Genomic DNA, 57,671 nt, shown 5'->3' on the forward strand with positions numbered 1-57,671 from the left:
TCCCGAATTCACGCCCGTGGAGATTGGAGCTCTGCCAGCAATGGTAACTCCGATCGCTGAAACGGGAAGCCCCCTGCGTTAGCTGGGGGAGGATGTCACGGTAGGTGACAGGATAGTTGTTGGTGCCATAACGCCTGACTGGGGTTCTATTGCTGCTCAAATGGGCCATCCTTCACAATCAAACGGTGCACTAGGGGGTTGGAAATACGCAAATATAAAGGATGGGAGCCTTGCTGAATATTTCCATGTTAACGAAGCTGATGCAAACATGGCAAAGATCCCGGACAGTGTGAAGGATGAGGAGGCAGTGTACGCTGCAGACATGATGTCAACAGGCTTCATGGCAGCAGAAAATGCCAAGATACCTCTTGGAGGAACAACGGTGGTTTTTGGCGGAGGGCCGGTAGGGCTAATGGCTGTAGCAGGATCAAAGATGTTAGGGGCTGCGAAAATTATACTTGTTGAGACTGTTCCAAAGAGAATTGAACTTGGAAAACAGTTTGGTGCAGACGAGATCGTAGATTTCAGGAAGGTGGACACTGTAAGCAAGATCATGGAGTTTACTGATGGAAGGGGTGTCGAATCAAGTGTAGAAGCACTAGGAGCTGAAGTAACATTCCAGAACGCGGTCAAAGTTACAATGCCAGGAGGAACAATTTCGAATGTAGGTTATCACTCCGAAGGAGAATTTGTTAGTATTCCGAGAGAGGCTTGGGGATTTGGAATGGCGGAAAAATCCATCAATACAGGTCTTTGTACCGGTGGCAGGTTAAGAATGGAACGTCTTCTGCGCATTCTCGAGACCAAGCGCCTGGATCCAACAAAGATGACCACCCATACCTTCAAATTCGATCAGGTTGCCAGAGCCTTCGAGATAATGGATAAAAAAGAAGATGGAGTAATAAAGCCGATAGTAAAATTCTGAATTTGGGCGATATTAAGGATCAAACGTAAGACTTTTTCCTACGTGATTCTTAGATGGCCTAGAGTATAGTTTAGTGAAAAGGATCATCTTAGCTCGAAAAGGGTCCTCATAGGGACTCTCTTTATCTTTAATTTCTTTGGAAAGAATTTGGAGAGGGTTATGCTTGATGAAAATACCCCTTTCCACTTCTTAGTTTCCGCATAATAGAGAGTTGTATATTCGCTTGGGATCCGGCTGTCAGAATAATAATACAAGTTCGTTCTTTCTGTATCCTTGTCCACTGAAAGCAGCATTATGTTGTTAGTTGTCCTGAGTAGATCCTTCTCCACCGTTGCGTCTATGGCACTTCTTATTTTTTCTTCAATTGAACCGTTTCTAGATGCGATGTAGCTTAGGAAGAATTCACTGTCTGTCTGGCTGCGAATCCTGTCTTCTCCAAGAAGTGCTGCTACTTTTTCCTTATCGTATGACCCGTTGTGGCAAAGATAAAGATCGTATTCAGGTGTACTCTTATGGTGCGGATGAGAATTGAGAAGACCTAGCGGTTCACCAGTTGCAGCCTTCCTTGCATGTACCATCAAGAATCCATGTTCCCGGAATTCAGGTAATTTTGTCTTGAATATGGGAGATTTATACCTTTTATAATCTATGAATTTTGAATTCAGCTCAACGTACCCCCACCCGTCGTTGTGTGATATCGGTTGGCCCTCCTCGTCATTCCTGAGTGGATCCCTCCTTGAAACTTCTCTGAGTGAATTCAGGAGATCATCGACATCGTTCCTATAGTCACCATATAACGAAAACATTCTGCACATAAGCAATATCAGAAGTATAGTCAATTCAATAATAATAAACTTTGATTCTCACAGAACAAAGCTTATAGCTAGCAGGAGAGACGTTATTATCTGAATTGCAACAATCACGTTTGTCTGTCTGGAAATCTGCAAAACGTTCTTCTTGAGCGTAAGGAGATGCGCTATGGAAATTGCCAGAGGGGGCAAAAGAAATAGGAACGTGTGGACATAGACCGCGTTAATTATGAAGCCCGCAATAAGAATGATCGCGTACGCTGGTTTGAAATACCTTACTCTGTTCCCATAAGAAAGGTCTTCAGGCAAGTGATGCAGGTATCTTATGGCTGATGCAAGCAATCCAAGTAAAATGGAAATAAGAATTAGCTGTAAATTAAGGGTTCCAGACAATGCAACTATCGACCCTAAAAGTGAAAGAGGACCAAATGAAAAAAAAGTCGAAATCTCGCCAATTCCTCTTGAATTCAACTTGAATGGTGGAAGCGCATACATTAGTGATATTATAACAGCAAAAACGCCGAATAACAGGAGTATATATTTGCCAGTTATAATCACAATTGAAATACCCGCAGCAAGGGATACTATAAGTGAGAGAAGAAAAAATGCTTTGACGCTCTTCTCTTTGACTCCCATGGATTCGATCAGATAGGAACCGATCGGGAAAAGTGTGTCCTCATTTCTGAGGCGCCTGCCACTCTCATGATCCGTGAAATCCATTGCAAGGTTAAGTGCAGCCTGCATTGAAACTACAACAATAACAAGCATTACAAAAATGAATGGATTGGAAAAGTGCATGTAAAACCATGCGATCATAACAGGTGCAAACGAAGTAAAATACAATGGCAGTTTTAGGCCTTTGGCTATGTTATTCACTTTGTACCTGATTCGTATTAACTATTTTACTAATTTCAGGTCAAAATAGGTCGATGCTTAATTTCAGAAGAAAAGAATAAGGTAATATGTTTCCTTATACGTTTATATTTAGAAACAAAATGTAGCATATGTGCATGAATACGTAAAAAATTTTTTAATGAAATCGAAAACAATGACGATTTCTACAAACGGGGAGAAACTATGGACAACAAAGATATTCTATGCACTGGATCATGGATTCATTTTCCTCATAGAAAAAACTGGTCTCACTCTAAGGAACATAGAAAAGGATCCGAATATAAGTTATTCCATTGATAACAACAGGCTGGATCTATTTGTGCAAGGTACGGGAAGAGTGGAAATACTGGGCGAACCAAAAGATTTCGTGAATGAGAGAGGAAAATTGCTTTACAAGGTACCTGAGGATTCAGTATTTGTAAAACATGGTAATGTATTCATTGCCAGGCTTGTGCCGGACAAGATAATGGTAACCGACATGAGGTCAGAAATGAAAAAATTCTCCGAGGAAATCGACCTCGGTCAGCTGGTAGAGAAGAGACATCCACTTCTAAAGTCGGTCAGGGCCTGGTCGTTCCAACAAAGTCTGATAGCAATCGTTGTTGGATCCATGCTTGCTTTAAGGATTGATCTACTATTTCTCATACTGTCAATTGTGGGCGTTTTGACTGCACACGCCTCGTTCAACATTCTTAATGGGTACTTTGATGCAAAAACCGGAAACGATACGTTCTCGTACCTGGGCGGTTCCAGGGTGTTTGTTGACAAGATGGTTCATGAAAAGAGTGCCTTATACCTTTCGGCTGCGCTCTTTACCTTGGCTTTTGCAATAGGCGTATATCTTGTTCTGTCTGCGGAAAGAGTAATACCATTTCTTGTAATCGGGATTATAGCAGGTTTGCTTTACAGCTTGCCAAGGATCGGTTTCAAGAAATTCGCATTTGGAGATGCTGCAGTTTTTCTTGCATGGGCTCCGGGGATATTCCTTGGAGGCTTCGTACTGCAGGGAGGCATAATCAACGTTCCCATTATACTCGTATCGTTCTCCATCGGGCTTCTGACGGTGTGTATACTTCACGGAAACAACTGGCGTGATATAGTGGACGACACGAAGGCAGGGGTCAGGACGGTTGCAAGTCTTATAGGCCCCACAAACTCCGAATATTATTACTTCGCTCTCCTTTGGATTCCATACTTACTGATACTCATTGTCTATTTTCTGATACCATCATACTATCCTCTGCTCGCTGTTATGCTTACGATTCCTTTTGCAGTAAAACTTTCGCAGATTGCAGTCAACCGAAAGAACATAAAATGGGGTATGCTAGACCGGATGACTGCCAGGGTTACGCTTTACTTTGGCTTAGCCTCAATAGTGCCATTTATCGCAGTATTTGCCCTTGAAGGCATGATGCATATAGTTACATAACGTAATAACCAACCCCCATTCGTCAATCGCTGTATAGCTAATCGTCAAAATTATAATACATGCATCAATTATCATTGTATGGAAATTTCAGAAAAAATTGCCGGGGAGATAACGATGGCCGAAGACTCCGGTAAGACTATAAGAAAGTGGCGAGAGGAATTCAAGGTATCACAGCTTGAACTTTCGCAGTTTCTGCACATATCTCCTTCAGTGATAAGCGATTATGAATCTGGCAGGCGAAAGTCACCTGGTATATCATCCATAAGGAAGATTGTCGACGCCCTGATAAATATCGATTTGAAAAATGGTGGCACAGTCATAAGAAAATACAGCAGTGGGTTGCCTTCTGACAGTATCATCGACATTACCGATTACAGCCATGACGTTTCACTGGAAAGAGTTATCAGGCTTATAGGGGGAACAAACTATTCCTCGGTTGGTCTTAATAGATACATAAGGGGCTATACTATAGTTGATGGTGTCAGAACAATCCTGTCTTTTTCCTATTCCGATTATAGCAAACTCTATGGATGGTCAAGCCAGAGAGCAATATTCTTTACAGAGGTAAAAATGGGGCGCAGCCCTATGATCGCTATACGAGTCCATCCTCTTAAGCCGGCGGCTGTAGTTTATATCAAGGCTGATAGAGTGGACGAACTTGCTATTAAACTGGCAGATATTGAGCGCATACCATTAATCACGACCGAGCTTGAAGCTTCGGAAATTTCAAAGATAATGTCGTCGCTTAAGTGAATCCTTTCGCAAGAATTCACGTCTGTTAATGTAAGCAAAATCAAAAAGCCCAGAACAGAAATTATATTATTTGTATGATTTGATATCGTGTCTCAATGAAGAAATTTCGCGTTGAGTATATCATCGTTATAGCGATCGTTGCGATAATTGTTGGGATAACGATCTACTCAGGCGAATTCCCTCCGGTTTCCGTGGTCGAATCAGAAAGTATGCAACACTCCAATAACTGGATGCCCGGCGTCATAAACACGGGTGATATTGTCATTGTGAAAAAAGTTCCAGATCCGATGAAGGACGTTGTTACATACGTGCAAGGAAGATCAGATGGTTTCAGTACATACGGGGAATATGGCAACGTAATTCTTTATCATGATCCGTTTATAGGAACAGTTATTCACAGAGCCATGTTTTATCTCTCATGGAACGGCAGTATACCGCACATTCTTGACTACCGTAATCAGTCATGGATGACAGTTACTGACAAGTATGTTCTTATAAAGAATGTTGGATATGCACATAAAAACCTTCTCGTTCTCATAGGATCATTCAAGGGGGAGGACGGATACATAACGGTTGGAGACCATAACCTAGGTTCTATGACGAAAAATAGTTTCTATTACAATTCAAGCCTGAACGCTTACGTTGCAGCCGACCAGAATACAGGAATATCCCCCGCTCCTGTTCCACCTTCTAAGGTCGTCGGAATAGCAGAGGGGCAGATTCCTTGGTTTGGTCTAATAAAATTGAATATTATGAGACTCGAGGGGCAATGGCCGTACTATAATGAGGTCCCAAACGGGTCATATGCTTACTTATTCTCATCTATAGCAGCGATTCTGGTACTTGTATTCTTTCCCTACAGGTGGACTATAAAGGCCGTCAAAGAGAAGATAAAAGGCAAATGAAAACCTTCCCGTATCCCGTTAAACGATTCCGTAGTCGTCTGTTTGCGTTAACATACAGAGAAATAGTCAAGGGAGTATTTTATCAAGGTACCAATCTGGAGTGAAGGGAATAAAATCGTCCATCTCTTGCCCTATACCAACAAAAATTATCGGCTTCTTTATCTCGTTTGACATTGTAAGTACAGCTCCTCCTTTGGCATCTGTATCAAGTTTTGTGAGTATAATCGCGTCGAATGATATCTCCTTCAGGAAAGTGTCGGCCTGAGAAACAGCATCCTGGCCGATCATTGCGTCAAGCACAAGAATAGTTATATCTGGTTTTGCAACACGCTTTATCTTCTTCATTTCATCGAGCAAATTCTTGTTTGTTTGCATCCGCCCTGCCGAATCTATGAGGACGTAGTCGATATTCTTCGCAGCAGCATGCTGCACGGCATCGAAAGCAACCGAGGCGGGATCACTGCCTGCACTGTTCTTTATTAGGGGAACATCTATCATATTGCATAGGTAAGTCAACTGCTCTATGGCACCAGCCCTGAATGTATCAGATGCAGATACGACTATTTTCTTTCCATGGTTCTTAAGATAATATGCTAACTTTGCAATGGAGGTCGTCTTCCCGGTTCCGTTTATGCCGAGAAATAGTACTATGTATGGTTTCTTTCCCGGACTTAGAATGTCAAATTTCGGAATCTCAGAGGACATTACATCTTTCAGTGTTTCGCGAAGCGCTGTCTTTACATTGCCCATGGAAACCTTCTTTTTGGATTTCCTGATAAAAGTATCCATATCTTCGATGATCTTTTCTGTTGTATCGAAAGAAACATCAGAATCTAAAAGTATCGTCCTGATCTTATCCTCTACGTCATCTCTGCGGATAACATTCTCTTCTTGCTCCGAGTAAGATGCTGGCGCTCTGTTCTGAATATCTTGACTCTTTTCCTCAATAATTTCTTCGTCCTCGTCCTTAGGAACTTTTGCTAGTTTTTTAGCTCTCTTGGATGTCTTAGGGCTTTCAATATTCTCTGTGCTGGCAAGTTCCTCCTTACTGTCAGGATTTTTTTCTGTCGCTGATTCCTCTTCGCTCTCTTTTAAGGTTCTGCTGAACAGTTTTTTAAGTCTATCGAACATTCTACCTTGCCTTTTTACCTGATTGCTGCTGCACAAGGGCAACAATAGCATTGTAACGATATTCTGCGTCCTTCCTCTGCTGCTGCAACGAAGCGAGGGAATTGCTGAGCTCTTTTATGTTATTTTCCAGGCGTTCTACCGTCTTTTTAGGCTCTTCTTCTATAAAGAGGTCGGACCCAATTGGAACCATGAGTTTCTTGTCAAGGTCAAGTTTTGCTTCAACGTAAATGCCAGAACCGAGTGAAATACGCGTTTCCTTAGATTCTCCGGCTTCTGAATCTTTTAAAGTGGAAAATGTCCTCCCCAGTTCCTCGATGGCTTTGGCAAGTGAATTTATCTGGTTGTCAAGGCTGTCGATTATGGATTTTAGGTATTCTAGTTCCTCTGAAACATTAACGCGTTGATCATTTTCCATGTGATTTTCCTCCAAACAATCTCTTGCTTTCGGCTAGGGATTCAAGTACAGGCATTGGTTCACCCGATAAATAGCTTATCAGGGCTCCGCCCCCTGTTGAAACGTGGGAAAATTTCCTTTTCAGACCAAGTTTTTCTAACGCGCTGATTGTATGGCCTCCTCCAGCGATCGTAAGTGCATTTGAGCTTGCCACAGTTTCCAGGATCTCCCGGGTGCCAAAGGAATAGTTTTCAATTTCGTACATACCCATTGGTCCATTTACGAATACTGCCTTGGATTTTGAGATTAGGTCTTTGAACAGCGATGCAGTTTCAAGCCCTATATCTGCGAGAAGATCACTGTCGGGAATCTTTGCATCTGCTTCAATTAGGTTATTGCTTGGGTTAAGAACAAAATCTACTGGCATTATTATCTTGTCTTTGTAACCTGCAAGGAGCTTTTTGCACTTCTCTAAAAGTTCCTTATGGTTCTTGTTATTCTTAACGATAAGTTCCTCATTCCTTTTACCTATATTTTTACCAGAGGCCCAGAGAAATGCATTCGCGACGACACCGCCGACGAGTATGCTATCCACTATCGACTTGCTAAGGAAATGCTCACTGACCGAGATACTGTCACTAATTTTTGAACCAGCAAGTATTGCAACCTTGGGATGTTCGTTTCCCTCCCTTAAACGGTCCAGCATCGTAACTTCCCTTTCAACAAGTCTTCCTGCAAGGTTAGGTTTTATCCTTCTGAAACCTACCAGGGTAGTCTGTGCACGGTGTATTGCGGGAAATGCATCTATAACAAAGTAATCGAACAAGGGCCCGAGTTCCCGAACAATGTGAGTAGACTCCATGGCCTGTATATCACTTGGATCGATGACTATCTCCTCACTGAAAAATCTTGAGTTCTCAAGCATGATTATTTCTCCATTTTCCATGTTCCTTATCGATCTCCGAACCTCAGAGTTGAACAATGAATCCACGTACTTCACTGGTCGGTTCAGTAGTCGTTCCAACTGTCCAGCGTGGAGCCTGAATGACGTAAAGTCCTCATTACCGGGCCTGCTTTGGTGGCCGACGATGACCACTTTGGAGTTGGCTAGTTCACGCAGGGTGTCAAGATGCGAAACAAATCTGGACACGTCCATTATTTCACCGGTCATCGGGTTTATGGGCGAGTTAACGTCAACCCTGAGATACACGCTTTTATTGGACAGATCGTAATCGTCCATCGTCAAAAATCTACCGGAAGAAGGCATTAGTAACTTAATGATTAAAGTATATTAAAATTGCTTGTTAGAGCGAAATAATGTGTGTTATTTTGGCTCTTACTGCAAAAATAGGAAATATTCCCACAGGGTTTGCGTTTTCCAACAGGTTATCAAAAGATATATTGCAGGTTGAAATGGAGGACGATGCACCACGATTATGAAAGGATGCACGATATGAGAAAAAGTTTTATGGATTTTGATCGGATTATTAAGTCTCTTGATCCAAAAAAAGATGATGTCATTGTCGACATCGGGAGCGGGGATGGTGTATTTTCTCTTAAGTTGAGTGAACTGGTCAAGATCGTATATCCGGTTGATGTGAGCACCGCAGCGCATAAGGTCATAGAGGCAAAAATAGCAGAAAGTAAAGTGCAAAACGTGAAACCGTATCTCACCGATGTGTGTAATGGCCTCCCCGTATCTGGATTCAACGCAGTAATTTTTGTCACAAGTTTCCACGATCTCGAATGCAGAGCGACAATTCTTAAGGAAATTAAGAGGAAGCATTCAGGAAAGTTGAAGATTTCAATCACGGAATTTAAGAAGGAAGAATCCGCAATGGGACCACCCATGAGCATTCGAATGTCGCAGGATGAGTTAGACAGTATATTTGTCCCGGAAGGATTCATTTCTGTATACCATGATGAATTTGGACCACTTTATATAAATAGGTATGAACTAGTGAAAAAATAACCTACCTTTCTTCTCCGAACTTCATCCTTATCGTTTTAAGATCTGGGAACATGGTCTCTCTGATAACATCATCCAGACCTTTTCCTTCTTCTTGAGCCTTTTCACATATCTTTACCGTCTTCTCGTGATCTAGTTCAATCACTTCCCCGTTCTTTCTGTAGACAACCAGATAGCCGAGATTCTCGCACGAAATTCCCATTGCATGACAATCCTATTTCGTAATTGAAATTTCGCATCGTTTGGTTACATTCATCTGCTGATAGGCAAAAACAAAATATCCAGTGATATGCATTACGGGAGCATGAAAGCTGTTATCACCGCTGCAGGTTCTGGAATACGATCCGGGCTTGACGGCAAGCTCAGGAAAGAGATGCTTCCTATATACGATATTAGGGAAAGGAGGATTGTGCTTCGTCCCATTATTGATTGCATAATAACACGTCTTACTCACCTTGGGATCAACGAAATTGCAGTCATCACCGATCCACAGGATGATTCAACAAATAATTATCTAAAAAAGAATTTTTCATCGGTTTCAATATTGAGTCAGGAGAGGAAACTTGGATTCGGAAATGCAGTTTTGATGGCCAGTGAATTTATAGGAAATGATGAATTTATTTTAAATGCAGGAGATGGAATACTTCTTGACGATCAAATGATGCAAAATTCACTGTCAAGTGAACACTCCGGAATAACGCTCTATCTCATGAAGGTGGATCATCCAGAGAGATACGGCGTTGCCGAGATTTATAAGAAAGGAGGGAAGAATTACGTGTCGTCTGTGGTTGAAAAACCTAAAGCCCCAAAATCAAATCTTGCCTTGTGCGCAGTGTACAAACTGAATGGTAAAATCTTTGATTATCTGAAACGCGATCATTCTGAAAATGTGGAACTAACCCCTTCAATTAATATCCTTGCCCAGAAGGCTAAAATTGAGGGCTTGGTTGTTCCAAAAAGTTACTGGCAAAGCGTTGGAAGGGCCGAAGATTATATCAAGGTACTTAGGGCCACGCTTGCATATTCGAGAAAACTCACAGATTGAACGGGCTTTCTGTCCATTTTGTCTTTGGCATGATCACGTCCTTAACCTTGTTTATCCTGTTTTTATAGCGTGAAAGATCATTCAATATAACGAGAAGCTCCTCCTTAAGTTCCTTTGATCTGCGGTAACCCAGATTCTTTAATTTCTCATGGATTGGATTATAATAATGTTCCTCGGCTTCGAGTCTTGGGTTTGGCACGTGAAGTATTTCAACATTTTTTGAGAAACTCTTTTCATATTGTTCCTTTGTCAATGCAGCTAATTCATTTACCGAATAATGTTCATCAAATTGGTTAAATACCCTGTATTCGCCATCCTTCGGAGGATGAGATAGAGCAATATCCAGACAAGTGATGCTATCCTCCAATGAGAGGAACCCTCTGGTCTGCCCACCTTTTCCGTATGGTGTTATTGGAAGTCCTATCGTAGCCTGGGTACAAAACCTGTTCAGAGCGGTACCCCAGACCTCATCTATATCAAATCTCGTGAAGAGCCGAGGAGAGGTAATTTCCCTGGTCCTTGTTCCGTACACGACACCCTGCATTACATCGGTTACCTTGATTTTCCAGACTTTGGATGCAAACATCAGATTGTTGGAATCGTGAACTTTAGACCAATGGTACCAAGAACCCGCCTGTTTTGGAAAAGGAAAGGTGTCCTTTCGCCCATTGTATTCTATCTCGAAGAATCCTTCAGGTATGTCTATGTTTGGTGTTCCGTACTCTCCCATGGTTCCGAGTTTAAGAATGTGGCACTTAGGCACGTTTTCCTTTACTGCATAAATAAGGTTAAGCGTGCTAAGCATGTTTTGCTTAAGCGTATCCGATGCCTGTTTGAGCCCTATCATTGAGTAAGGAGCAGATCGTTGCTCCGCCAGATGGACGACAGCATCTGGTTTCTCTTCAATAATAACATCTCGCAAAAAATCGGGATTACTGGCATCTCCTCGGTGAAAACTAATTTTCCCCACCCTGGAATCCTCAACGTAATCCATTCTCTTTTTAAATGTTGGAATTGGAAGTGCTGATTGGGACCCGACTTCCCTAACTCTTTTCCTTGTAATGAAATTGTCCACCCCACTCACTTCATTCCCGTTTGCGAGTTCACGAAGAGCCAGAGGCCATCCTATGTAACCGTCAATGCCCATGATAAGTACTTTCATTTTCTTCAATCATGTATCGTTATTGGATACATTTATCCTTTTACATCAACTTGCCTCCTTACTGCATATATATTTTTTTCATTGCAATCTTATTCACGTTCTCGAATCTTAAGCTCTAGGAACTCGATGCCTCTCTCGTTGATTTAAATACGGTTAAGGTATACCCGTTTGAACGAAGATCTTCATAGGAAACGGTGATAATGAAGTCAATGACGTGCCGGCCGTACCGTAAAATAAAACATTGGATCTGTCACAGAGAATTTCATCAAATATATGAAGGTCAGCAGGAGGTTGATCCTATTGAATGCAAACCGGCCCAATATGGAACAGAACATAAACGGCACAACGTCAAAGCACGTCCTAGAGGCTTCCCGTATCCATTTTTCATATGAGAATAAGTACACGGTTTTCAACGACATAAACCTGGAGATAAACGAGAATGAATTCATTGGGATCGTAGGTCCGTCCGGTATAGGAAAATCTACACTTTTGAGGATCCTTGGCGGGTTTTTGAAGCCGACTAGTGGAGAGATCTATTTGATGGGTAACAAAATAGTGAAACCTGTGCCGGAGCTGGTGCTGATACACCAGTCTATTATAACTTTCCCATGGATGACCGCCCTCGAAAATGTTATGCTGTCTCTAAGAACAAAGAAATTGTCAGAAGATGAGTTGGAAGAAAGAGCTCACGCAGCGCTTGAGGCGGTAAGTCTTCAGGGCTTTGCGGAGTTATATCCCAAGGAGATGAGTGGAGGGATGAGGCAAAGAGTAGCCATCGCAAGAGCTCTAGCTTCCGATCCTTACGTTTTCCTTATGGACGAACCTTTTGCTCATCTTGACGAACTTACCGCAGAGGGACTTCGTCAGGAAATTTACAACATATTGTTTTCCTCGGAAAACCCGCTTAAAGGCGTTGCGCTCGTATCCCACAATCTTACTGAAGTTCTGGAACTCGCGGACAGGATATATATTCTTAACAATGTCCCAGCGACTGTTGTTGGAATGCTCAAAGTGGATATACCTCGGCCAAGAAATCCAAGAAGTGAGATATTTAATGAGTATCTTGATCGTCTCTACGGATACCTGACGCCTGCGGGAGGGAAGAACAAATGAACGCGATCCTCCTGGTTCTGTTCGCTGTTCTTGCGACTGCTGGGAGGGTTCTCGGATTAATACTTTTATCCATTGTTATAGGGTGGTTACTAGCTTATGCAGCCATAAAAGGGAGGATATTCGAGAACATCTACATATCTCTAATCGAGGTATTCGAATCTGTTCCCGTCATATCCTTTTTTCCAATAGTCCTCATAATCTTTGTTGATCATATAGGTGGTGTTTTGGGTGTTGAACTTGCTGCAGATTTTCTCGTATTCACTGCGGTTGTATGGAACATTTGGATTGCAGAGTACCAGGCATTCAAAACACTTCCTAAGGAAATGGAGGAGGTAATACAGAATTACAGGATGGGTTTTTTCTCCAAGATGCGGTATCTATACATCCCGTTTTCAATTCCGCGGATTTCTGCCAACCTCTTTCCCAGCGTGTCCGATGGTTTTTTTTACATTACGGTTAGCGAGGTCTTCGCTATCGGTGTACATACATATTCGACTTTTGGCATCGGTTCAGTCCTTTCCTCTTTTATTTCTTCCTCAAACACCGATGGAATAATTCTTTCTTTAGTCACACTCGGCGCAGTTGTCGTGCTTATCGTGCTTGGAATGAGAGAATATGCGAAGAAGGCAGTTGCAAAATACACTCTGGATACCGATGCCCCAATAGTGAGGCGTGGAAGATTCAGTTTCAGGCAGACTTCAAGACTCCACGCAGTATCCACTATTAACCCGCTATCTCGGATAGCGCGGTATTCAAGAAACAGGGCATCACAACGAATGAGCGATTATAAGGGGACAAGGAGAACTGAAAATGTGTGGCGGTACGCCTGGGCATCAGTTGGAGTCACTCTTCTCCTACTGATAGGGTATGCTGCATTCAATATTGTTTCTTCAGTAAAAATGAGTGAGTGGACTCAATTTCTCTCTACCACTCCACAAATATTAGTCGGTTTGGTCTATGACTATGCCAGAGTTGCAACTATTCTCGTGATTTCCTTCGTGATCTCCATATCACTTGGATATTACCTTGCTGTGAACAAGAGAGCCGAATCAATCGGAGTCCCCGTAATGCAAACCTTCAGCGCTTACCCGGTACCTATATACTTTCCATTCATTTTTGCGGCATCCCTCCCTTTCATTGTTCAGTACCTCGGTCCGTTCTCCGATGAATTTTATGTCCTTGCCGTAGGTTTTGTGAGCACTTTCTATTATATTTTCTACAGTTTCTGGATGGGCGTGAAATCACTCCCCGTTGAGTATTTTGAATTGATGAGAAATCTCAATCTCGGTTACTTTTCTAAGCTTCGGAGGATAGTACTGCCGGCAACATTTCCTTATCTTATTTCCGGGATTTCCTCAACTATAAACAGCGCATGGGGGGGCCTCATGATCGCAGAGTACTGGCCAGACATAATTCACGATAAAACACTTGAAGTCCACACAGGATTGATGAAATTCATATCTGTTCAGACCTCATCAGGAAACATCGGTCTAGCCGGTTGGGCGTCTTTCATTTTTGGAATCGTTGTTGTAATTTATTCCATCCTTTTCACAAGACGAATGATGGATCTAGCACGCAAAAGATACGTTGCGGAAGAGGGTATTTTCGCTGCCTAATACCTGATGTAACTTTATCATTAATCCACGGGTGGCCAGTTTGTGATCCTATGTGCGTATAGGAAATTCTAATATTAAGGAATACATATTAGATTGAAATGACGGAAGTTGTGGACCCAAACGCAAGAATCGCAGATCTTGTTGGGCTTCTTTATGTTCTGACTACAATTTTTGACAACAAGACTGATCTGTACAAGCTTGAAAAGGAGATGGAAGTTGACATAGATGATCTTATGCCAATAGTCTACACGGGCTCTCGCCTAGGTCTTGTACGAGCCGAATCAGGCGACATAAATATAACATCCGGCGGGAAAGAATACTTGAAGGCAGGCATAAAGAGCAGGAAGGAAATTCTAAGGAATTCACTGATAAAACTTGAACCTTTTAAGACCGCGGTGGCATTAGGAGAATTCAACCTCGAAGAGCTTCAGGATGAACTTCAGAAACAAGCAGTTCAGACATTCAACTCTCCTTCTGGACTTCACGATCTGGAAGTGATCCTTATTGAATGGGGTGTCTACTCAGGCATGCTCAGGAAAACTGATGAAGGTTTTGAAGCGGTAAAAACCGCGCAATGATAAACGGTTTTGTACAATTTTTGTTTATCAGTTTATTTCAAATTCATGTCCGTTCAAGGGGAGAAGAAGATTGTATTGGGACAGATCTTCCTGCAATTCTTCCCTGTGATCACCGTGGCACAATATAACGGTGTCTGGATCGACATCTTTCACAAAATTAACTAGATCATCGTGCCCTGCATGCGCTGAAAGGTCATATTTTTCAACCATCATTGAAGGTTTGACAGGAACCCCAGCTATATTTAATGTGCCAGTATCGAGAAGAAGTCTTCCGTTGGTCCCCTCAACCTGATAGCCTGTAATGAATATGGCACTTTTCTCATCATTCATTAGCTCCTGTATGTATCCTAAGACAGGGCCGCCATCAAGCATCCCGGACGTCGAAACAATAACGTCGTTTTCCAAAGCGCCTTTTCTCATATTCCTGCTTCTTATTTGTCTTGCGCGACCCTGTGAACGCTTAAATTCATTCATAGACCTCAGATAATTCGGGCCTGTCATGTAAATGTTGCTGAGCGTGTTTCCCATACCATCCACAGCCACATTAAGATCCATATCTGACAGTATCATGAGCAGTTCCTGTGTTCTTCCAATTGCAAACGCAGGAAGAAGAACCTTACCGCCGTTGTCAACGACCTCTTTAATGCGGTTTTTTAGACGCTGAATAACAACTTTTCGGTCTTCGTGGTTTTTTCCAGCGTATGTGCTTTCCATTATGAGTACATCGGATTTTACCGGTTTAGCGCCAGTCAGCAAGTTGGAATCACGGGTGTATAGATCGCCGGTTACAAGAAGTCTGTTATGGTTCTCTATCTGCCACATCGTCGATCCAGGTATATGTCCAGCGGAATATGCAGTCCCGACAAGGTTGCCAGCTTCAACACTATCTCCATAAGTAACCGTCCTGATCGAATCGTACATGCTGCTTATATCATCTGCGTTGAACCTTTCCGGATAGCCTTCGAGTCTCATAATCTTGAGGGAATCATTCAATATGGGCATCATGCTGTTAATTGTCATATCCGTTGCAAAAAGGTTTTGTGTTTTGCTCTGAAAACAGACAGGTAACCCTCCAACGTGGTCAAAATGCGCATGTGTCACGAATATATGGTCCACCGGTTCAAACGGCATCGGGTATTGCGGTGGTTTATCTGGTATGACTCCATAATCCACCATGTACGAATCCGGTCCGTCATTAACTTTTATTGCTAATCTTCCTACTTCTTCTGCTCCGCCTAAAAATTTAATTTTCATTTATCATCATGCCTTTGCATCATCCAGTCTATTTTTACAGCTGCATGTTCGTTTGCTGTTTATCATTGGAATAACATCATAGAGTATTTTCAAAACATTCTCTTCATTTTCTTTCATTATCTTTGTTACTTCTTTCGCGTCAACGGGTTTGTCGGCCCATACGTCAAAGTCTGTAACGGTTGCAAGAACCGAGTAACACATGGAAAGTTCATCTGCCAGATTCACTTCAGGCACTAGAGTCATTCCTATTATATCGGCAAATTGTCTGAACATCTTTGATTCCGATCTGGTAGAGAATCTAGGGCCTTCAATCGTGATGTAGGTACCACCGAGATGGGTGTTCTTAGAATATTTTCTCGAAACTTCATACATCTTCTCGTTTATGTCCGGACAAAATGGGTCCGCGGCCGAGATATGATAGACATCAGGACCGTCGTAATAAGTCAGTTCTCTTATCTTCGTAAAATCAATAAATTGATCTGGAATAACAACGGTTCCCGGTGATAGTTCCTCTTTCAGGGAACCTACAGCGTTCACTGCAATGATCCTCTCTACTCCGAGTTCGTGCATCGCCCACACATTAGCTTTGTAATTGACCTTGTGAGGTGGTATAGTATGATTTTTTCCATGCCTAGGCAAAAATGCAACCTCAGCACCATTTATTTTTCCAATGTCAATAGAATCTGATGGTTTACCAAAAGGTGTATCTATGTTCCTGGATTGCTTCTCATTCATTATGTTGTAGAGGCCAGTTCCTCCGATTATTCCTATATACGTCATGTATTCACTGTTTTGTAACTGAATTTGGATACCTATTGTTTTATTATATTTATATTGTTTGTATTCTTTTTTCTGTCTTCGATACGTCCCGCAAAATTTTTGATATCCCAGAGCCATACTGTGCGGCTTTTTTCGGCACATTCATCACTTCATCAGGCATACCCAATTTTCCTGCAACAAGCCGCAAGATAATCTTGTTCTGTTCAGCCCCGATATGGTCTTCTTTTACGGTACCGCCGAGGCACTCATAAATGCCTGCGGAAAGATAAGGGGTCTTTAAACTCTTATGAAAATAGTTAGCGATCAATTTCTCTCTCGGCAATGTAGCACTGTATAGCTTGTTCAGTTCTACTGAGTTGTCCTTCTGTTCGGCACTACGGAATTTATTGTATCCGTAAAACAGCTCATCTGCACCTTGCCCGGTGAAAATCGTGTTCTCGTCTATATGATCAAGCAGAATTGCGAGAACGAGTTCATACGACAAATCCAGTTTGCTTATTTTAGGATCGATAGTTTTCAAAATCTCTATATAATGCTTTAGATCTATGTTTTCTAAGTATATCGACTTGAATGTGCAGTTGAGCAATACAGAGGTTCTTGCTGCGTTCCTGATGTCTACACTACTTTTCAATCCGAGAGTGTAAGCATTCAGTTTTCCTTCGGAAAGCTTTAGGAGTATGGAACTGTCAAGTCCTCCAGAGAAAGCAATACCAGAATCCGACAGATCTTGCGATTCAAAATATTCTCTCATTTTTCTTAAGATGCATTCGGCACAATCTACCTGTTTTTTTGTAGGGAGCACTTATCGTGAATCTCGAATCGGTTAAATAACTATATGGACTTAACCCCTGTGGATTACGTACCTGATACTTCTGTTATTATAGATGGCAGATTTACATTATTTATTTCTGAAAGGCAAGGTTCTCGTGTGATTCTTCCAGAGGCAATGATATCCGAGGTGGAGCACCAGGCCAATGAGGGGCGCTCCACCGGTTTTGCTGCTCTTCAGGAGCTAAAATCTCTGAGAAACATGGCAAGAGAAGAGAAAATATCCCTTGACACATCCGGAAGAAGGCCTTCAGAGTGGCAGATAAAGAGGGCAAAGAGTGGGGAGATAGACGAGATTATCCGAAATACTGCGGCGGAACTTGGCGCAGTCCTGGTTACTGGCGATCAGATACAAAGGGACATCGCTCTGATAAAGGGAATAGATGTTCAGTACCTTGAGCCTCTCGTTAAGGAACCCAGGAATATAGAAGAGTTCTTCGATGACATGACCAGTTCTGTGCATATCAAGGCTGAAATGGAACCAGTTGCTAAAAAAGGGATCCCCGGCAACGTAACACTTGAAAAGTATGATTATAAAGTCTCAAGGAGTGAACTAGAAGATATAGCAAATCATATAGTCAAGAGAGGAAGAAATGAAGAAGGTTCGTTTATAGAGATTGATGCCCATGGCGCTACCGTGATTCAGCTGAAAAATATTCGAATCGTTATTACTCGACCTCCATTCTCGGATGATCTTGAAATCACGGCTGTCAGGCCCGTTAAAAAACTCGATATCGAGTACTATCAGTTGACTCCAGAACTTCTTGCAAGACTTTCCGATAAAGCAAACGGGATACTCGTTGCTGGCGGCCCCGGCCAGGGTAAAAGCACCTTTGTTCAGGCTTTTGCCGATTATCTTAGCTCTCAGAGAAAGATCGTGAAGACAATGGAAAGGCCCAGGGATCTTCAGGTAAGACCCGAGATAACGCAATATACCGGTCTCGAGGGATCGATGGAGAAGACAGGTGACATCCTCCTCCTTGTGAGGGAAGATTATACGGTTTTCGATGAAATGCGTGTCACATCAGACTTTAAGGTTTACTCGGATCTGAGACTCGCCGGTGTTGGAATGATTGGTGTCGTGCACGCGACCCGCGCTATAGACGCAATTCAAAGGTTCATAGGACGCATAGAACTTGGGATGATTCCGCAGGTTATCGACACAATCATATTCATAGATAAGGGCCAGGTTGCACAGGTGTATTACACATCTTACTCTGTGAAGGTCCCAAGTGGAATGAATGAAGAGGATCTTTCCAGGCCGGTGATAGAAGTGAAGGATTTCTACACAAATGAACCAGTTTTTGAGATATATACGTTCGGTGAAGAGATCGTCGTTGTCCCCATTTCGTCTCGTGAAAAGAAGAATCCAGTTTCCAGGATAGCAGAGGATTCTATTCTCAAAGACGTAAGGAACATGCTTGGGACAAGCCAGGTCGAAGTAAAGGTCGGCGAAGGAAACAAGCTATCAATATTCACGGATGAAACTCACATTCCAAGACTGATAGGAAGGAAAGGTGAAACGGTAAACAGCCTCGAAAAAAAATATGGAATGAAAATCGATGTAGAGCCGTTGGAAAAGAAAGATAAAGGAAGAAGGTTTGAGGCAAATGTTACCGTAAAGAACAAGATCATATACCTCGAGGTTGGAAAACCAAACACAATGGTGAAATTTTATGTTGATAACATCCTGATTCTTCAGGCCAAAAGCTCCAATAAGGGTTTAGTTAAGATTAAGATGATTAGTGATAACGGAGCGGCTATCTACAACTACATAAAGGCAGGGAAAAAGATAGAATACGGATATGTAAATGAATGAATGTAACTCGTTGCTATCGGCCGCTCTGGGCAGGTATTTCCTGCAATAGTTTAAGGAGAAAGGATGAGGACAAAATGCACGCGCTGCAATAATGACGCCGTTTACGAGGCAAAGTACAGCGGAGAATATTTGTGTGCAAAGCACTTCATCGAATCTTTTGAAAGAAGAGTAAAGAAGGAATTAAGGGATCAAATCGATTTTTTCAATAATCCTGTGAGTATCTCTGTTGCAATATCTGGCGGTAAAGACAGTTCCGTTACTCTTTATGTTCTGTCACAAATGTTCGTTGGCAGGAAAGATGTGGTTTTGAAAGCATTTACAATTGATGAAGGAATCCAAGGTTATCGGGATTCGGGCTTAGAAAATGCAGTAAAATTGTCAGCAGAGTTGGGGGTACCGCATTCGATTATCTCTTTCAAAGATCAATTCAATACTACAATGGATCATATTGTCTCAGAACATCCTGACATAATACCGTGCTCAAGATGCGGGCCAATGAGACGTCAGCTCATGGACCTTGAAAGTTCAGAACTCAATACTGATTATGTTGCACTTGGTCTCAATTTGGACGACTACTCACAGTCTATATTGATGAATGTTGCAAGGGGTGATGCCGAGAGGTTCGTGAGGATGGCACCACACAGGGAAAGGAAAGAAGGAATGACAAGACGTATCCTCCCTTTGCGTAGGATCCCAGAAAAAGAAGTCGTAATATATGCAATATTGAAAGGAATACATTTCGATTCTTCCTGGTGCCCTTATTATGGGAAGGCCCAAAGAAACACTTTCAGGAGCATTATTAATGAACTGGAAGACCGATCCCCTGGAACAAAATTTGCAATAATGAATTTTTCTGATAAGCTTAAGAAGATGCTGGAATCCAAATCAGGAGCACCGGAGCTTCAACGATGCAAAATATGTGGAAAACCATCTTCCAGTGATATATGTTCTGTGTGCAAAGGTCTGGAAATATTCGAATAGTACATACCGATAATGGACGGCGGAGATGCTTATTGATCGGAAATCTTTATTACAATCAGCAAGATTTTCGCCGCGATAAATATCTGTCTAGGGGGCTGTAGCTTAGCATGGTTTGAGCACCCGGCTGATAACCGGGAGGCCACCGGTTCAAATCCGGTCAGCCCCATCGCCTTAACTCATGCGTTTATCGCTTCTTTCTATTTGCACGGAAATTTTAAGGTTACACAATGAACTCGGAACCTGAGAAGTCGGTGTAGTCTAGTTTTTCAATTGAAAATGTACATCACTCGCAAAGTGTACTCAGAATTCAAGCTGAATTGTCATGATGCGAAGTTAGAATTAATTAAAAATGATGCTATTTTTGTTAGATTATTAATTTCTTTTATATTGATGAATTAGGATATGTATTTATAACCTATATGGAATTATATGTATGGTGATAAAATGCCGAGGTACGAAGTAGCGGAAGATTTGAGCGAAAAAATAAAGGATCTGAGCAGGGCAAGGCAATCCCTGATTGAAGAGATAGAGGCAATGATGTTTTACGACGAAAGATCCGACGCTACAAAGGACAACGACTTAAAGTACGTCATGGAGCATAATCGTGACGATGAGAAGGAGCATGCAGTGCTGTTGTTAGAATGGCTGAGAAGGCATGATCCTGCATTGGACAAAGAGCTTAAGGAGATACTATTCTCCAAAAAGAACATAAAAGAACTTGGAGACTAAACTGTTATTTTCATCAGCTTTCTCCAGAAACATATTTTTTGTGAAATAATTTATTTAGCCGTATCATAACGGGTCATGCTTAGTGAAGACTGTGTATTTTGCCAGAACGTAATAAAGAAAAGGGATGCATTTGTAATCTATGAGAACGAGAATGTGCTGGCATTTATGGACAAATTCCCAGTTGAACCTGGTCATGTTCTCGTAATCCCCAAAAGCCATTTTGAAAACATACTAGACATTAATTATGACCTCTATCTTGAGGTTCACAGGGTATCTAAGTTATTGTGTCTCCCAGTCATAAGGGCACTCCATGCTGATGCAATTAACGTTGGACAGAACAATGGCACTTGCGCGAATCAGAGAGTTTTCCATTATCATGTCCACCTGATTCCGCGATTCTGTGGCAGGGAAATCGGGTGGAAAGCCAGGAATTCTGCTTCTGATGATGAACTGGATGAGATTTCAGAAAGAATAAAAGCTGAGATTGGCAATTCGGATAAAACTATACCAAAATTAAAATGATAGAATAATATTGTGATCCAAGAAAATGGAAAAAATTGGAGATTAAATTATGAAAAGCATAGAAGAATTATATTCGAGAGCTCTTGATATGAAGAACAAGGGCATGTCGGACAAGGAGATATCCACGGAACTGCATCTTTCTGTTGGAACTGTGACATGGCTGCTTAGCAAGGAGTTTTTCAAAGAAACAAAGGTGAAAGATGTCAAGATTGGCTGGAGATCTATCGGTGTCACCGGAAACAGGATAAGTGCAGTTTCAGAAGTCATTACAGATATAATAGAAGAGGAATCAAAAAGGAATAACTTTGAAGTTGACGCTATACTCGGGATAACGATAAACGGTATTCCATATGCTACCATGGTCTCTTATTTCATGGACAAGGAATTGATAGTCTACAGGCCACACCCGTCCAGGAAGGAAGGGTTCTTCAGCAGTAATTTTGCGAGTGTACGTGGAAAAACTGTTGTGATACTTGATGACGTCGTTAGCACTGGCGAGACTCTCAAGAGGGCAATACTTGATGTTAAAAATGAGGGTGGCAAACCATCACTCTGTGTTGTTCTTGCGTCCAAATTGCAAGGCGATGAGGTCTCCGATGTGAGAGTAAGGTCACTCATAAGAACGAATCTCATAGGTTAAAAAGGTTAACACGATGCATTGGGCTGACGCATTTACCAAAGATCTTTATCCCGGAGATCAGATTATATCAACCGGGATATCTCCCTCAGGGCCGATACACGTAGGGAACATGCGGGAGATTCTGACAGGGGCCTTTATTTTTCAGGCTGCTGAAGATGCAGGTATGAAATCGGAGCTTCTGTATCTCTGCGACGACATGGATCCACTGAGAAAGGTATACCCTTTCCTTGATCAATCATATTCAAGATATGTTGGAATGCCGTTGTACCGGATCCCAGCTCCAGACGGTAATGGAAGCTATTCCGATTACTTTCTAAGGCCTTTCATTGAAACTCTGGACATTATAAATGTCCATCCTAGAGTCATAAGATCATCGGAGCTCTATAGGGATGGCATCCTGATGAAGGCTATTGATATAGCACTCAATAATAGTGAGAGGATAGCGAGAATTCTGAAGGATGTCTCGGGCAGGGGGCTTGAACCTTCCTGGGCCCCATACAACGCCATCTGTGCATCCTGTGGGCGAATCAATACAACAACTATGGTTTCCTACAAGTATCCGTACGTCGAATATACGTGCAAGTGCGGCTATTCCGGTACGGCAGATATAGGGAGAGATCAGGGCAAGCTTCCCTGGAGGATAGAGTGGCCTGCAAAATGGTACGCTCTTTCCGTTACCGCCGAGCCTTTTGGCAAAGATCACGGGGCGCCTGGCGGTTCCTATGATACTGGAAAAGAGATCGCAACACTGATATACCGTATAAACCCTCCAAAACCACTTGTTTACGAAAGGATTATGCTGAAAGGGAAGGGTGCCATGCATTCCTCAACAGGCATTGCGATTCCAGCAAGAGAACTCGTTGAATCGGCTCCTCCAGAATTGCTCAGATTTCTCATAGCACGTATACAGCCCGCGAGGCACATAGATTTTGATCCTGGTCTTGGAATCCTGAATCTTGCGGACGAATACGAGAAGTACAGGGAAGCGTACTTCGGGAAGGAAAAGAGCAACAATCCTGATGCATCCAGGATTTATGAGTTAAGCAGGGTTAGGCCGGAAAATGAAGCAGAATTTATTAGCTTCAGGCACCTGATAACACTCTTGCAGATATATCCGGAGGAGTCAAGTCTTCGTGACGCGCTAAAAAGGAGTGGCATCGATGCAGACAAAATTGGAGAGTCATTCCATAAAATGGTCAATACAGCTAGCAACTGGCTTCAAAATTATGCCCCAGAAGAGGTAAAATTTAGTGTCTTGAAAGAAACGTCTCCTATAGTTTTGAATGAGGGCGAGAAAAAACTCCTTGAAGAATTCCTCTCTAGACTCAATGGTGCGTCATGGGATGCAGATACGTTGCATGACCTGTTACATGAAGCAATAAAGAGCCGGAATTACGATCCGAAGGACGGCTTTGCCCTCTTTTACAGAGTTCTAATCGGAAAGGAGAGAGGGCCACGTCTCGGTTATTTTCTTTCGCATCTGGATAAGAACACGATCATTGCAAGGATAAAATTTGTAATTTCGCAATAATACCCTAAATTTCATCTTTTTATAGTCTTCAGTTTATTTAATGTCTGAGATGGGGCATTCCAGTCCGCGCTCATTTCTTCAGACGAGCGATTTATCTTTTCCAAAATCTTTTTCATCTGCAGAAGTTCCTCGTCGCTTAGGTCACTGAGAGTTTTTTCAAGTATGTGCCTGAAAAGCTTGCTCCCCTCCTCAACAGCCCTTTTTCCTTTCTGAGTAATGGAGACCATAACTATTCTCTTGTCATTAGTGCTCTTTTTCTTCGTAACGTAACCTCTGCTCTCCATCTCAGCCACTACCCCGGTAATCCATGCACCGGACACGTCTAGCTCATCAGCTATCACGTTTATAGGCGCGTTTCCGAGATCCTTAAGGATCCCGAGTATCCTTATCTCAAAGGACTTGAGCGCATAGTTGTCCGTTTCTTGTTTTATTATTCTTTTAACGTTTTTAGTGACTCTGGAAATAAGTGTCCACATCTCCAAGAACTCGTCACTCTGATCTGTGTTCATTTCTTACCCCTGGATGCAGTTTTTGTGTTGCTCCTTTTGTTTGAGTCCGCTTTCTGCACTTTCCGTTTCTTTCTGCTCCTAGGCGGAGAGGTCCTGGTCTTTACATTCCGAGGCCTTTTTACAACGCCCATGCTACTGGGTGGATCATTAGAAGTAACATTGTGATCCTTTGCATATATATTCACAACTGATCGATCAGGGTTTTCCTTCTTAGCAGAATCTGGCGTCAATATTTGAGGATCTGCGGTTGGGACCTCAGTTTCTATGTTGGTGCTTGGAGTTACTGTTGGCATGCTCTCTTTCTCGAGATCTTCGTTCGTTTCAAACACATCCTCATTATTCTCTCCGTGAACGTATCTTTTCCCCCTTATGGCAGATAGTATTGCAGCCAGAACAAGTATGCCAGCTCCAACGTAGAAGGACATTCGCAGGGCACCCATGAATGCAGGTGCCAATGCGTGTGGGAACCAGTACTTACCGTATAAGGTAGTGAGAGTTCCAGGTGCAATGTTGGAAAGGAATGCAGGAGGCAGGGAAGATGCTATCGTCTTCATCGGGTTGTAACCAAGAAACGCTGAGAATAGAGCGGACGTTGGTGGGATTTTGTCAAATACTGGAACCAGAACCTGGGCACCGACAGAAGTCAATGCCGATCTGAACGATCCTGCCATTGTTGTAGCTAGAACAAGTAAGACTATAGTGAAGAATATTCCCATGCTTGTGGTTTGGCCTGTGTTCTGAAGTGTTGTCCTCATCCCAGATCCGGTTCCACGATCATGCGGTGGGAGTGAATTCATTATAGCAGCAATGTTTGGTGCAGCAAATAACCCCATACCTGAACCGAATACAAAAAGTGTAACTCCGAATTCCCAGTAGACGAAATCGTATGGGAGAAGACTCAGAAACATCATAGCCACAGCAGAAACTATCATCCCAAGAGTGGTCAAAAATCGAGCTCCCATTTTATCTGACAATGCTCCACTTATTGGGCCCGAAACAGCGAACCCGAGCATCATCGGTATCATGTAAATTCCAGCCCAGAAAGGTACACTACTGTAGGAATATCCATGAAGCGGAAGCCATATTCCCTGTAGAAGAATTATCAGCATGAACATTACGCCACCCATAGCCATACTCTGAAGAAGGCCAGCAAAACTTCCAGCGGAAAATGCCCTGACTTCAAAAAGTTTCATCTTGAACATGGGCTGATCCACATATTGTTCTATAAAGATGAAAGCTACGAGAAGGATTGCGCCAATTATCATTGAAAGCTTTACCCATGGATTACCCCATCCCATGCTTGACCCATTATAAGGCATCAAGCCATAGGTTACTCCCAGCAGTATCAGGGTCAAGCCTCCTGCAAAAGTGGCGTTCCCGGGTACGTCTATCTTCTGATCTGAATGCCTGACTGCATTATCTTTTAATTTTGCATATGACCATACAGTTCCAAGCAGCCCTACCGGTACACTAACAAGAAATACATACCTCCAATTGATCGCGGCAAGTAAACCCCCCAGTATGAGCCCTACAAGGGATCCTGCAAGACCCGCGACCTGATTTATGCCCATGGCCTTTCCACGTTCACTTGACGGAAAACTGTCAGTTATTATTGCTGCAGAATTTGCGAACAGGAAAGCAGCTCCAACAGCTTGAATCATCCTGAAAATGATCAGGCCCATGGCTTCTGGATCCCCCTTAGCCGGAATCAGATTCGGAGTAAAGAACAACAATATTGAACCTACAGTGAATATGAGAAAACCAAAGTTGAATAAACGCACTCTTCCAAAAATATCCGAAAGTCTCCCCACAGTTACGAGAAGAACTGCAGTAACAACCATATATCCCATCAGAATCCAGAGCAAATATTCAAACGAATTAAATGGGTCCAGATTAATTCCTCTGAAGATCGCAGGGAGTGAAATCAACATGATCGTTCCGTTGATTGAAGCCATCAAAACGCCAATGGTTGTGTTTGACAATGCAACCCACTTATACTGAACCATTTGTAATCGTCCCGAAATACTGACTATGTATTAATAGTTAACTAATAACTAACTACTTAGTAATTGAAAAGCATTTTATATCTAACCGCGATGTCGTCCTGATTTACGATGATGTCAAAGAGCATTAGTATGACCATTGCTGTGGTTGTGCTGTTAGTATTTGCCGGAATGACCTATTTTACTATAGAAAAAACCTCTGCAACAGTATCTCTTTCGGAGAAAGGTTACTTGAATGTCACACTGCTTGATATAAACGGAAAACAAGTGAACTCGTCACAGGAATCTCAAATTGCTTCAGTCTTTAACTCCAATGATACTATAACGATTGGACTTAAGGTTGTAACAAATTCAACCTCGATTTATTTGTTTGACGTGTCGCCATTGAACAATACAACGAATACATGGACAAACACCACTGAGATATCTATGTTCGACAATGCGACGTATAACATAATCTATACCAATGGTTCGAAGACTCCCGTTTATTATTATCCAAAATTAACTGTTACAAGCAACTATATCCGTTACAACATTACGAACCCTGATAGTTTGAACGAGACTGTGTACATAAATCTCACTCTATCTATAGATCCAAAGGGTTTCGATAAAATGAATCCGTCGAATCCAATGCAAGGAATCATAAATCCCTATATTACGAAAATCATTGGAATTTCCAGCAACGGTGGTGGCGGAGGAACAGGATTCGCCATAATTAAAGTCTAGTCAAAGGGAAATTTATAACGTTCCCTTTCATGAGGGAAATAATTATCCTGCATTACAATGCAGGGGTCGGGTGAAACAATATTTGAAAATTCTGGTTAATAGTGCGCTTCCATACGCAAACAGTTCGCTTCATCTGGGTCACATAGCGGGAGCCTACCTTCCTGCGGATATATTTGTCAGGTACCAGAAAATGATCGGCAACGAGGTGATGTTTGTAAGCGGTAGCGATCAACACGGTACGCCAATTACAATTGCCGCGGACAAACTTAAGGTAGAACCCTCAGTTGTCGCTGACAAGTACTATAAGGAACACCTGGAGGATTTTAAGTCACTAGATATCAATTTTGACATCTTCATGAAGACCTCCTCGGAGGAACACAAGGAGACAGTGAAAGAAATCTTTACTGAGCTTTATAAGAATGGTTTTTTGTCAGAAAAAATGATGGTTTCTCCTTTCTGCCCTGGATGCAACAGATTCATGCCGGACCGGTATATAGAAGGTACGTGCCCTTATTGTGGCTACGAGAAGGCGCTTGGAGATCAGTGCGAAAAGTGCGGACGAACACTCGATCCGATAGAGCTCATAAATCCGAGGTGTACTGTGTGCGATGGCGTTCCAGAGTTCAGGGAATCCAAGCAGATGTTTTTCGATCTCCCGAAATTTCAGGGAAATCTCCTAGATTGGTTGAAATCAAAGGAATACTGGAGAAGTAATGTTCTTTCCTTTACGAGGAACTTCATAGAATCCGGCCTTAAGGAGAGGGCTATAACAAGAGATATTGAATGGGGTGTACCGGTACCACTTGCGGGATATGAAAACAAGAGGATATACGTCTGGTTTGAGGCCCTGATAGGTTATGTGACTGGCGCCCGAATCTATTCGGAGAATATTGGCGATCCAGATTACTGGGAGAAATTTTACTTCGACTCAGATTCCAGGGACTACTATTTCATTGGAAAAGACAATATACCATTTCACACAATAATATGGCCCGCCATGCTTTTAGGCGTCGGTAGATATAGCCTCCCCTATGATGTTCCTGCTAACGAATACCTGACAGCGAAAGGTGAAAAATTCTCCAAAAGCAGATCCATTGGATTCCAGGTTAAAGAAATTCTCAAGTTCGTGGGTAAAGACTATGTCCGGTACTATCTCTCAACAATACTGCCTGAAAGTGGGGACACAGATTTCTCAATAGAAGAGTTGCAATCGAGAGTGAATACCGAGTTAATTGACAAATTCGGAAATTATATTCACAGGCTAGTTAGTTTTGTTCTCAACAACTCGCTAGAAATCAATGCGGACACTGCAAATCCGGACCAGAATGATTTAAATGCGCTTGCAACCTTAAGAGAAACATTAGAAAGATACAGAACACACATGGATGCCATTCAGATAAAGAAGGCCTTGAACGAATGGCTGGAACTTGTGAAATTCGCCAACGCGTATATGAACGATTCGAAACCTTGGGCTCTCTTGAAAACTGACAAGGAAAGATGTAAATCGAAACTTTATTACGCTTTATTGATGGGTGAGGCTCTTTGTATGATGGCTTATCCGTTTATACCTTCATCATCTGATAAACTGTTAAAAATCATAGGTTCTGAAAGTTACGGGAGCAAAGGCGTGACTGTGGATTTCATTGGAAATGTTGGCAACAAATTCACTCCCGTCAGATCAGAACCTCCTTTCATGAAGCTGAGCATTGAGGTAAGCAACCCAAATCTTCTTGATCTGAAAATAGGAAAGATAACTGAAGTAAGGGAACACCCAAATGCCCAAAAGTTATACATCTTGAAGGTTGATCTGGGGTATCGCATTGCACAACTGGTTGCAGGCTTAAGAGCCCATTATTCTGAAGATGAGCTGATAGGGAAGAACATAGTTGTGGTCGACAATCTGAAGCATGCAAGATTAAGAGGAGAAGAATCTCAAGGTATGCTGTTAGCTGCCGATGACGGCAATACAGTTTCTTTGCTTGTGCCCGATGGAATTGTTGACACAGGTTCTTCTTTAGTGATCGGCGATTTCAAATATAACGGACACGGTAGGATAGAGATCGAGGATGTGACTGCTGCAAAACTTCATGTTAAAAAATTCAGCGAGAAGAATTACGCTTTTGCGACGTTCGACAATGAAGATCTTAAACTCAGTGTCAACGGCATCTCCATCATTACTGACAGAAAGGTTGGGGACGAAGCTAAAGTAAGATGAATAACTAAAACATCTGTACTATTGGGGAAAAGTGTCAATCCGTTTCTTCAACGATTCTCTTATGGTTGGCCACTCCGTGTCAACGATGGAAAATATTTTTGAATTGCGTGGCAAACCATTCAGCCTTATTTTGTGATTTCTCAATGTTCCTTCGTACTTAGCGCCAAGTTTCTCTATAGCATTTGCTGAATGTACATTGTTCTCATCAGTAACGAACTGAACCCTGCTTGCGCCCCAGTCCTCAAATGCATGCTGCAAAAGCAGGAATTTTGTCTCAGGATTCACAACTGTCCCCCAGACTTTCCTGTGAAACCATGTTCCTCCGATCTCGAATCTTCTGTGAATTCTATTCACCGTGAGGTAACCTGTGATGCCCACTATTTCATTCGAATGGATCAATCGTACAGCAAACGCATAAGAAGAATCATTTTTCGAGCCGGCGATGGCATGTTCTATGTAATCTACTATATCTTCTCTAGTAAATAGCGGTTTGGACATCCAGGTAAAATCTGTATTTAATGAAACATCAACAAGAGCATCTGTATGTTTCCCATCAACAGGTTCAAGGATCACGTGCTTTCCATGCATCTCCACATATTCATTCATTGGTCCTCAGAAGATGATTTTAAGATTTTAATTTTGGCTATGCCCACACTCGGACTGTTTAATTCAAGATCGATCAGAAGCCACTTGATTTGTTTTCAAAGTACGCACATCGCTTCAGGGTTGAAGATCAAGAAGAAAAATTTAAATTGTATATCTAGATACTGTAGTGAATGTATACAAGCATTAATGTATTTGATAATTCATTACAAAAATAAAGGGAGTTTAATCATATGGTCGGATTGAGAAAAAATTCAATAGGTCTCGTGGAAGCTACGTTCCAGGGCATTGCCGGATCGGCACCTGCAGGGGCAGCTGTGGCCACCTTTACAGGTGCAGCTTTCTTTGCACTGGGTGCTCTTCCTCTTACCGCTTTTCTTGCATTTCTTGTGGTTTTGTTGAATGCTTTCATTATCAGAAGATTGTCGTCCAGGATTGCAGGTTCTGGTGGGTATTACTCTTACGTAAGAGGTGGGCTAGGAGGTCCATCAGCACTGTTTACTGGATTCCTGTACATTTTTTATCAGGTAATGGCACTTGCCTTCATGGGACTGAGCTTAGCTGTATTTGTGCCTGCAATATTTTCAACGGTATTCGGTTTCACTTTCCCCAGCTATTCATCATTTCCGATACTTTTTGTTTCCATATTCTTCGGGTACCTCGTTTCAAGATCTGGGATAAAGCAATCAGTTAGGTACACTACAATTATGGCAATGATCGAGATAATAGTGATTGCAGCTTCAGGAATAGCTATACTCATAATTCATCCTTCAATAAATACTACGGCGGTTTTCAATCCAGTGCTGGCGAAAAATGGTTTTCTTGGGGTTGGGCTCGGAATCCTTTTTATGTACACAGCTTTCTCTGGATTCGGTGCCTCAACACCGCTTGGTGAAGAATCGAGAAACGCTCACAGAACTGTTGGTCTGGCTGTCATCCTGTCGATAGTGATCCTTGGTATATTTTTTGTATTCACTGCATATGTATTCACTGTGGCCTATGGGATTCATTCAATGGATACGTATGCAGCAGCGCTTGTGCCCGGTGTCCAACTGATCCAAAGTAACCTTGGCATAATTATGGCTCTGCTTGTAACCATACTCTTCATAAACAGCCTTCTAACAGGAACAGTAGTCATAACCAATGGGACCTCACGTGTTATGTACGCAATGTCAAATGAAGGAATGATATCTGCAAGATTCTCCATGATACACGAGAAGAAGTTGACTCCCTCAGTTTCCGCTGGTGTAGTTTCAATATCGGCTTTCCTCGTTGCTGCCGCCGGAATCATTTTTCTCAACGGCTTCAATGCATTCCTTATGGCAGCGACTGCAGCTACTCTAGGTGTGATACTCGTGCATTCGTTTGTAAATATTTCTCTGCCTCTTGTCGAGAAGAACTTTGGTGAAAAAAGGAAGATCACAAGTATAATCGCCAGCTTGGTCTCTTTGTTTATATTCGGATTCGTTTTCTACAGCGTCTTTTTACAGGTCAGTCTCGCTTTGAAGGTTGGAGTAGCAGCGTTTGTTATATGGGTAGTTGTCAGCATAATCTTCGTAGTACTCTCTGTCCGGAAGCATGCTAAAAGTGTGACAGACAAGAATCCGGAAACGGAATAAGCTCTTGTCTTCCATTGTTATTCAGATCAACAAGCACTTTCAGCTATGTCTGTAAATGTAATGAAAGGGCTTTTTCCCATTATGTGACTTAATCGTTTTCATGGAGGCAGGGATTTGATGTGCGTAAAGTTTGCGATCTAGAAATTGCTCATTTAATCCAAATGCTTTTTAACCGGCATGAGAGTTATCATTGTGCAATTCAAAGTTTTCTTTTTAAGTGCCTTGATTATGTTTATAATCCTCATACGAACTAACCTTTTAATCTACATAAGAATACATGTAGAAGTTGAGGCAAATACCACTTCTTGGTGCAATAAGAGGTCTTAGGAGCTTTTATTTCGGTTATGTGGCATTTCTCATTCCTCTATTTCTCAAACACGTTGGTTTCACTGTCGTAGAGATAGGTATATATGCCTTAATTGCCACAATTGCTAGTTCCGGGCTGGTCTTAGTTTCTGGTTTTCTCGGTGATCTATACAGCAGAAAAAGAACCCTATTGCTGATGTCAGCTTTTCCATTATTCATTTTTATAACGTTCCTTATTACCAGGAATTTCGCTCTACTTTTCCTTACTTCCATCTTTGGAATCACGTTCAGCGCAATTGGTGGCGGGGCAGGTGGTGGCCCAATCGCACCGATACTGACGGCTTTTGTTGCAGACAAAGTGGTATCTGAAAGAAGAACATGGACGTACTCCATGCTGATGATAGTTTCGATAGTTTCAGCCATAGGTGGGAGTTCCCTATCGGCTGTTCTAGAAAAATATGTAGCCGATTATTATACTATCCTCTTTCTCCTTGCTGCTTTATTGAATTTTTCTTCACTGGTCCTAGTTCTGTTTCTTGAGGATACAAAACTAAAGAAACGATCAGGCGGGAAAAGAGAAATCATGCCGCGTAATTCGGGTAAAAACATAATCAAGATCGCACTATCTGGTGCTCTTGGAAGCGTTGGGCTAGGAATAATAACACCAATAATATCTCTCTGGTTTTCCCAGATAGGTCTGCCGACTTATACTATTTCAGTAATTTTTACTCTGTCTTATGTTGCTGCTGGTGTTGGTGTAATTTTTGCCTCAAGGATGGAGAGAATATTTGGAGCTATATATGCGATTGGCCTTTTTAGAGGCCTTGGTTCCGGTTTATTCATAATAATGCCTTTCCTCCCTCCAATTGTTGCAGGTTATGTCTACGCGATCAGGACCGGCCTTTATCAACTTGCGTTGCCAATAAGACAGAATTTTCAGATGACAATCCTGGATCCATATGAAAGAGCGAGAGGAAATAGCCTTACAGGTATTGCGAGGCGCCTTCCTTATGGTGTTTCTACAACTTTTGGAAGTTTTCTCCTGTCGATGGGGGCGGTTGTTTTGCTGTTCTCCTTTGCAGGATTAGTGTCGCTTTTCGATCCCATACTCTATGTATACTTCTTCAGGAAATATGGGAAAACAGTTGAAGAACACGTGACAGTTTAGGGGTGTTAATAGCGTTGCTGTGCTAGCCCGGACATTTATCAACTAAAAAGCTCCTGCTTCAAGAAGAATATTCTTATTTGAATGGGTATGTAGATTAGTTCATTAATTGTTGAAAATGAATGGTAACTATTCAGTCTGATGTGCCTCTTCGTCTTGCATACGTAGAATTATGAACCGAAGAATCTTTATATTATGAAGACATTATATTTTTGTAATGATTATACTGTATGCAGAAACACCACATGACCAGGAGATGATCGAGAAATTTCAGAGGGCATACGAGAACCTGAAAAAGATCGTTGACAAGATTCAGGATGAAAACAGGACCCTTAGGGAAGAAAATAGGAAGCTTATGGAGGAGCTCAACGAATATCGGAAAAGACACCCGGCCAATGTAGGCGTGAAGAACGGTAAGACTTATGAGATAGCTGAGGTAAATGCAATCCATCAGGAATGGGATACACAGCAAGGATCGGAGAGGAGAAAACCGGGAGCGCAGATCGGGCATAAAGGATTTTCCAGAATAACACCAAAGACAACGAGAAGAGTGAAGGTACATCTCGATCTCAATGAATGCCCTGAATGCCACTCCTCTCTGATCCATAAGGGTACCCGGAAGAGAATCATAGAGGACATACCGATGATTGAGCCTGAGGTTATTAAATACCGATTAGATCGTTTATACTGCAAGAGGTGCCACAGGGTATACGAACCCGGGATACCGGAAGCTTTTCCAGGTTCGACACTCTCGCTAAGGGTCATGCTCACAGTCGCGTATTTCCGCATAGGAATGAGGATGAGCGTAGAGAATACAGCGGCGACCATGCTGAATATTTTCGGAATAAGGATATCAGAAGGTGGGATACAGAATATACTCTCACAGCTTTCGGATTCCCTTGGATCTGAGTATGCATCTCTCCTACAGGCCATAAGGGATGCGCCCTCAAGGCACATGGACTCGACCTCATGGTCTGTTGACGGGAATCCGTACAATTTATGGACATTCCTTACAAAGAGCGGGGCGATATTCCGCATATCAAAGGGAAACGGTCATGAAGTACCTCTGGAAGTACTCGGAGATCACAATGGCACCGACATACACGACAGGCATTCTGCATTCGAGACCATGGCTAAAAATGACGGTAACGATCAGCAGTACTGCTGGTCACACATCATATGCGACGCCAAGGAACTCGAACAGTTCTACGGTGATGAGGGATCGAGGATAAAGAGATCGCTTCAGACAGTATTCGAGGAGGCAAAGGCTTTCAATGGTTATGGCACAATGGACGATATTGAAAGATTATACCACAAGCTCGTATTCCTTCTCGATTCCGATTACGAGCACAGGAGATCAAGAAGGTTTGTGGACAACCTTCTGAAACGGAAGAAGGAATGGCTCTTCCGTTTCGTCATCGATCCCGAAGTCGACCCCACAAACAACAGGGCAGAGAGGGCACTGAGACCTTCCGTGATCTACAGGAAGGTCTCAGGTGGATCGAGATCGGAGAGGGGTGCTGAGATATATACGAAGATATACTCCGTATATTACACATCAAGGTTGAGAGGTAAGAATTTCATAGAAGATACTCCATCAATTATCAAAAGAAGTGCCAAACCGGGATGAAATTGTTAAGCACATCAGACTGACCAGTTACAATGAATGCAAGTTTTAATATATTCTGTTTCATTACCCTTCGGTTCTATTGATTTTTATGCAATACACAAAGTTTGAAAAGGCAAGAATTATTGGCGCAAGAGCTCTGCAGATATCCATGGGGGCTCCAGTTATTATAGACATTCCTGCAGGGCTTATTGACCCTGTGGACATCGCAATGCTGGAATTTGAAAACAATGTCATACCGATTACAATCAAGCGTATTGCTAGATAATCTTTTTCTACTGTGACAAAGATCAAAACTATTGATCCTTTTGGAATCACAAAGCAGTTGAGTTTATTCGTAAATTTCAGCGGGAAAATTTCTATTTTAATACGAATTTTATTTGGATTAGATATATCTATATTAGGAATTAAAAAAGACCCCAGCAAAATGTTATATACATTCTAGTTATTGAGAAGACTACGCGTCAACCAACACTGAAATGTTGTTGTTGATTCCAATCTAACGGCTATGGAAGGACATGGCATTTGCCATGTGTGATCTCTAATGTTCCATGATTGGCAAATATGGAGTAGTGAAACGAGGGTTTCACTTCTGACATGAGGAATGGTGCAAACTGTGGCTCGTCAATTCTATTTAATTAATTTTGGATCAACTCCGGTCGATCCTGCCGGCGGCCACTGCTATCAGGTTTCGATTAAGCCATGCGAGTCAAGGGGTCGTAAGACACCGGCGAACCGCTCAGTAACACGCGGACAATCTAACCTAAGATGGGGTATAGCCTCGGGAAACTGAGGGTAATTCCCCATAGTCATCATATGTTGGAATACTGTGATGATGAAAGCCTTGGCGTCTTAGGATGGGTCTGCGGCCTATCAGGCTGTATGCGGTGTAAAGGACCACATAACCGAAGACGGGTACGGGCCTTGAGAGAGGAAGCCCGGAGATGGACTCTGAGACACTAGTCCAGGCCCTACGGGGCGCAGCAGGCGCGAAACTTGTGCAATGCGCGAAAGCGCGACACAGGAAACCTGAGTGCCTTGACAATGTCAAGGCTTTTCTTAAGCTTAAAAAGCTCAAGGAATAAGGGCTGGGTAAGACGGGTGCCAGCCGCCGCGGTAACACCCGCAGCCCAAGTGGTGGTCATGATTATTGAGTCTAAAGCGTTCGTAGCCGGTTTCGTAAATCTTTAGATAAATCCTTCCGCTCAACGGAAGGACTTCTGAAGAGACTGCGAAGCTAGGGAATGGGTGAGGTTGAATGTACTTCTGGGGTAGGGGTAAAATCCTGTAATCCTGGAAGGACAACCAGTGGCGAAGGCGTTCAACTAGAACATGTCCGACGGTGAGGAACGAAGGCTAAGGGAGCAAACCGGATTAGATACCCGGGTAGTCTTAGCTGTAAACACTGCCCACTTGGTGTTGCCTCTCCGTTGAGGGGGGGCAGTGCCGGAGCGAAGGTGTTAAGTGGGCCACTTGGGGAGTATGGTCGCAAGGCTGAAACTTAAAGGAATTGGCGGGGGAGCACCGCAACGGGAGGAGCGTGCGGTTTAATTGGATTCAACGCCGGAAAACCGTAGGGCGTTCACTTAAGTGTGATAACGAGCGAGACCCCCATCTCTAATTGCCATCTTGCCTTAGCGGGCAAAGGCACTTTAGGGGGACCGCCAGCGCTAAGCTGGAGGAAGGAGGGGTCGACGGCAGGTCAGTACGCCCCGAATCTCCCGGGCAACACGCGCGCTACAAAGGACAGGACAATGAGATGCAACCTCGAAAGTGGAAGCTAACCTCGAAACCTGTTCGTAGTTAGGATTGAGGGCTGTAACTCGCCCTCATGAATCTGGATTCCGTAGTAATCGCAGGTCAACAACCTGCGGTGAATATGCCCCTGCTCCTTGCACACACCGCCCGTCAAACCATCCGAGCTGGTGTCTGATGAGGGTATGTCCGAAAGGGCAAACTCAAATCTAATGTCAGTGAGGAGGGTTAAGTCGTAACAAGGTATCCGTAGGGGAACCTGCGGATGGATCACCTCCTAAGAACAAACGAGCCACAGGCACAATCATTCCTCAATTTTTTTTACGAATAGTTCTGGTACATCCGGATGCGGATGCAGCTTTCTGAGTATTCTTAAGAAAATAATCTTGGACGGCGTTAGTTAGTGTGGGATAATATTCTATGACCTGCTCATGTCAAGCAAATTATTCAGGAGGTCGGTGCGGGATAGTGTATTGTCTATTCCCTTATCTCTGCTCTGTGCTATATCCTAATCAAGTATCCTTTTATCAGGTACAAATTCGGATTCAGAATTGCTTCTATGATGATACTGTTCCAGATAGTTCGTTGTATCCTCAACCAACCATTTCATAGTGGATTTTGTCTTCAATGATCCGTTAAGAGTAGCATTCTTCTTTGGTATTGCAAAAACTTTCGTTTACTTGAGCTTATCTATGTATGACTGCGATGAATAACATCTGTACAGTATTATTGAATCCATTCCAATTCCCGTAAACTAGAAAAGATTGACAGCACGATCATACGTTTCCCTTTACGATTTCATGGATGACTCAAAGGTGATGTAAATCCTAATATAATGATTCATCATGCCAAATGAGTAGGCAAAAGGACTCTTCCTATGAACCTTCGAAACCCTACTCTTACTATCTACTTGTTAACAGAATTGTAGTAAACCTTTTCACATTTTGATTTTTTGATTTCCTTTTGATTGGTGTTACCGTCATGGTATATAGTCATAGCAATATAATGCGATGTTTTTTTGGGTTACTATGTCAAACGAAGACATAATTGATAACAAAATTGCTGATTTTATAGCGGAAGATTATCAAATTAGGGCTGAGCGAAACATTAAAATAGCCAGATTTGGATATGAGACCAATGGAAAAAAAGATTTTAGTTGTAATTATAGTAGTGGTACTTGTTGCCGCTGGGGTAGGTGGATATTTTGCCTACAGGGCCACGCACCCGGTGAAAACGAACTTGCCAACTTTGCATTTGACGGCTCTCTCCCCGCTCAATGCACTGGGGGAATATCAGTTGGGAGTAATAGTGAGTAATTATAAGGCAATAGGTATACCCGTTAATATAAAGCTTGTTTCGCCAACAATGGTGGGAACGTGGAGTTCTCCGGGTTCCACGCCTCAGTTTGTCGATCTTGGATGGTTACCGGACTGGCCTGATCCTATAGCCCAGCAGTTATATCCAATGACCTCGTATTCAAACGGCGGTGAATTTGGTGCGAATGAAGCTTGGGCAAGTAATGCAACTTTGAATAGTTCAATTGCACTTTCAACGGCGTTTAATCCAAACAAAGCTGCTCAAATGAGTGAGTTTGTCTCTCTCTATAAAACATTCTATGACCAGTATAATTATGTATGGTTCCCAAACCCGACCACTTACTTTTTTGTGCAGCCATATATCAATAATTTCACCTACAATGCTTATGAAAACTACTTCTATAACATGATGTCATATAATATGAGCTATGATGTAAATGGTATTAAAGCGCCAAGCACAAACTCACTTACCGATGTCGCAGATGGTTCGTCGCTGGCTGCCCCGGACTTTCTTGATCCTTCTCATGGATTTTTCGTTCAGGATGGGCCAATGTTTAGCGCAGCTTATCAACAGTTGTACGAACTGAATGGAACAAACTATTCCCAAACTGTTCCTGTCCTTGCTTCTGGTCCAGCAGTAACACCTCCCGGTGGGACCCCCTACCAGAATTACAATATAACTCTCCGATCTGGAATACATTTCAACAATTCAGATCTAGTGAACGCCTCCACTGTTTGGTTCTCATATTACAGAACGATAGTAATGGCGCAGGGAGTTTCAGTTGACAACTATGGAGGTTTACTCTTCAACAATACAGCCTTTGCTTCAACTGCTCCATACTCGATTCCGGGGGGTTGGTTACACGATATGAGGGCAGTTTACAACAGTACCAGCAATTCCTACTTGAAAATGCCATATGAAACAAACTATTCTAATCTGAACGTTTCAAATACTGTTTTTGCTGCTAAATTCTTGGCATCAATGCTTTCGAGCTACTCACCATGGAGCAACAAAACTCAGGCCATGTTATTGGAATATCCTAACCAGGTAGTTGCAGTTCCTGATTTCGCAACAAATAGCAGCACCCTTAACCTTACAATAAACACACTCCATCCGTATCCATTCTTCCTTGCAGATACTGCCGAATGGTGGGGAAACATAGCAGACCCGTTATTCATAGATACTCACGATGGTGTAATCGCAACTCTTTCCAACAATTACACGAATGTTAATGGAATGCCTGGAACAGGGCCGTATTACATTAAATCAGTGGGCGCATCCCTCTCTACAGTTACTTTGGCGAGTGTTTCAAATTACTGGGGAAACGCTTACTGGAATAGCGCCAAGAATGCACCAAAGGCAGGAACTGATTTCCCTGCTATCGCTCAACCAGCTCATATAGCTACATTGGTGCTTGACTACACCGTAGATCACAGCGGAAGAGTTTCAGGTTTCCTTGATAACACATATCAGCTTTCAGACGTTAGCTCATCTTACTTGGGCTCAATAATGAACGTGGCCCCTTACAAGACCTTGCCAGTAACAAGCTATTGGAAAAATGTTGGCTCAAACCCTGCGGTATTCTACCTCTCAATGAACAACTACAAATTCCCGACAAATATACTTGACTTTAGGAAAGCTATATGGTATTCAATAAATCAGTCAGCAATCGGTTCACCGTTCTATTATACATTCTCTAACGGTTCAAAAGTATACCTTGCACAGAACTATATTGGTCCAATATCACCCGGGTTCACTAATTTCTATAACAATGCTACAAAGGGACTGGCTTTGGAGACTTACAATGTTCCACTTGCTGAACACTACCTGAATCTTGCCGGAATACAGGGAAAGTTCTATGTTACTTTACCTAACGGAACTAAACTGGGAGACACTTCATTAGCAAGTTCTTCTATAACTATAGTTTCGCAAGGCATTCTAACTGTGAGCCTACTTGCCCAGGACATGATGATGGCTGTCGTAAAACTCTTTTAATCTTGAATTTTAATTAATTTTTTTTCCTTTTTTATTATAATTTTTCGTTTTTTTTGATTTCTAGCTTCATATAAAGAAGATGTACGTATATTGAAAATCCAACCCATCTTGAATAGGCGATTTGAGATCCGCGCAAATAAACTAACTATGGTTGTGTTCAATAGTAGGTCCTAGATTTATGCTGGGAAATTATTTTTGCGCCTGAAATAGGTCTCTATCAAAATACAGCAGTTTATTTATAGGGTTCTTCTAGTTACGCAGCGGTTAGAGGGACTGAATAATAGGGCGCTGTAACGTCTTGTCATAAATTAGCTAAAGCGACCAGACAAAGGTTTAAAAATCAAATCACTTTACTAATCATCGATAAAGTACTTGGTTTGCTGTAATTTCGAAAAGATCCTGTACAACCATGATTTATCTCCATATTGGTATATCTTCTTTCTGGCACGTTTTTTGAATTCAAGATTCCAGCTCTCTATAACGTTTATCCTCTTCAGTATCCTCTGGCGTGGTTCAATGTAAGTTTTGTAATTATAAAGTGATGGGTGCCACTCTCAAACATTTCTGATGCACTTTAAGGGTATTCTCGAGAAAGTGCATCCAGTGCCATTGACATAATGGATTCATTATCCTGAGACTCCATTTGCCCTTTCGTATAGGTTAATCAGCTTTCAAAAGTATGAGCAAAATTTTCAATTTTAAATTCAACATGTCTACTTAAATAGTGTTTTTTCTCTTCCAATGTGCTCTTCTATCTCATTTAGTAGTTTTCTCCCATTTTCGGTATCTCTAATGCCTATGGCACCTCTTGGTGTTACAATATAGACGGATGAAAGGCCAAATCTCTTTTGCAAAATTCCCTCGATAATAAAAGCATCCTTTATGTTAAAATAATAGATCAGGTTTTTCTTAAAGAATGTCGTTAACTGTATACCTTCTGTAGTTAAACTAAATTTGGAGGAATACTTGTATGCCTCGTAAGTGAAGGTCATAGCAAACCAGATTCCGACAAATATCAAGTAATCTGTCAGATTCTTTGCGCTTATTTCTAAGACTGCCGAGAATATCAATAAAGCTATTACGCTCTTTAGAGTCGTTTTTTCTATTCCATGCTTATTCATACAGCCAACAGGCTACCTGGTAATTCCCATAGTTGATCAGTGGGGGATCTTCAGTTTTGCACTTCTCCATTACGAATGGGCATCTAGGGTGAAACCTGCATCCAGATGGCAAATTTATAAGGCTGGGAACATCTCCAACCGGTGGCTTCACGTCTTTTACACTCGTTGTTGGAACAGAGCTTAACAGCAATTGTGTATAGGGGTGAAGTGGCTTTGCAAGGACATCATTTGTCTGTCCATACTCGACGATCTTACCTGCGTATAGGACAACTATAAAGTCCGATATGTATTTTGCCACCAATATATTGTGAGTAATGAAGATATAAGTCAATTTGTACTGATTTTGAAGATCAACAAGTATGTTAAGCATCTGTGCCTGGACAGATTCATCAAGCGCAGAAGTTGGCTCATCCAGGATAAGTAGCTCCGGCCTTTTTATTAACGACTTTGCAACAGCAACTCTCTGAACCTGTCCACCAGAAAGTTCCCTTGCCTGCTTGTCTTTGACTTCTTTGTACGCCAGACCAACCTGTTCAATTACTTCCTCAACTTTCTTGTACAGAAGAGCTTCATAAGTCATACTTCGGCTTTTGGCCTCAGCCAGAAGCTCTTTTTTTCTCTCAACTGGAATATTCAGAAGAGGTTCAAGGACGATATTCTTAACCTTCATTTTTGGATTAAGTGAAGTCGAAGGGTTCTGGAAAACCATATCGACATTTTTTCTCACATCGCTATATGTCTGTTTTTGTATCTTTTTGCCTTCGAAATAAGCTTCTCCTTTGGTTGGTACTTCTAGGGTTGTAAACACTTTTCCCATAGTTGTTTTTCCTGAACCACTTTCTCCAACTATAGCAACTACTTTATCTCTTGGAATAGAAATGGTGACTCCATCGAGTGCTTTAACGAATATTTTGGGGACACCAACCAATGCATCAAGAAATCCCCTTTTTTGTGCGAGATAATATTTCTCCACATTTTCTAATCTGCAAATTTCACTCATATAACCAGCACCTTATCTCCCTGCCATTCGTAACTATGGCATCTGGTTCTTCATTTAAGCATTTTTCAAAAACAAACTTGCATCTTGGATTGAACTTACAACCATTTGGAAGGCTAAGATATGATGGGGGGGAACCAGGGATAGAGTACAGTCGTCCACTTTCCTTCGGCGCGCTAGGTATGCTTGATATGAGGCCAGAGGTGTACGGGTGCATAGGTTTCTTAACAAGATCAGTAGTTTTACCAAGTTCCATAACTCTACCTGCATAGAACACAAGCATCCTGTTAGACAGGACATAGGCAAGGCCAATATCATGAGTAATAAATATTATAGAAAGCCCCGTTTGCTTATTCAGGTCTCTTAGCAATTTTATAACTTGTGCCTGTATGGTCACATCTAGTGCAGTAGTTGGTTCATCAGCGATAAGTAGTTTCGGGCGAAGCAAAAGAGCCATGCAAATCACAACTCTCTGAACCTGGCCACCAGAAAGTTCGTGTGGATACCTGAGCATTATTTTCTCTGGATCAGGTAGACGCAAACTAGTCATGGCTTCAATAACTTCCTTTCTGGCATCGTCCTCGGTCATTTGACGTCTCGTTCTTTCATTCCTAATGAACAGCGCTTCAAGCAATTGTGTTCCAACTCTTTTTACGGGATTGAGGCTATTTAAAGGATTCTGAAAAATCATAAAGACTGTTGTACCGCGTAATTTGGTCATCTCTTTTTCAGACAATTTGAGGATATTTAAGTCGTCAAGCGTTACCTCTCCCGTTGCGATTCCAACCGGAGGAAGCATTCTAGATATTACCTGCCCCAATGTTGATTTCCCGCTGGCGGATTCACCAACAAGAGAAACCAGTTCCCCTTCCTCGACGTCTAAGTTCAAATTATCTATAACCTTATATTTACCAGCAACTGTATTGTATGAAACGTTTAGATTCTTAATACTGAGCAACAATTGTCAACACACCCTAATAATTGATCCTGTTTGAAATTATGTCCTGCATTCTGTCCCCAACCAGGACAAAACCTATGACTATTATAAGTATAGCAAGTCCGGGGAATATTGCGTACCACCATCCAGTGGGTAGTGTTCCCACTCCGTTAGACGCCATAGATCCAAGCTCTGGTATCGGAGGTTCAAGCCCTATACCGAGGAAAGCAAGTGTGGAATACGTGAGGATAACATTTCCAAAATCAAGTGCCGCATAAGCAATGATTGGATCTAATGAGTTCATGAACAAGTAACGGAAAAATAACCTAGTAAAAGATACATTATTCAGTTTTGCAGCTTGAACATAATCTAGGTTTTTTATCCTTAAAGTCTGTGCTCTGAAAAACCTCGCATAAATTGGCCACCATATAATAACAAGAGCGAGTATAACTCCGCTCAGAGTCTCATCAAACATGACTGAAAGTGCTATAACAAGGACGAGAGCTGGCAGTGAAAGGAAAGCGTCAGTGATCCTCATTACAGTCTCATCTGTAAACTTACCCCTGTAACCAGCGAATACACCAAGTATCCCGCCAATCAATATGGCCGAAAGAACCACAAGAATTGATATGAATGCATCCCTAGGCATAGCATATAGCATCCTTGACCATATGTCTTCCCCATAAGTGTTTGTGCCGAATATATACGTTAAAGTTGGAGGGTGAAGATGCATTGGAAGGTTATAGCTGAACGGATCATGTGGTAGTAATGCTAGGGCAGGGCCACTTGTACCGAAAAATAATTCCAACGTTCCCTGTATTAGAGACCATCCAAGAAATGCCACAACTATTATCAAGCCCAGTATCGCGCTGGGGTCCTTTATCATAAGTTTTAGATACTCAATCAGCCTGTTTGTTTTCTTAACCTTTTCCTTTCTAATCATTTGAGCCGGTAAAGACGCATCAGTCATTCTAACCTCACCCTTGGATCAAGAACACCGTATAATATATCTGCTATCAAATTGGCAACTATAATCGTTAAGGCTATTATTATTGTAGTTCCCAGTATTGCAGGGTAATCTAGATTATAAATAGCCTGGACAATATAATAGCCTATGCCATGATAAGAAAATATTTCCTCGATAACTACGGCTCCAGCAACCGAAAATGCAAGATCGAGAACTATATAGGTGACAAGCGGTATCGAGGCATTCCTTAATGCAACACTATAAATTGCTTTATTTCTTGGCACACCCTTCATCAGCGTAAGTCGAAAATAATCAGTTTCCATAACGTCCAGCATCGTAGATCTCGTCAGTCTCGTTATAATGCCAAAAGATAAAAGCGCAATAGCAAGAGTTGGTAAAATCATGTGATGGATAAGACTGATCATATACGGCCAATCTCTAGCCCATAACGCATTAAGGATTGGAAATGCGAGCACATCTGGAGGAGCCTTTAGTGTCGGATTGACCATATTTATTGCCGGCAACAACCTCAAATCATATGCAATAACAAGCTGAAGCACTGCAGCAAGAAGAAATGTGGGCATCGACCAAGTTGCCAGATAAAAGCCCTTAACGGTGTTATCAGCCGGCTTTCTTCTTCTAGCCGCAGCATAAGCACCGGTGTACAGTCCAAGAATTATGGAAATGACAATTCCAGTTAACACGAATTCTAGGGTTCTTGGAAGGTACTTTCCTATCAATGTGATTACCGGCTGATCTTTAATGGGGTCTATACCAAAATTACCCTTAAAGATATTTATAATATATGTGAAAATTTGCACATATACGGGTGCATCCAGTCCATGTGTTTTAGCGTAAGCAGCATAAAAGGTAAGCGAACCATGAGGAACACCGCTATATATTTTTGCAAGTGATATCGGGTTTGGTGCAATCACATGTATTAGGACAAAAATAAACACTATTAGTATTAAAAGGGTAAAAACGGCATAAATGGCTCTCCGAATAATAAACGCAATGGTCCTGCTATCCATCTTTTCTAGATCGCTACTGTCATTCTTAAGTTTTTGCTTCTGTACTATGGCGGTCACTTAGTGTTATAAAATCAGCAATTTGATCATCAATTTTCTCTCCGTTTGACTGAGTGACCGAAAGATTCATATCCTATGTGGTAATACCCATATATGACACTGATACCACACAAGGTGAAAAGAAACGGCCATGAATATTACGAGCTGGTTGACGAGAAATGGGTCAACGGAAAGCCTGTGATCAAGTATGCAGGATACCTCGGTAAATCTCTGAATTCGAAGACAGAGGTGGATCCTGAGCAGATCGTCAAGTATGTCTCACGCCTGTTGAAGAAAGGGATAAGCCAGGAAGAGATCGACGAGATACTGAAGAAGATCGGGATCGAATATGATGCATGGCCCATAACGAAGATCATCATAGAGAATGATCTGAAACTGCAGAAAGTATTCCTAAAGCTGAAATGAACATGGAGATTACCTTTTCACCCGGATTCTCAACATGCCCGAAATGCGGTTCCAGGCTTGTTCTTTACAAGACTGAGAGAAGGGTGGTGAAATCGGTTGATTACGGATTCACCGCCGTCCATCGTCCGATGATATGCAGGCATGATAAGATTGTATTCAGATCTGAAAGAATATCTGGAATCGTGTCACCACACTGCACCTATGCGAACGATGTGATGCTTGAATCCGCCATCAGAAGATACATAGATGGAAGAAGCAGTTCCGAGATCGCACTGGATATGCATAACGGTATATCCGAAAGGCATGTTAGGAGGCTGAGCAGCACAGCGCTTGATATATTCCCCGTCATACACTCCAGGAACACGGATAAACTCAGATCTTCCATCAAATCATACATACTGCAGATAGACGGCACAACCGATTCTGATTTCTCCATGATCGTTGCAGTGAGGGATTCCATATCGGATTTCGTTCTCCATGTGAATAGGTGCAGCTTGGAATCGGAGGAGTCCATGAAGACCGTCCTGCAGGGTGTGAAGGAAAGGTTCGGCGATCCATCAGGGATTACATGCGACATGAGATCTGGAATAATTTCTGCTGCACAATCCGTATTTCCAGAAACACCGATACGCATATGCCTGATGCACTTCCTCCGCGGTCTCGGAAAGGAACTGATGCACGATCTTCACACAGATCTCCGCATAATGATCAACCGGATGGGAATAAAATCCACCATGAAATCCATACTGAACAATATGCCCGATCACGATCAGAGGACGCTTGACGAAATCGGGGATGGATACGTATCTTTTCGGGATAAGCTGGAGATCATGGCGGTGAGACGGATACTGGAGAAGCTGATCGAAACAACGGGAAGTTCAGGTTACGGTTTTCCCTTCTCCCTCAAGCACATGAACTTCTACCTTGCATGCCTGGAGGCAAAGAACGGCCTGGCAGGGCTATCAGGAAAGATTGTGTCAGAAAAGGCGAAAGAATACGTGAAATCCATCATGGATCATGTTGCTGCAATAACTGATAACGATACAATAAGTGCCACTGGAAGAAATCTCGGTTCAGTCAATGCCCTCTTCCAGTCCATGAGGAGGGCATTCAAGGTGCCTCGCATGGGAAAGCTGTCTGACGAGATTCCCGATGACGATTCCATTCATGACAGGTGCAGCCTCATCGTTGAACACATGGAGGTGTTTCTTCATGCAGACATACCCGATCATATCAGGACAGCCGCCAGAATTATCATGGAGAGATACCGCAGGAGGGAGACAATGCTTTTTGCCAACAACGCTGAACATACCATTCCGAGGACAAACAACGGCATGGAGAGATTCTTCAAGAAACTGAGAAGAAACGTGAGGAAACGAACGGGAAACACGAATACGGGAAGTATTCTTGCACAGAGTGGCGAGTCACTGGCACTGTTCCAGAATATGGGGAATCCAGAGTACGTGAAGATCGTTTTCGGTTCCATGGACATTGCGTCTGTCTTCGCAAAGCTGAGAAAACCATTCATGAAGAAAGGCATGACTACGCAAAGCAAAAAGGAGCTGATGAAAAAGGGAACAGAGATGCTGATGAAAGATTCACTTCCAAATACTCCGTATACGCCGGAATTCATGGAACAGGCATATTCGACAAGGAGAAGTTCCAGTATGATCTAACGGTCTATGTCCGCCATAGCTTCTGTAAATAAACATTCACAAATAATGTAGTGGCTGTAAAGTAGGATTGGATTCGTGAGCCATAAAGTTTCACCATAGAGAACAATATTTAAGAATCTTGGTTTAATTTATTTCATAAACAAGAAACTCACTTCTAAATTTTAGAACTATATTTCATGGATAGTATTTGCCCACACAATATAATAAAATGGAAAAAGTAAAACTAGAAAATTTTAAGAATATGCCTTTACTTTGATAATTTAATGGCCGTTAAAAGCTATGCCGAACTCTCAGATATAGAGCTCGATAAAGTAGTGTCTGATATAATAAATGATATTAAGTTGAAGAAAGATAGGCTGTCTGAGGTGAATGACGATATAGAAACATTACTGAAATACCAGAATTATTTAATAAAAGTAATTGAGGGAGAAAGGTAGATGGTAAATAAGCTTTCCAAAATAGTAGATCTAACATCAGAAAGCGCGTCTCTCGATTTCAAGATATCAGAAAGAACTGAAGTTGCGAAAAAAGAAGTGATAAGGCTTTCCGGGTTGATTACCCTGTTCGAACTCACCACACATACCCCAGTTATTCAGGAAATTTCAAGAGTAAGAGATGATCTTTTTGATAAGTACTTGCCAAATGAAAAGCGCTGAAAGTTCCCCAAGCACTTTTTTCCTTCGTACTCTTAGTTATGCGGATCGCGAATTCAATTTTATTAGATGTTTCTTTTCCAAGAGACTTTCGTAAATTTCTATCAAGTTCTTGCAGTGTGACTCTAAACTGAAGTTTTGTTCAGACAGCTTCGCTGCATTGTTTGCTAATTTCTGCAATTGTTCCCTGTTGTTCAATAGAGAATTGATCACTCCCCCAACCTCTTTTGGCTTGGAAAAATCGACCTCAACAATTCCTGTATCTGCACCGTTATAATATTTGGACAAGGGAAATCCACTCTGGACAAGAGCTGGCGTTCCTGACATAAGTGCTTCAAGAACTGATATACCAAATGTGTCGGTCAAAGAAGGGGATATGAAAATGGAGGCAGAAAATATACGTTTATATTTCTCCTCGTCGCTTATATACCCCAGTAACTCAATCTTTTCATTCATGCCTTCGCTTTTTATCCTCTTTCTTATTTCATCTTCATGAGGTCCCGTCCCTGCAATCGTGAACCGGACTTCCGGCGAAGTTGCCTTAGCCACATCCAGAATCTTCATTACTCCCTTGTCCTTTGTCAATCGGCCAAGGTATAGTACATTGAACCCCTCGGTCTTTCTATTGATATCCGGAATATTTTTCTTATTTACGAAGAGTGGAAATTCCTTCACATTCCTGAGTCCAAAACCTTCGAGATAATCCTTTGAGTATCCACTCGGTGCGAGAACGAGATCGCATCTTTTGTATTCAAAAATGTTATATCTCCAAGCTAGTCCAAAAAGTAGATCCTTCAATGGCATGTTAAGAGAATCTTTCATCTTTACAAAATCTGTGTGAAATGTCGCAATTATAGGTGCTTTAGTCTTCCTAGCTGCACGATAACCGAGAGTTCCAAAGAAAGGATCGTGTATGTGTATTATATCAAATTCGTTTTTCAGAACATAATTGTAGAGCTTAGCTGGAATCATATTGAATGGGATCGAATATTGTTTGTACATGGGTAGCGGAAAAGTCAAAGGTACGTGAACATTTTTCTCTCTTTTATCCCCGTTGAGAGAAAACACATGCACTTCATGCCCCAGTCTTTCAAGTTCGCTCTTCACGTCCCTTAGGTAATATGAAACACCGTCTGGTGTGGGGTAATAGGTTGCTGTGAAATAGGCTATTTTCATTTTCCATTCAACTTAGATCAGCTATGATCATTTTTCTCTAAACGCCGCTGGTCGGATTCGAACCGACGACCGCCCGGTTAACAGCCGGGTGCTCTACCAACTAAGCTACAACGGCAACTCATCGATTAGCATACCGAAATCTTTAATCTTTTCGGCACTGCATCCATTCATGAGTGAATTGATCTATTTTACATTATTTTTTTTGTCGAAGTGGCAGAGGACTCATATCGCATCGCCATTAACCTTGACTTTTTTTCCTTTGCCACTCGGAATTATTGAAAGTTTCCCTTTGAATTCTAACTCCATCTCTTTTCCGTCCAGAAGGCGATCGAGGAATATAGCCAGAGCCGAAACCTCGCTTATTGGCTGGTTTGTTATTGAAATGTTATAGGACGATTCGTTATAAACGTCAATTGGGACCTTGGAAGCACCAACCACAATAGCAAACTCATTTCCAGCTAGTTTTCCTCTCAGTTCACTGATTACAGTATCCACAGGAAGGCCATACATTGTAAGGTGAATCTTCACGCCTTTGAACGATCTGAGATAGGATCTGTAGTTAATACCAGTTCGAATATGGAAGTCTCCTCCGAAGTTTTCAGTTACTTTATTTATAGTCTGTTCAAGTGTCTCATCCTTAAGATCGACAAGAATATCCTTTGCCCCAAAAGCCCGTGCAGTTAGAGCGACATGCGTCGTGATCCGCTTATCTCTGAATGGTCTGTGATTTATCCGTAAAACATGTATGTCGGGCAAGAGAAATTCTTCCTTATACGCCACTTACTATTGCGATCTTAAATCCCTTGATCTGCAGTATGTTTGATCTCTTAACAATACCTCTTAGAAGGGTCTGGGAAACATCTAAGGCGTCGGCTACGTCTCCAAGGAAGACACCGTCTGGATCCTTTATCATCCCGCGTATCTTATCCTCGTATACTGTAAGTTGTTCGTCAGTTAACGTGGTAGCATATATAATGTCTGCAAGATCTCCCATACTTCCAAGTAGATTTATCTGTACATTTGTGTAATAAGTATGATATGCTTTCTCAGGCCCGTTGTCCCCTGTCATCCACTGGCTTTCAATAAGTTTGATCTTATCAAGATACAGAAGCGCTCTCTTTCCTTCGATACCATATCTTTCCTCTATGTGAGGCATGGTGATCCAGTTTGCTGAAAGATCAAGCAATAACCTTCTTTTTACATCTGTATCAGCAGCGTGAAAGATTGATACTAATTCTCCAACGTCGTTGACTACTTTTATCCGACTAACCATATCTGTCCAGTATGTATCCAATGGATATTAACAATTACATTAAGGTCGTGGATAAAATTATTTTCTTCTCTTATGTATCTCGTACAGTAGCATCTTGTCGTAGGCGACCTTAAATTTGATCTTCTTTTCCTTAAGAATATTTGACACAGATTCTGTTATCTCGGCTATATCCTCAGACATCATCCCCCTAAAAATGATGATCTCCTTTCTGTCCCTTGGAAAAACAAGCCTGAATTTCGCCCCATCCTTGATGTATCCTATGGGTTTCTTGTTCTTCTTCAATTCAAGCATATTGAGTTCAAGTGAAATCTGGTCGTACTGTGCCTCCTCCTGGTTCTGTTTTGCTTCATTGCTGAATATATCCCATATCTCAGGGAATGCACGGCCAAGATCCTTCCAGTTGAAATCTTTTGAAAAGTATATGTGGCCACTGAAATTCTTCACTGAGAGATATCATAATGATATTATTTAATTTTTTATTTCCGCGTCTGCAGGCGGGTATTCTCGGTATTGAAATTGTATCGAGGTGCTACTTGAACACCTTTAGCGGCCTTGAGAAGCGAGTTTGTTTAAAACATTAGGAAGGACTCCACCAGAGAGGATATACTCTTTTTCCATCGGGGTATCGACTCTGAGCATTAGATCAGCCGTAGTTTTTGTCTTTCCAGACTTTGTATAGAAAGTGAGTGTGGCTTTTGAACGAGGTTCAAAACTCTCAATTGTTATATCCATCTTTTCAGAAGGATCAATGTCGAGTGAGGCGAAGTTTTCTCCGTTTAAAAACTGCAAAGGAAGTACGCCCATGCCAATGAGGTTGCTTCTGTGAATCCTCTCGTATCCTGCTGCAACTATTGCCTTTACTTCAAGGAGCAATGGACCTTTAGCAGCCCAGTCTCTTGAGCTCCCGGTGCCGTACTGATCACCCGCAATGACTATGAGAGGGATATTTTCTTTCTTATACTGCATTGCTGCATCAAAAACACTCATTTCCGTCCTGTCCGGATAGTGAACAGTGAATCCACCTTCCCTTGAGACTAGAAGGTTTCTTATCCTGTTGTTGGCAAATGTCCCTCTTGTCATAATTTCATAATTTCCTCGCCGTGCACCATACTGGTTAAAATCTTCTGGTTTCACTCCCTTTTCAAGCAAGTACCTTCCTGCAGGTGTATCTTTGCTGAAAGAGCCTGCAGGGGATATATGATCGGTGGTAACAGAATCACCAAGCACTAACAGTGGATAAGCACCGCTGATTCTAGTTCTATCACCTGGCGGATTCGTATACTCTCTTTCAAAGAACGGCGGCTTTTTTATGTAAGTACTGCTCGCGTCCCATGAATAAAGATCCCCAGAATCAGCCTTGATCTTAGCCCATATCTCATTATATGAATCAAGATTGCTGTACTTTTCTATGTACATCTCTCTGGTCATCGAATCCTCAACAATTCTGTTTATCTCTTCCGGTGCAGGCCATATATCCTTGAGGTAAACTGGTTTACCGTCGCTGGACGTACCTATTGGCTCATTATCCATGTCTATGGTCACTGTTCCTGCAAGGGCGAAGGAAACAACGAGAGGTGGTGACATAAGATAATTTGCCCTCACGTTTCTGTGTATCCTCGCCTCGAAATTCCTGTTTCCAGAAAGTACCGCCGCAGTGCTGAGGTTATTCTCTACGATAGCGTTCTCTATGTTCTTATTGAGTGGTCCGCTGTTACCTATACACGTTGTACATCCATAGCCTACCACTTCAAAACCAAGTCTGTCTAGGTATTTCTGAAGTCCGGATCTCTCAAGATAATCGGAGACGACTCTTGATCCCGGGGCAAGGCTCGTCTTCACTTTCGGATTTACGCTCAACCCCATTTCTACAGCCTTCTTTGCCAGGAGCCCTGCGCCAACCATGACGTATGGATTGCTTGTATTCGTGCAGCTGGTAATTGCAGCAATAACGACATCACCCTCATTCAGTGTCTCTTTTTTGCCGTCGATTTCTACAGGGACAGACTTAAGCGCGATCTGTTTCTTTTTTCCGGAGTCAGAATCGATAGAGGAACCCGAGCTTTCCATGAAATTAAGGAAACTGTCACCTATCCTGCCAAGGTCCACTCTCTGCTGAGGAAGTTTAGGTCCTGCAACACTAGGAGTAACCTTTGATAGATCGACATTTATTACGCTCGAGTACTCGATGTTTTCCAAGTTACCAAATAAGCCCTGTGCCCTGAAGTACTTCTCTATCAGCTCTATGGATTCTTCATCCCTCCCTGTGAGTCTCAGATAAGAAAGAGTTTTGTTGTCCACAGGGAAAAGGGCGGTAGTCGCGCCATATTCCGGGCACATGTTGGAAACAGTTGCCCGGTCTGCAACAGAAAGATGCGTAACACCATCGCCGAAGAATTCTACAAATTTATCCACAACCTTGCTTCTCCTTAGCATTTCCGTTATTGTAAGCACCAAATCGGTCGCTGTAATGCCTGGCCTGAGAGAGCCGGAAAGTTTGACTCCGACAACCTGAGGCAATTTATAGTAAACGGCCTGATTGAGCATTGCTGCTTCGGCCTCTATTCCCCCGACACCCCATCCGAGAACACCCAAACCGTTAACCATGGTCGTATGGGAATCCATACCTAGAACCATGTCCGGAAATGCCAAGCTCTTCCCATCTTTGTTTACCCTGAAAACAACCTTGGCGAGGAACTCCAGATTCACCTGGTGGCATATTCCTACCGATGGAGGAATAACTCTGAGGTTATGAAACGCGTTTTGTGCCCATTTAAGGAAAACATACCGCTCTCTGTTGCGCTCTCCCTCTTTCTCCTGGTTTAACACGACTGCATCTGGTGTGTTATAAAAATCGACCTGAACGGAATGGTCTATCACTAGATCAACCGGTATCTGTGGCTCCACAATTTCCGGCGACTTACCCTTGCTTACTGCCGCATCCCTCATGGCAGCAAGATCGGTAACTGCAGGTACTCCCGTAAGATCCTGCATCAGCACTCTTGATATTTTCAACGGAATTTCAGAATTTTCGGGATCTTTGGAATTCCAGTTCAAAATGCTTTCCACATTCGATTCATTTATGCCTTTTCCATCCAAGTTCCTTACAACTGATTCAAGAATTATGCGCAAAGATCTCGGCAATCTATCGACGTCAAAACCAAGCTCGCTCAATCTCGGAATAGAATAATAATGAATCACGTCATTTCCAACTCGCAACGTTTCTTCAATCTGATACTTCGATGCCATAATATCAGATGTTAATGGTAAAATCGTAATTATGCATTTCTATGCTTTTACTTTCTATAAAATGAATAAATTTCCAGTGACTTTTATGCGATATAAGCTCATAAACGATTGTAAACGTTTACTGTTGCTGCCTAAACGACATTTCATTCGATCAAGATAACAGATACATGGGCCCTGCATCAATCAAAACTGGGAACTCTTAGCTTCCGTATAAAAATAAGATATTTATTAAATTCAAAGATTCAGATAAATCCAGCCTTCTGATTGTTTTCTTGCTATTTCAACGAAACTTGCAGGAACCGAAACTACGCCTGGAACAAGATCGTCTTGTGTTATGTTTCTCTCTTTCATCGCAACTCCACAAGCTACGACTTTCACTTTTTTCATTCCAAGGATGGGTGATATTACACCTTTCTCGATCACTGCAGATATTCCGCTTTCAAGATACACCATCTCTATTTCGTCAACATCGCTGAGCTTCGACATATTCGTAGCCGCAATGATAGATATGGGAATTTTATGCTCCTCAGCCACTTCAAATATAATTTTCATACCTAGATATCTCTTCCACATTCTTAAGCTATGGTACATCGTCTATCTCTTCCTGCATTCTCTAGAAATAAAGTCTAACTGAAGTACTCGATTCGAAAAATCTCTGGAAGCTATTATTCTTCGAGATGGTTAATCTGATATACAAGATCGCATTCTCGATAATATTGTCTGAACAGGAAAATTTATACTTAGAAGGAGAAGAGAAGTTTGGTTTCTTTTCTTCATTATTCTACCCGATTGTAAATATAATCCCGACAACGCGAAACTTTTACAAATTCGTTCTTTCTGAGATCGAAAAGAAAGATTTTGATACACTGCTTGATATTGGCAGTGGGCGTGGAACAGTTTTGATTCGTATTGGAAAAATTAAGAAAAACTCCCGTCTTGTTGGCTTCGATCCCTCTCCTAGCATGGTGAAGCGGGCTAATCATTCAGCTGCAAAGTCCGGCTTTTCAGATCGCATAAAGTTCCTGCTAGGTAGCAGCAGGTCGTTGGATCCCAAAGAAAAATACGATATTATAATCACCACTCTATCCTTCCATCACTGGAAGAATAGGGAACAGAGCATTGAAAACATCATGAATGCACTTAGACCCACTGGCGAATTCATAATATTTGAGATCACTAATAATGGTGCCTTTAACCGCAGGTTTGTAAGATCTCACCTTATGAGCAGAGCTGAATTCAATTCCATTGGTTCCAAAATCGGATACATCCCTGCAATAAACGAGCAATGCGGATTCATCTCTGCATCTTTCAAAAAGAATGATTAAAATCCTTCCTAACTTTGAAATTCTAATATGAAAAACTCTTCCTGTTCCCAAGTTTAAAGCAATGATGGGACAATGAGCATCGCGAAGAAGAGATTGAAGAGTACAACAAGGGTAATGATCACAAATTTCTTGTCCTTGTTTGTGGCAAACCACACAAGTCTAACAACGACTACACTGATAGATGTAAAGATCAATAGCCACAGACCAAGTGCTATGAAATAAATCCCATCCAGCCTTAAAACACCTTGTATTATGTCACTGGTAGGAATATTTTTGGAATCTATTCCATGGCCTAAAGAGTAAGAGTAACTTGCGATCTGTTGCAGTGTGAATCCATCTCCTTCCCTTTTTACAAAGAGTAGTATAACGCCTGATAAGATAAATATCACACTGAGTATAGATCCTCCCCTGAGAAAATGGCTGACTACCATTGTGTCATCAAAGCTTTTCACTTACTTTCCCTCCCTTCGGTATGATTTTTTCGTGGAAGAACAAGAGAAGTATTGTTATGACCGCAACGACTGCTGCAAACGAGAACTGAAAAACAGTATCCACAAACACCAAGTTTATCTTGTCTAGTCCGCTGAAAATCATGTCCAGCCCCAGGAAGATAAGGACGGAGAAAAATATCAGGCGTATATTTTCGTTTGAAATCCTTACTAAGACCTTGGATCCATAGTATGCCCCTATCAGGACTCCTATTGCGGTGGCAGCAGCGATCATTGGCTGTATAAATCCTGCGTACCAGTAGATCGTGCTGCTTGTTGCTGCAGTGATGCCTATCATGAAATTGCTCGTGGTGGTCGTGACCTTCATGGGCAGGTTCAGTGCCCAGTCCATTCCCAGTACTTTAAGAGCACCACTTCCTATCCCGAGCAAACCGGAGAAGAAGCCTGCAAAGAACATTATAGTTTCCCCGAGGTACCATCTGGAGCCTTCGTAGTTTATGGTTCGTTTCAACCGCTCATCAAAATAACTTCCACTCAATTTGAAAAATTTGGTGCTCCAGTCAGGTTTCGTCTTCTTGGGAATCTCGCTATGGAGTTTCTTTACCGCAGGGTACAGTGAGAATAATAGTACCGAGCCGAATATTACGTATACGATCCATGAGAGTGAATGCGCGTACATGTAAATAGCAACAAATGAACCTACTATCGCTCCGCCTGTTGTTGCCATTTCCAGGCTTATGCTAAGGTTCACGTTTGCTATCTTCTCTTTTGTGTATGCACTTGCCGAACCATCGGATGTCGCTATGGTCGAAATCAAGCTAGCCCCCGTGGCGAATATTATAGGTATTCCGTAGAATAGTGTTAGTACCGGTACAAGTATCGTCCCCCCGCCTAAACCTGTCAGAGAGCCAAGAAAGCCGGAAAAGACTCCAGCCAACATGATGGAGAAGAATCGAATTAAGATCCCGATGAAATTCAACATCAATTATCATGCTCTATTTCCGTTAGTTTTTGTTTTGTGAATTTTGGCGGGATAACCAGCACGGGTATCCGCGATTCTTTCAATAATTCGCTGCTCACAGAATCTAGGAATACCTTTCCGATGGTTCCTAGTTTACGCTCACCCATCAATATCAGGTCAACCCCATGCTTTAAAGCAGTCAACATCAGATTTTCTCCGACGCTCCTGTCAGGATCGTCTATGAGTTCAAATTCAGCATTCATATGCATTGATTCGGCGATCCTTCTTGCATTGTAAAGTACCTCATTGCCTTTCATTTCCATTTTTTCTATTCTTCTGTCATCTTCCGGAAGGGTGTACTCGTCAAATTTTGGTGGATTCTTACCAGTATATGGGATGACATATACAACGTACAGGGTCTCTATCGAGTTTTCAAAAAATACCAGAAACTCAAGAGCAACTTTTGATGCATTACTGCCGTCGAAGGCTACCATCACTTTCATAAATCACGAAGGGCTCGGTTGGATATGAAAGAAAACACTAACATAGTATAGAAAACCTATAAATAAAATGGAAAATCATGTTATTTGAAAATTGCTCATCATACGATAGAATATCCTGATAAGTTGCAGAGTTGATGAATCCGTCTTTTGATAAATCTTCACAACGGTGAATACTTTTTCTTTTTGGCCTCACTTTGATATTTTATTGCCACTTTTTCTCCAGGCTGTCATTCCCCCTTTAAGGTGGGCAATTTTACTAAAGTCATTTCTTAGCATAATTGCGGCGGCCGCACGGCTTCTATGTCCTGTTGCGCAAACCAATAGATATGTCCGGTCCTTTTCAAGTGAGTGAAGTCTATCTTTTAACGAATTCAATGGAACTAGCAGACTACCTTCTATATGACCATGCGAATACTCGGTATGCGTTCTCACGTCTATCAAAACAGATCCATCCACTTTTCGCGCGTTATCGAATTCATCCGGATCGTACTCAACAAGACCTTTCGGAGTAATGAAGTAATCAAGAATCCCCATTTGCTTTCGTATTTTCATTTGTTATTAAAAGATCATGTTAATTTTAAGTGACAACGCGTCTCTAAATTGCATCGAAGATGTTCTTAGGTCAACTATTAATATGATAACGGTTTTTATTGCATTGTTTTATTAATCACCTTTTGAATCTCATGTTATGTCCAAAATAAAAAACATAGAAATATTAGAACTAGGGGAGAAAGGAAGGGAAGTATCATCTCCATGGAGTTCCACTATACTTTTGGTGAAACTAACGTCTGAGGATGGATCAATCGGATGGGGCGAATGCCCAACAACTCTTATGACCATGCCTGTCAAGGAAAGCATGAATGAAGTAAAAAGGATATTCCAGGACGCCGATTTCTATAATGTGGAAAGGAATATCAAGGAGTTCTACAAGCACTCGTTTTACCTCTCAAAGTCAATGGAAGCTACTTCGGCACTCAGTGCATTCGAAATTGCAAGCTGGGACCTGATCGGCAAATCTTATGGTGCCCCCGTATACGACCTGCTTGGCGGGAAGTTCAATGACGATATACGTGCCTATGCGAATGGATGGTATTCGAATTGTGTTACACCCGATGACTTTGTTGCCAAAGCAAAAAAAGTTGTTGCAACCGGCCTGGACGCAATGAAATTCGATCCTTTCGGAAACAATTTTGATAAATTGACACGGGGAGGCCTTAAAAATGCAGAAAATATCGTTGGTGCATTGA

Annotated in this window: 56 protein-coding genes, 2 tRNA genes and 1 rRNA gene (1 of these 59 running past the window's edge); 30 read left to right on the forward strand and 29 right to left on the reverse strand. The window is 42.0% G+C overall.

The annotated features are described in order from the left end of the window. The first annotated feature begins 160 nt into the window (after nucleotides 1-160). Nucleotides 161-925 carry a zinc-binding dehydrogenase gene (locus LVQ96_00005; protein ID MCW6169546.1) on the forward strand — a complete coding sequence of 255 codons (765 nt, stop codon included), beginning with the start codon at nucleotides 161-163 and terminating at the stop codon, nucleotides 923-925. 83 nt (nucleotides 926-1,008) lie between these two features. Here the strand turns inward: LVQ96_00005 and LVQ96_00010 are convergent, their stop codons facing one another. Both LVQ96_00010 and LVQ96_00015 read right to left on the reverse strand, forming a co-directional pair. Next, entirely contained in the window at nucleotides 1,009-1,731 is a 723-nt protein-coding gene (locus tag LVQ96_00010) for a class II glutamine amidotransferase (GenBank protein MCW6169547.1), read from the reverse strand. 57 nt (nucleotides 1,732-1,788) lie between these two features. After that, complete coding sequence (locus LVQ96_00015) at nucleotides 1,789-2,610, reverse strand: prenyltransferase (GenBank protein ID MCW6169548.1); 822 nt, start codon at nucleotides 2,608-2,610, stop codon at nucleotides 1,789-1,791. 157 nt (nucleotides 2,611-2,767) lie between these two features. Between LVQ96_00015 and LVQ96_00020 the strand changes: the two genes are divergently transcribed. From LVQ96_00020 to LVQ96_00030, 3 genes are all read left to right on the forward strand, one after another. Beyond that, nucleotides 2,768-4,057: a UbiA family prenyltransferase gene (locus LVQ96_00020; protein MCW6169549.1), complete on the forward strand. Its 1,290-nt coding sequence runs from the start codon at nucleotides 2,768-2,770 to the stop codon at nucleotides 4,055-4,057. A gap of 78 nt (nucleotides 4,058-4,135) precedes the next feature. Further along, entirely contained in the window at nucleotides 4,136-4,810 is a 675-nt protein-coding gene (locus LVQ96_00025) for a helix-turn-helix domain-containing protein (protein ID MCW6169550.1), read from the forward strand. Nucleotides 4,811-4,905: 95 nt separating this feature from the next. After that, entirely contained in the window at nucleotides 4,906-5,715 is an 810-nt protein-coding gene (locus LVQ96_00030) for a S26 family signal peptidase (protein ID MCW6169551.1), read from the forward strand. 66 nt (nucleotides 5,716-5,781) lie between these two features. Here the strand turns inward: LVQ96_00030 and ftsY are convergent, their stop codons facing one another. Genes ftsY through pgk form a run of 3 tightly spaced genes read right to left on the reverse strand, consistent with a single transcriptional unit; the run spans nucleotide 5,782 to nucleotide 8,507 of the window. Next, nucleotides 5,782-6,846: a signal recognition particle-docking protein FtsY gene (gene ftsY / locus LVQ96_00035; GenBank protein ID MCW6169552.1), complete on the reverse strand. Its 1,065-nt coding sequence runs from the start codon at nucleotides 6,844-6,846 to the stop codon at nucleotides 5,782-5,784. A gap of 1 nt (nucleotide 6,847) precedes the next feature. After that, complete coding sequence (pfdA, locus tag LVQ96_00040; GenBank protein MCW6169553.1) at nucleotides 6,848-7,261, reverse strand: prefoldin subunit alpha; 414 nt, start codon at nucleotides 7,259-7,261, stop codon at nucleotides 6,848-6,850. After that, entirely contained in the window at nucleotides 7,251-8,507 is a 1,257-nt protein-coding gene (pgk, locus tag LVQ96_00045; GenBank protein MCW6169554.1) for a phosphoglycerate kinase, read from the reverse strand. Before pgk ends, pfdA begins: the two co-directional genes overlap by 11 nt. Nucleotides 8,508-8,693: 186 nt before the next feature. Between pgk and LVQ96_00050 the strand changes: the two genes are divergently transcribed. Then, on the forward strand, nucleotides 8,694-9,212 hold the full coding sequence (locus LVQ96_00050) for a class I SAM-dependent methyltransferase (GenBank protein ID MCW6169555.1): 519 nt from the start codon (nucleotides 8,694-8,696) through the stop codon (nucleotides 9,210-9,212). Between the two features lies 1 nt (nucleotide 9,213). On the opposite strand, the gene LVQ96_00055 is transcribed toward LVQ96_00050, so the two are convergent. After that, nucleotides 9,214-9,411 carry a hypothetical protein gene (locus tag LVQ96_00055; GenBank protein MCW6169556.1) on the reverse strand — a complete coding sequence of 66 codons (198 nt, stop codon included), beginning with the start codon at nucleotides 9,409-9,411 and terminating at the stop codon, nucleotides 9,214-9,216. A gap of 102 nt (nucleotides 9,412-9,513) precedes the next feature. Here LVQ96_00055 and LVQ96_00060 point away from each other — a divergent pair, with 102 nt between their 5' ends. Further along, nucleotides 9,514-10,254, forward strand: coding sequence for a dTDP-glucose pyrophosphorylase (locus tag LVQ96_00060; protein MCW6169557.1), 741 nt, complete (start codon nucleotides 9,514-9,516; stop codon nucleotides 10,252-10,254). On the opposite strand, the gene LVQ96_00065 is transcribed toward LVQ96_00060, so the two are convergent. Further along, nucleotides 10,244-11,416, reverse strand: coding sequence for an NAD-dependent epimerase/dehydratase family protein (locus LVQ96_00065; protein MCW6169558.1), 1,173 nt, complete (start codon nucleotides 11,414-11,416; stop codon nucleotides 10,244-10,246). The genes LVQ96_00060 and LVQ96_00065 overlap by 11 nt on opposite strands. A gap of 300 nt (nucleotides 11,417-11,716) precedes the next feature. On the opposite strand from LVQ96_00065, the gene LVQ96_00070 reads away from it, so the two are divergent. The 3 genes from LVQ96_00070 (at nucleotide 11,717) to LVQ96_00080 (ending at nucleotide 14,723) form a co-directional block, all read left to right on the forward strand. Beyond that, on the forward strand, nucleotides 11,717-12,529 hold the full coding sequence (locus LVQ96_00070) for an ABC transporter ATP-binding protein (GenBank protein MCW6169559.1): 813 nt from the start codon (nucleotides 11,717-11,719) through the stop codon (nucleotides 12,527-12,529). Further along, on the forward strand, nucleotides 12,526-14,145 hold the full coding sequence (locus tag LVQ96_00075) for an ABC transporter permease subunit (GenBank protein ID MCW6169560.1): 1,620 nt from the start codon (nucleotides 12,526-12,528) through the stop codon (nucleotides 14,143-14,145). Before LVQ96_00070 ends, LVQ96_00075 begins: the two co-directional genes overlap by 4 nt. A 98-nt stretch (nucleotides 14,146-14,243) precedes the next feature. Further along, the gene (locus LVQ96_00080) at nucleotides 14,244-14,723 is read left to right on the forward strand and encodes an AAA-associated domain-containing protein (GenBank protein ID MCW6169561.1); all 480 of its coding nucleotides are present in this window, start codon (nucleotides 14,244-14,246) and stop codon (nucleotides 14,721-14,723) included. Between the two features lie 27 nt (nucleotides 14,724-14,750). Here LVQ96_00080 and LVQ96_00085 read toward each other — a convergent pair whose 3' ends face one another. From LVQ96_00085 to LVQ96_00095, 3 genes are read right to left on the reverse strand one after another with little or no spacing between them, the layout of a single operon-like run. After that, the gene (locus LVQ96_00085) at nucleotides 14,751-15,977 is read right to left on the reverse strand and encodes an MBL fold metallo-hydrolase (GenBank protein MCW6169562.1); all 1,227 of its coding nucleotides are present in this window, start codon (nucleotides 15,975-15,977) and stop codon (nucleotides 14,751-14,753) included. A gap of 6 nt (nucleotides 15,978-15,983) precedes the next feature. After that, nucleotides 15,984-16,757, reverse strand: a complete 774-nt coding sequence (locus LVQ96_00090) for an S-methyl-5'-thioadenosine phosphorylase (GenBank protein MCW6169563.1) — start codon at nucleotides 16,755-16,757, stop codon at nucleotides 15,984-15,986. Nucleotides 16,758-16,806: 49 nt separating this feature from the next. Then, nucleotides 16,807-17,508, reverse strand: coding sequence for an asparagine synthase-related protein (locus tag LVQ96_00095; protein MCW6169564.1), 702 nt, complete (start codon nucleotides 17,506-17,508; stop codon nucleotides 16,807-16,809). 99 nt (nucleotides 17,509-17,607) lie between these two features. Here LVQ96_00095 and LVQ96_00100 point away from each other — a divergent pair, with 99 nt between their 5' ends. The 7 genes from LVQ96_00100 to lysS all read left to right on the forward strand — a co-directional run bounded on the left by LVQ96_00100 (nucleotide 17,608) and on the right by lysS (nucleotide 23,807). After that, a complete protein-coding gene (locus tag LVQ96_00100; protein MCW6169565.1) occupies nucleotides 17,608-19,404 on the forward strand; it encodes a PINc/VapC family ATPase in 1,797 nt (598 codons plus the stop codon). Between the two features lie 63 nt (nucleotides 19,405-19,467). Then, nucleotides 19,468-20,385, forward strand: coding sequence for a TIGR00269 family protein (locus tag LVQ96_00105; GenBank protein MCW6169566.1), 918 nt, complete (start codon nucleotides 19,468-19,470; stop codon nucleotides 20,383-20,385). A gap of 91 nt (nucleotides 20,386-20,476) precedes the next feature. Continuing rightward, nucleotides 20,477-20,551: transfer RNA gene (locus LVQ96_00110), tRNA-Ile, on the forward strand. Nucleotides 20,552-20,829: 278 nt separating this feature from the next. Further along, nucleotides 20,830-21,114: a ferritin gene (locus tag LVQ96_00115; GenBank protein MCW6169567.1), complete on the forward strand. Its 285-nt coding sequence runs from the start codon at nucleotides 20,830-20,832 to the stop codon at nucleotides 21,112-21,114. A 75-nt stretch (nucleotides 21,115-21,189) separates the two neighbouring features. Continuing rightward, nucleotides 21,190-21,636: an HIT family protein gene (locus tag LVQ96_00120; protein MCW6169568.1), complete on the forward strand. Its 447-nt coding sequence runs from the start codon at nucleotides 21,190-21,192 to the stop codon at nucleotides 21,634-21,636. Between the two features lie 49 nt (nucleotides 21,637-21,685). After that, a complete protein-coding gene (locus tag LVQ96_00125; GenBank protein MCW6169569.1) occupies nucleotides 21,686-22,276 on the forward strand; it encodes an orotate phosphoribosyltransferase-like protein in 591 nt (196 codons plus the stop codon). Nucleotides 22,277-22,289: 13 nt separating this feature from the next. Then, entirely contained in the window at nucleotides 22,290-23,807 is a 1,518-nt protein-coding gene (gene lysS / locus LVQ96_00130; GenBank protein ID MCW6169570.1) for a lysine--tRNA ligase, read from the forward strand. 11 nt (nucleotides 23,808-23,818) lie between these two features. Here the strand turns inward: lysS and LVQ96_00135 are convergent, their stop codons facing one another. After that, a complete protein-coding gene (locus LVQ96_00135; GenBank protein ID MCW6169571.1) occupies nucleotides 23,819-24,316 on the reverse strand; it encodes a MarR family winged helix-turn-helix transcriptional regulator in 498 nt (165 codons plus the stop codon). Further along, nucleotides 24,313-26,322, reverse strand: a complete 2,010-nt coding sequence (locus LVQ96_00140; protein MCW6169572.1) for an MFS transporter — start codon at nucleotides 26,320-26,322, stop codon at nucleotides 24,313-24,315. The genes LVQ96_00135 and LVQ96_00140 overlap by 4 nt, the downstream gene beginning before the upstream one ends. A 129-nt stretch (nucleotides 26,323-26,451) precedes the next feature. Here LVQ96_00140 and LVQ96_00145 point away from each other — a divergent pair, with 129 nt between their 5' ends. Both LVQ96_00145 and metG read left to right on the forward strand, forming a co-directional pair. Then, on the forward strand, nucleotides 26,452-27,045 hold the full coding sequence (locus LVQ96_00145) for a hypothetical protein (protein ID MCW6169573.1): 594 nt from the start codon (nucleotides 26,452-26,454) through the stop codon (nucleotides 27,043-27,045). 82 nt (nucleotides 27,046-27,127) lie between these two features. Beyond that, the gene (gene metG / locus LVQ96_00150; protein MCW6169574.1) at nucleotides 27,128-29,260 is read left to right on the forward strand and encodes a methionine--tRNA ligase; all 2,133 of its coding nucleotides are present in this window, start codon (nucleotides 27,128-27,130) and stop codon (nucleotides 29,258-29,260) included. 18 nt (nucleotides 29,261-29,278) lie between these two features. Here metG and LVQ96_00155 read toward each other — a convergent pair whose 3' ends face one another. Further along, nucleotides 29,279-29,866, reverse strand: coding sequence for a GNAT family N-acetyltransferase (locus LVQ96_00155; GenBank protein ID MCW6169575.1), 588 nt, complete (start codon nucleotides 29,864-29,866; stop codon nucleotides 29,279-29,281). 230 nt (nucleotides 29,867-30,096) lie between these two features. Between LVQ96_00155 and LVQ96_00160 the strand changes: the two genes are divergently transcribed. The 6 genes from LVQ96_00160 (at nucleotide 30,097) to LVQ96_00185 (ending at nucleotide 39,647) form a co-directional block, all read left to right on the forward strand. Beyond that, nucleotides 30,097-31,482 carry an APC family permease gene (locus LVQ96_00160; GenBank protein MCW6169576.1) on the forward strand — a complete coding sequence of 462 codons (1,386 nt, stop codon included), beginning with the start codon at nucleotides 30,097-30,099 and terminating at the stop codon, nucleotides 31,480-31,482. Between the two features lie 286 nt (nucleotides 31,483-31,768). Continuing rightward, a complete protein-coding gene (locus LVQ96_00165) occupies nucleotides 31,769-32,956 on the forward strand; it encodes an MFS transporter (protein ID MCW6169577.1) in 1,188 nt (395 codons plus the stop codon). Nucleotides 32,957-33,170: 214 nt separating this feature from the next. Beyond that, nucleotides 33,171-34,583, forward strand: a complete 1,413-nt coding sequence (locus tag LVQ96_00170; GenBank protein ID MCW6169578.1) for an IS66 family transposase — start codon at nucleotides 33,171-33,173, stop codon at nucleotides 34,581-34,583. 88 nt (nucleotides 34,584-34,671) lie between these two features. Then, nucleotides 34,672-34,848 carry a DNA-directed RNA polymerase subunit K gene (locus tag LVQ96_00175; GenBank protein MCW6169579.1) on the forward strand — a complete coding sequence of 59 codons (177 nt, stop codon included), beginning with the start codon at nucleotides 34,672-34,674 and terminating at the stop codon, nucleotides 34,846-34,848. 384 nt (nucleotides 34,849-35,232) lie between these two features. Next, a 16S ribosomal RNA gene (locus tag LVQ96_00180) occupies nucleotides 35,233-36,614 on the forward strand. Between the two features lie 858 nt (nucleotides 36,615-37,472). Continuing rightward, complete coding sequence (locus LVQ96_00185; protein ID MCW6169580.1) at nucleotides 37,473-39,647, forward strand: ABC transporter substrate-binding protein; 2,175 nt, start codon at nucleotides 37,473-37,475, stop codon at nucleotides 39,645-39,647. 713 nt (nucleotides 39,648-40,360) lie between these two features. On the opposite strand, the gene LVQ96_00190 is transcribed toward LVQ96_00185, so the two are convergent. From LVQ96_00190 to LVQ96_00210, 5 genes are read right to left on the reverse strand one after another with little or no spacing between them, the layout of a single operon-like run. Then, complete coding sequence (locus tag LVQ96_00190) at nucleotides 40,361-40,768, reverse strand: hypothetical protein (GenBank protein MCW6169581.1); 408 nt, start codon at nucleotides 40,766-40,768, stop codon at nucleotides 40,361-40,363. Beyond that, entirely contained in the window at nucleotides 40,761-41,768 is a 1,008-nt protein-coding gene (locus LVQ96_00195) for an ABC transporter ATP-binding protein (protein MCW6169582.1), read from the reverse strand. The genes LVQ96_00190 and LVQ96_00195 overlap by 8 nt, the downstream gene beginning before the upstream one ends. Continuing rightward, nucleotides 41,761-42,726 (reverse strand): ABC transporter ATP-binding protein, encoded by a 966-nt coding sequence (locus tag LVQ96_00200; protein MCW6169583.1) that lies wholly within the window; start codon nucleotides 42,724-42,726, stop codon nucleotides 41,761-41,763. Before LVQ96_00200 ends, LVQ96_00195 begins: the two co-directional genes overlap by 8 nt. A gap of 13 nt (nucleotides 42,727-42,739) precedes the next feature. Beyond that, nucleotides 42,740-43,672, reverse strand: coding sequence for an ABC transporter permease (locus tag LVQ96_00205; GenBank protein MCW6169584.1), 933 nt, complete (start codon nucleotides 43,670-43,672; stop codon nucleotides 42,740-42,742). Then, complete coding sequence (locus tag LVQ96_00210) at nucleotides 43,669-44,757, reverse strand: ABC transporter permease (GenBank protein MCW6169585.1); 1,089 nt, start codon at nucleotides 44,755-44,757, stop codon at nucleotides 43,669-43,671. The genes LVQ96_00205 and LVQ96_00210 overlap by 4 nt, the downstream gene beginning before the upstream one ends. A gap of 93 nt (nucleotides 44,758-44,850) precedes the next feature. Between LVQ96_00210 and LVQ96_00215 the strand changes: the two genes are divergently transcribed. The 4 genes from LVQ96_00215 to LVQ96_00230 all read left to right on the forward strand — a co-directional run bounded on the left by LVQ96_00215 (nucleotide 44,851) and on the right by LVQ96_00230 (nucleotide 47,494). After that, on the forward strand, nucleotides 44,851-45,162 hold the full coding sequence (locus LVQ96_00215; protein MCW6169586.1) for a hypothetical protein: 312 nt from the start codon (nucleotides 44,851-44,853) through the stop codon (nucleotides 45,160-45,162). Nucleotides 45,163-45,164: 2 nt separating this feature from the next. Then, nucleotides 45,165-46,838 (forward strand): transposase, encoded by a 1,674-nt coding sequence (locus LVQ96_00220; protein MCW6169587.1) that lies wholly within the window; start codon nucleotides 45,165-45,167, stop codon nucleotides 46,836-46,838. 263 nt (nucleotides 46,839-47,101) lie between these two features. After that, nucleotides 47,102-47,275, forward strand: coding sequence for a hypothetical protein (locus tag LVQ96_00225; protein MCW6169588.1), 174 nt, complete (start codon nucleotides 47,102-47,104; stop codon nucleotides 47,273-47,275). Beyond that, complete coding sequence (locus tag LVQ96_00230) at nucleotides 47,276-47,494, forward strand: hypothetical protein (GenBank protein MCW6169589.1); 219 nt, start codon at nucleotides 47,276-47,278, stop codon at nucleotides 47,492-47,494. A 36-nt stretch (nucleotides 47,495-47,530) separates the two neighbouring features. Here LVQ96_00230 and LVQ96_00235 read toward each other — a convergent pair whose 3' ends face one another. From LVQ96_00235 to LVQ96_00265, 7 genes are all read right to left on the reverse strand, one after another. Next, a complete protein-coding gene (locus LVQ96_00235; protein MCW6169590.1) occupies nucleotides 47,531-48,667 on the reverse strand; it encodes a glycosyltransferase in 1,137 nt (378 codons plus the stop codon). Nucleotides 48,668-48,709: 42 nt separating this feature from the next. Continuing rightward, a tRNA-Asn gene (locus LVQ96_00240) sits at nucleotides 48,710-48,782 on the reverse strand. A gap of 107 nt (nucleotides 48,783-48,889) precedes the next feature. Then, nucleotides 48,890-49,447: a tRNA (cytidine(56)-2'-O)-methyltransferase gene (locus tag LVQ96_00245; GenBank protein MCW6169591.1), complete on the reverse strand. Its 558-nt coding sequence runs from the start codon at nucleotides 49,445-49,447 to the stop codon at nucleotides 48,890-48,892. Further along, nucleotides 49,437-49,940, reverse strand: coding sequence for an ArsR family transcriptional regulator (locus LVQ96_00250; protein ID MCW6169592.1), 504 nt, complete (start codon nucleotides 49,938-49,940; stop codon nucleotides 49,437-49,439). The genes LVQ96_00245 and LVQ96_00250 overlap by 11 nt, the downstream gene beginning before the upstream one ends. A 57-nt stretch (nucleotides 49,941-49,997) precedes the next feature. After that, the gene (locus LVQ96_00255) at nucleotides 49,998-50,384 is read right to left on the reverse strand and encodes a hypothetical protein (GenBank protein MCW6169593.1); all 387 of its coding nucleotides are present in this window, start codon (nucleotides 50,382-50,384) and stop codon (nucleotides 49,998-50,000) included. Nucleotides 50,385-50,483: 99 nt separating this feature from the next. Then, nucleotides 50,484-53,186 carry an aconitate hydratase AcnA gene (gene acnA, locus LVQ96_00260; protein MCW6169594.1) on the reverse strand — a complete coding sequence of 901 codons (2,703 nt, stop codon included), beginning with the start codon at nucleotides 53,184-53,186 and terminating at the stop codon, nucleotides 50,484-50,486. 234 nt (nucleotides 53,187-53,420) lie between these two features. After that, nucleotides 53,421-53,738: a DsrE family protein gene (locus LVQ96_00265; GenBank protein ID MCW6169595.1), complete on the reverse strand. Its 318-nt coding sequence runs from the start codon at nucleotides 53,736-53,738 to the stop codon at nucleotides 53,421-53,423. Between the two features lie 125 nt (nucleotides 53,739-53,863). On the opposite strand from LVQ96_00265, the gene LVQ96_00270 reads away from it, so the two are divergent. Continuing rightward, nucleotides 53,864-54,511, forward strand: coding sequence for a class I SAM-dependent methyltransferase (locus LVQ96_00270; GenBank protein MCW6169596.1), 648 nt, complete (start codon nucleotides 53,864-53,866; stop codon nucleotides 54,509-54,511). Between the two features lie 53 nt (nucleotides 54,512-54,564). Here the strand turns inward: LVQ96_00270 and LVQ96_00275 are convergent, their stop codons facing one another. The 4 genes from LVQ96_00275 to LVQ96_00290 form a co-directional block, all read right to left on the reverse strand. Beyond that, nucleotides 54,565-54,963, reverse strand: a complete 399-nt coding sequence (locus tag LVQ96_00275) for a DUF1634 domain-containing protein (GenBank protein ID MCW6169597.1) — start codon at nucleotides 54,961-54,963, stop codon at nucleotides 54,565-54,567. After that, nucleotides 54,950-55,900, reverse strand: a complete 951-nt coding sequence (locus tag LVQ96_00280; protein MCW6169598.1) for a sulfite exporter TauE/SafE family protein — start codon at nucleotides 55,898-55,900, stop codon at nucleotides 54,950-54,952. Before LVQ96_00280 ends, LVQ96_00275 begins: the two co-directional genes overlap by 14 nt. Before the next feature lie 41 nt (nucleotides 55,901-55,941). Continuing rightward, nucleotides 55,942-56,424, reverse strand: coding sequence for a universal stress protein (locus tag LVQ96_00285; protein MCW6169599.1), 483 nt, complete (start codon nucleotides 56,422-56,424; stop codon nucleotides 55,942-55,944). A gap of 189 nt (nucleotides 56,425-56,613) precedes the next feature. Further along, nucleotides 56,614-56,976: a rhodanese-like domain-containing protein gene (locus LVQ96_00290; protein ID MCW6169600.1), complete on the reverse strand. Its 363-nt coding sequence runs from the start codon at nucleotides 56,974-56,976 to the stop codon at nucleotides 56,614-56,616. A gap of 136 nt (nucleotides 56,977-57,112) precedes the next feature. On the opposite strand from LVQ96_00290, the gene LVQ96_00295 reads away from it, so the two are divergent. Beyond that, nucleotides 57,113-57,671, forward strand: the start of a protein-coding gene (locus tag LVQ96_00295; protein MCW6169601.1) for a mandelate racemase/muconate lactonizing enzyme family protein. The gene runs 623 nt beyond the window's last position; the window shows 559 of its 1,182 coding nt (coding positions 1-559); its start codon is at nucleotides 57,113-57,115; its stop codon lies beyond the right edge, outside the window.

The sequence above is a fragment of the Thermoplasmatales archaeon genome (assembly GCA_026127925.1).
In the GTDB taxonomy this organism is placed as follows: domain Archaea; phylum Thermoplasmatota; class Thermoplasmata; order Thermoplasmatales; family Thermoplasmataceae; genus JAKAYB01.

Excerpts from the sequence above, each read along its gene's own strand:
- LVQ96_00005 (MCW6169546.1), top strand. The coding sequence starts at position 161 with ATGGGCCATCCTTCACAATCAAACGGTGCACTAGGGGGTTGGAAATAC.
- LVQ96_00010 (MCW6169547.1), bottom strand. The coding sequence starts at position 1,731 with ATGTTTTCGTTATATGGTGACTATAGGAACGATGTCGATGATCTCCTG.
- LVQ96_00020 (MCW6169549.1), top strand. The coding sequence starts at position 2,768 with ATGAAATCGAAAACAATGACGATTTCTACAAACGGGGAGAAACTATGG.
- LVQ96_00025 (MCW6169550.1), top strand. The coding sequence starts at position 4,136 with ATGGAAATTTCAGAAAAAATTGCCGGGGAGATAACGATGGCCGAAGAC.
- LVQ96_00030 (MCW6169551.1), top strand. The coding sequence starts at position 4,906 with ATGAAGAAATTTCGCGTTGAGTATATCATCGTTATAGCGATCGTTGCG.
- ftsY (MCW6169552.1), bottom strand. The coding sequence starts at position 6,846 with ATGTTCGATAGACTTAAAAAACTGTTCAGCAGAACCTTAAAAGAGAGC.
- pfdA (MCW6169553.1), bottom strand. The coding sequence starts at position 7,261 with ATGGAAAATGATCAACGCGTTAATGTTTCAGAGGAACTAGAATACCTA.
- pgk (MCW6169554.1), bottom strand. The coding sequence starts at position 8,507 with ATGCCTTCTTCCGGTAGATTTTTGACGATGGACGATTACGATCTGTCC.
- LVQ96_00050 (MCW6169555.1), top strand. The coding sequence starts at position 8,694 with ATGAGAAAAAGTTTTATGGATTTTGATCGGATTATTAAGTCTCTTGAT.
- LVQ96_00055 (MCW6169556.1), bottom strand. The coding sequence starts at position 9,411 with ATGGGAATTTCGTGCGAGAATCTCGGCTATCTGGTTGTCTACAGAAAG.
- LVQ96_00060 (MCW6169557.1), top strand. The coding sequence starts at position 9,514 with ATGAAAGCTGTTATCACCGCTGCAGGTTCTGGAATACGATCCGGGCTT.
- LVQ96_00065 (MCW6169558.1), bottom strand. The coding sequence starts at position 11,416 with ATGAAAGTACTTATCATGGGCATTGACGGTTACATAGGATGGCCTCTG.
- LVQ96_00075 (MCW6169560.1), top strand. The coding sequence starts at position 12,526 with ATGAACGCGATCCTCCTGGTTCTGTTCGCTGTTCTTGCGACTGCTGGG.
- LVQ96_00080 (MCW6169561.1), top strand. The coding sequence starts at position 14,244 with ATGACGGAAGTTGTGGACCCAAACGCAAGAATCGCAGATCTTGTTGGG.
- LVQ96_00085 (MCW6169562.1), bottom strand. The coding sequence starts at position 15,977 with ATGAAAATTAAATTTTTAGGCGGAGCAGAAGAAGTAGGAAGATTAGCA.
- LVQ96_00090 (MCW6169563.1), bottom strand. The coding sequence starts at position 16,757 with ATGACGTATATAGGAATAATCGGAGGAACTGGCCTCTACAACATAATG.
- LVQ96_00095 (MCW6169564.1), bottom strand. The coding sequence starts at position 17,508 with ATGAGAGAATATTTTGAATCGCAAGATCTGTCGGATTCTGGTATTGCT.
- LVQ96_00105 (MCW6169566.1), top strand. The coding sequence starts at position 19,468 with ATGAGGACAAAATGCACGCGCTGCAATAATGACGCCGTTTACGAGGCA.
- LVQ96_00115 (MCW6169567.1), top strand. The coding sequence starts at position 20,830 with ATGCCGAGGTACGAAGTAGCGGAAGATTTGAGCGAAAAAATAAAGGAT.
- LVQ96_00120 (MCW6169568.1), top strand. The coding sequence starts at position 21,190 with ATGCTTAGTGAAGACTGTGTATTTTGCCAGAACGTAATAAAGAAAAGG.
- LVQ96_00125 (MCW6169569.1), top strand. The coding sequence starts at position 21,686 with ATGAAAAGCATAGAAGAATTATATTCGAGAGCTCTTGATATGAAGAAC.
- lysS (MCW6169570.1), top strand. The coding sequence starts at position 22,290 with ATGCATTGGGCTGACGCATTTACCAAAGATCTTTATCCCGGAGATCAG.
- LVQ96_00135 (MCW6169571.1), bottom strand. The coding sequence starts at position 24,316 with ATGAACACAGATCAGAGTGACGAGTTCTTGGAGATGTGGACACTTATT.
- LVQ96_00140 (MCW6169572.1), bottom strand. The coding sequence starts at position 26,322 with ATGGTTCAGTATAAGTGGGTTGCATTGTCAAACACAACCATTGGCGTT.
- LVQ96_00145 (MCW6169573.1), top strand. The coding sequence starts at position 26,452 with ATGACCATTGCTGTGGTTGTGCTGTTAGTATTTGCCGGAATGACCTAT.
- LVQ96_00155 (MCW6169575.1), bottom strand. The coding sequence starts at position 29,866 with ATGAATGAATATGTGGAGATGCATGGAAAGCACGTGATCCTTGAACCT.
- LVQ96_00160 (MCW6169576.1), top strand. The coding sequence starts at position 30,097 with ATGGTCGGATTGAGAAAAAATTCAATAGGTCTCGTGGAAGCTACGTTC.
- LVQ96_00170 (MCW6169578.1), top strand. The coding sequence starts at position 33,171 with ATGATTATACTGTATGCAGAAACACCACATGACCAGGAGATGATCGAG.
- LVQ96_00175 (MCW6169579.1), top strand. The coding sequence starts at position 34,672 with ATGCAATACACAAAGTTTGAAAAGGCAAGAATTATTGGCGCAAGAGCT.
- LVQ96_00185 (MCW6169580.1), top strand. The coding sequence starts at position 37,473 with ATGGAAAAAAAGATTTTAGTTGTAATTATAGTAGTGGTACTTGTTGCC.
- LVQ96_00190 (MCW6169581.1), bottom strand. The coding sequence starts at position 40,768 with ATGAATAAGCATGGAATAGAAAAAACGACTCTAAAGAGCGTAATAGCT.
- LVQ96_00195 (MCW6169582.1), bottom strand. The coding sequence starts at position 41,768 with ATGAGTGAAATTTGCAGATTAGAAAATGTGGAGAAATATTATCTCGCA.
- LVQ96_00205 (MCW6169584.1), bottom strand. The coding sequence starts at position 43,672 with ATGACTGATGCGTCTTTACCGGCTCAAATGATTAGAAAGGAAAAGGTT.
- LVQ96_00215 (MCW6169586.1), top strand. The coding sequence starts at position 44,851 with ATGACACTGATACCACACAAGGTGAAAAGAAACGGCCATGAATATTAC.
- LVQ96_00220 (MCW6169587.1), top strand. The coding sequence starts at position 45,165 with ATGGAGATTACCTTTTCACCCGGATTCTCAACATGCCCGAAATGCGGT.
- LVQ96_00225 (MCW6169588.1), top strand. The coding sequence starts at position 47,102 with ATGGCCGTTAAAAGCTATGCCGAACTCTCAGATATAGAGCTCGATAAA.
- LVQ96_00230 (MCW6169589.1), top strand. The coding sequence starts at position 47,276 with ATGGTAAATAAGCTTTCCAAAATAGTAGATCTAACATCAGAAAGCGCG.
- LVQ96_00235 (MCW6169590.1), bottom strand. The coding sequence starts at position 48,667 with ATGAAAATAGCCTATTTCACAGCAACCTATTACCCCACACCAGACGGT.
- LVQ96_00250 (MCW6169592.1), bottom strand. The coding sequence starts at position 49,940 with ATGGTTAGTCGGATAAAAGTAGTCAACGACGTTGGAGAATTAGTATCA.
- acnA (MCW6169594.1), bottom strand. The coding sequence starts at position 53,186 with ATGGCATCGAAGTATCAGATTGAAGAAACGTTGCGAGTTGGAAATGAC.
- LVQ96_00265 (MCW6169595.1), bottom strand. The coding sequence starts at position 53,738 with ATGAAAATTATATTTGAAGTGGCTGAGGAGCATAAAATTCCCATATCT.
- LVQ96_00270 (MCW6169596.1), top strand. The coding sequence starts at position 53,864 with ATGGTTAATCTGATATACAAGATCGCATTCTCGATAATATTGTCTGAA.
- LVQ96_00280 (MCW6169598.1), bottom strand. The coding sequence starts at position 55,900 with ATGTTGGCTGGAGTCTTTTCCGGCTTTCTTGGCTCTCTGACAGGTTTA.
- LVQ96_00285 (MCW6169599.1), bottom strand. The coding sequence starts at position 56,424 with ATGAAAGTGATGGTAGCCTTCGACGGCAGTAATGCATCAAAAGTTGCT.
- LVQ96_00290 (MCW6169600.1), bottom strand. The coding sequence starts at position 56,976 with ATGAAAATACGAAAGCAAATGGGGATTCTTGATTACTTCATTACTCCG.